Source organism: Exiguobacterium sp. s95, assembly GCF_018618655.1.
GTDB lineage: Bacteria > Bacillota > Bacilli > Exiguobacteriales > Exiguobacteriaceae > Exiguobacterium_A > Exiguobacterium_A oxidotolerans.
Genome location: NZ_JACSMM010000002.1, coordinates 461,372 through 518,153, shown reverse-complemented (window position 1 = coordinate 518,153; position 56,782 = coordinate 461,372). Strand labels below are relative to the sequence as shown.

At 43.6% G+C, this 56,782-nt stretch carries 62 protein-coding genes and 1 other annotated feature (2 of these 63 cut by a window edge); of the genes, 15 read left to right on the top strand and 47 right to left on the bottom strand.

Features of this window, described 5'->3' with window-relative positions; translation table 11 throughout:
- Positions 1-409, top strand: the 3' portion of a protein-coding gene (gene def, locus KNP99_RS07225; RefSeq protein ID WP_029330958.1) for a peptide deformylase. It extends 131 nt beyond the left edge of the window; only the last 409 of its 540 coding nucleotides appear in the window; its start codon lies beyond the left edge, outside the window; it ends in the stop codon at positions 407-409.
- 59 nt (positions 410-468) lie between these two features.
- Here def and rnjA read toward each other — a convergent pair whose 3' ends face one another.
- Positions 469-2,136 (bottom strand): ribonuclease J1, encoded by a 1,668-nt coding sequence (rnjA, locus tag KNP99_RS07220; RefSeq protein WP_088837468.1) that lies wholly within the window; start codon positions 2,134-2,136, stop codon positions 469-471.
- Positions 2,133-2,351: a DNA-dependent RNA polymerase subunit epsilon gene (locus KNP99_RS07215; protein ID WP_088837469.1), complete on the bottom strand. Its 219-nt coding sequence runs from the start codon at positions 2,349-2,351 to the stop codon at positions 2,133-2,135. Before KNP99_RS07215 ends, rnjA begins: the two co-directional genes overlap by 4 nt.
- Before the next feature lie 171 nt (positions 2,352-2,522).
- Between KNP99_RS07215 and KNP99_RS07210 the strand changes: the two genes are divergently transcribed.
- Positions 2,523-3,299 carry a Cof-type HAD-IIB family hydrolase gene (locus tag KNP99_RS07210; protein WP_214845151.1) on the top strand — a complete coding sequence of 259 codons (777 nt, stop codon included), beginning with the start codon at positions 2,523-2,525 and terminating at the stop codon, positions 3,297-3,299.
- 30 nt (positions 3,300-3,329) lie between these two features.
- Here KNP99_RS07210 and KNP99_RS07205 read toward each other — a convergent pair whose 3' ends face one another.
- From KNP99_RS07205 to KNP99_RS07185, 5 genes are all read right to left on the bottom strand, one after another.
- Positions 3,330-3,998, bottom strand: coding sequence for a potassium channel family protein (locus tag KNP99_RS07205; protein ID WP_029330962.1), 669 nt, complete (start codon positions 3,996-3,998; stop codon positions 3,330-3,332).
- Between the two features lie 104 nt (positions 3,999-4,102).
- Positions 4,103-5,128: a cytochrome d ubiquinol oxidase subunit II gene (locus tag KNP99_RS07200; RefSeq protein ID WP_088837471.1), complete on the bottom strand. Its 1,026-nt coding sequence runs from the start codon at positions 5,126-5,128 to the stop codon at positions 4,103-4,105.
- A gap of 12 nt (positions 5,129-5,140) precedes the next feature.
- Positions 5,141-6,529, bottom strand: a complete 1,389-nt coding sequence (locus KNP99_RS07195; protein ID WP_029330964.1) for a cytochrome ubiquinol oxidase subunit I — start codon at positions 6,527-6,529, stop codon at positions 5,141-5,143.
- A 234-nt stretch (positions 6,530-6,763) separates the two neighbouring features.
- Positions 6,764-7,876: an N-acetyldiaminopimelate deacetylase gene (locus tag KNP99_RS07190; RefSeq protein WP_088837472.1), complete on the bottom strand. Its 1,113-nt coding sequence runs from the start codon at positions 7,874-7,876 to the stop codon at positions 6,764-6,766.
- Complete coding sequence (locus KNP99_RS07185; protein WP_029330966.1) at positions 7,860-8,750, bottom strand: transcriptional regulator CcpC; 891 nt, start codon at positions 8,748-8,750, stop codon at positions 7,860-7,862. Before KNP99_RS07185 ends, KNP99_RS07190 begins: the two co-directional genes overlap by 17 nt.
- A gap of 65 nt (positions 8,751-8,815) precedes the next feature.
- On the opposite strand from KNP99_RS07185, the gene KNP99_RS07180 reads away from it, so the two are divergent.
- Positions 8,816-9,205, top strand: coding sequence for a disulfide bond formation protein B (locus KNP99_RS07180; RefSeq protein WP_214845155.1), 390 nt, complete (start codon positions 8,816-8,818; stop codon positions 9,203-9,205).
- Positions 9,206-9,349: 144 nt separating this feature from the next.
- On the opposite strand, the gene KNP99_RS07175 is transcribed toward KNP99_RS07180, so the two are convergent.
- The 7 genes from KNP99_RS07175 to KNP99_RS07145 form a co-directional block, all read right to left on the bottom strand.
- A complete protein-coding gene (locus tag KNP99_RS07175; protein WP_214845156.1) occupies positions 9,350-10,624 on the bottom strand; it encodes an FAD-dependent oxidoreductase in 1,275 nt (424 codons plus the stop codon).
- A 490-nt stretch (positions 10,625-11,114) separates the two neighbouring features.
- Complete coding sequence (gene nadE, locus KNP99_RS07170; RefSeq protein WP_088837475.1) at positions 11,115-11,930, bottom strand: ammonia-dependent NAD(+) synthetase; 816 nt, start codon at positions 11,928-11,930, stop codon at positions 11,115-11,117.
- Between the two features lie 461 nt (positions 11,931-12,391).
- A complete protein-coding gene (locus tag KNP99_RS07165; RefSeq protein WP_088837476.1) occupies positions 12,392-12,862 on the bottom strand; it encodes a BsuPI-related putative proteinase inhibitor in 471 nt (156 codons plus the stop codon).
- Between the two features lie 82 nt (positions 12,863-12,944).
- Positions 12,945-13,157 carry a hypothetical protein gene (locus KNP99_RS07160; RefSeq protein ID WP_029330971.1) on the bottom strand — a complete coding sequence of 71 codons (213 nt, stop codon included), beginning with the start codon at positions 13,155-13,157 and terminating at the stop codon, positions 12,945-12,947.
- A 357-nt stretch (positions 13,158-13,514) separates the two neighbouring features.
- On the bottom strand, positions 13,515-14,606 hold the full coding sequence (locus KNP99_RS07155; RefSeq protein ID WP_214804400.1) for a virulence factor: 1,092 nt from the start codon (positions 14,604-14,606) through the stop codon (positions 13,515-13,517).
- A gap of 89 nt (positions 14,607-14,695) precedes the next feature.
- Complete coding sequence (locus tag KNP99_RS07150) at positions 14,696-15,409, bottom strand: alpha/beta fold hydrolase (RefSeq protein WP_088837478.1); 714 nt, start codon at positions 15,407-15,409, stop codon at positions 14,696-14,698.
- Between the two features lie 8 nt (positions 15,410-15,417).
- Positions 15,418-15,975 carry a GNAT family N-acetyltransferase gene (locus tag KNP99_RS07145; protein ID WP_029330974.1) on the bottom strand — a complete coding sequence of 186 codons (558 nt, stop codon included), beginning with the start codon at positions 15,973-15,975 and terminating at the stop codon, positions 15,418-15,420.
- 136 nt (positions 15,976-16,111) lie between these two features.
- Here KNP99_RS07145 and KNP99_RS07140 point away from each other — a divergent pair, with 136 nt between their 5' ends.
- The 4 genes from KNP99_RS07140 (at position 16,112) to KNP99_RS07125 (ending at position 20,210) form a co-directional block, all read left to right on the top strand.
- On the top strand, positions 16,112-16,843 hold the full coding sequence (locus KNP99_RS07140) for a hypothetical protein (protein ID WP_088837479.1): 732 nt from the start codon (positions 16,112-16,114) through the stop codon (positions 16,841-16,843).
- A gap of 262 nt (positions 16,844-17,105) precedes the next feature.
- Positions 17,106-17,399, top strand: coding sequence for a hypothetical protein (locus KNP99_RS07135; protein ID WP_029330976.1), 294 nt, complete (start codon positions 17,106-17,108; stop codon positions 17,397-17,399).
- Positions 17,400-17,950: 551 nt separating this feature from the next.
- On the top strand, positions 17,951-19,276 hold the full coding sequence (brnQ, locus tag KNP99_RS07130) for a branched-chain amino acid transport system II carrier protein (protein ID WP_088837480.1): 1,326 nt from the start codon (positions 17,951-17,953) through the stop codon (positions 19,274-19,276).
- Between the two features lie 64 nt (positions 19,277-19,340).
- Positions 19,341-20,210 (top strand): DegV family protein, encoded by an 870-nt coding sequence (locus KNP99_RS07125; protein ID WP_214766452.1) that lies wholly within the window; start codon positions 19,341-19,343, stop codon positions 20,208-20,210.
- Positions 20,211-20,271: 61 nt separating this feature from the next.
- Here KNP99_RS07125 and KNP99_RS07120 read toward each other — a convergent pair whose 3' ends face one another.
- From KNP99_RS07120 to KNP99_RS07110, 3 genes are read right to left on the bottom strand one after another with little or no spacing between them, the layout of a single operon-like run.
- Positions 20,272-20,766, bottom strand: coding sequence for a hypothetical protein (locus KNP99_RS07120; RefSeq protein ID WP_088837482.1), 495 nt, complete (start codon positions 20,764-20,766; stop codon positions 20,272-20,274).
- A complete protein-coding gene (locus KNP99_RS07115; protein WP_088837483.1) occupies positions 20,766-21,389 on the bottom strand; it encodes a phosphatase PAP2 family protein in 624 nt (207 codons plus the stop codon). The genes KNP99_RS07120 and KNP99_RS07115 overlap by 1 nt, the downstream gene beginning before the upstream one ends.
- Positions 21,389-21,934: a phosphatidylglycerophosphatase A family protein gene (locus KNP99_RS07110; RefSeq protein ID WP_088837484.1), complete on the bottom strand. Its 546-nt coding sequence runs from the start codon at positions 21,932-21,934 to the stop codon at positions 21,389-21,391. The genes KNP99_RS07115 and KNP99_RS07110 overlap by 1 nt, the downstream gene beginning before the upstream one ends.
- Positions 21,935-22,079: 145 nt before the next feature.
- Between KNP99_RS07110 and KNP99_RS07105 the strand changes: the two genes are divergently transcribed.
- A complete protein-coding gene (locus tag KNP99_RS07105) occupies positions 22,080-22,592 on the top strand; it encodes a YjcG family protein (protein ID WP_029330982.1) in 513 nt (170 codons plus the stop codon).
- Between the two features lie 2 nt (positions 22,593-22,594).
- Here KNP99_RS07105 and KNP99_RS07100 read toward each other — a convergent pair whose 3' ends face one another.
- On the bottom strand, positions 22,595-22,798 hold the full coding sequence (locus KNP99_RS07100) for a hypothetical protein (RefSeq protein ID WP_214807276.1): 204 nt from the start codon (positions 22,796-22,798) through the stop codon (positions 22,595-22,597).
- A 129-nt stretch (positions 22,799-22,927) separates the two neighbouring features.
- On the bottom strand, positions 22,928-23,701 hold the full coding sequence (gene fabI / locus KNP99_RS07095) for an enoyl-ACP reductase FabI (RefSeq protein ID WP_214807275.1): 774 nt from the start codon (positions 23,699-23,701) through the stop codon (positions 22,928-22,930).
- Between the two features lie 143 nt (positions 23,702-23,844).
- Here fabI and KNP99_RS07090 point away from each other — a divergent pair, with 143 nt between their 5' ends.
- The gene (locus tag KNP99_RS07090) at positions 23,845-25,014 is read left to right on the top strand and encodes an FtsW/RodA/SpoVE family cell cycle protein (RefSeq protein WP_214766454.1); all 1,170 of its coding nucleotides are present in this window, start codon (positions 23,845-23,847) and stop codon (positions 25,012-25,014) included.
- Between the two features lie 39 nt (positions 25,015-25,053).
- Here the strand turns inward: KNP99_RS07090 and KNP99_RS07085 are convergent, their stop codons facing one another.
- The 3 genes from KNP99_RS07085 to yjbM are packed head-to-tail and all read right to left on the bottom strand — an operon-like array spanning position 25,054 to position 27,422.
- The gene (locus KNP99_RS07085; protein ID WP_251132000.1) at positions 25,054-25,941 is read right to left on the bottom strand and encodes an RluA family pseudouridine synthase; all 888 of its coding nucleotides are present in this window, start codon (positions 25,939-25,941) and stop codon (positions 25,054-25,056) included.
- Positions 25,942-25,957: 16 nt separating this feature from the next.
- On the bottom strand, positions 25,958-26,761 hold the full coding sequence (locus KNP99_RS07080; protein ID WP_088837488.1) for an NAD kinase: 804 nt from the start codon (positions 26,759-26,761) through the stop codon (positions 25,958-25,960).
- A 10-nt stretch (positions 26,762-26,771) separates the two neighbouring features.
- Entirely contained in the window at positions 26,772-27,422 is a 651-nt protein-coding gene (gene yjbM, locus KNP99_RS07075) for a GTP diphosphokinase (protein ID WP_029330988.1), read from the bottom strand.
- A 105-nt stretch (positions 27,423-27,527) separates the two neighbouring features.
- Between yjbM and KNP99_RS07070 the strand changes: the two genes are divergently transcribed.
- Complete coding sequence (locus KNP99_RS07070; protein ID WP_029330989.1) at positions 27,528-28,103, top strand: CYTH domain-containing protein; 576 nt, start codon at positions 27,528-27,530, stop codon at positions 28,101-28,103.
- Positions 28,104-28,193: 90 nt separating this feature from the next.
- Complete coding sequence (locus KNP99_RS07065; RefSeq protein WP_088837489.1) at positions 28,194-28,985, top strand: DsbA family protein; 792 nt, start codon at positions 28,194-28,196, stop codon at positions 28,983-28,985.
- Between the two features lie 172 nt (positions 28,986-29,157).
- Here KNP99_RS07065 and pepF read toward each other — a convergent pair whose 3' ends face one another.
- From pepF to cls, 3 genes are read right to left on the bottom strand one after another with little or no spacing between them, the layout of a single operon-like run.
- Positions 29,158-30,960 carry an oligoendopeptidase F gene (pepF, locus tag KNP99_RS07060; protein WP_088837490.1) on the bottom strand — a complete coding sequence of 601 codons (1,803 nt, stop codon included), beginning with the start codon at positions 30,958-30,960 and terminating at the stop codon, positions 29,158-29,160.
- A 5-nt stretch (positions 30,961-30,965) separates the two neighbouring features.
- Positions 30,966-32,027, bottom strand: coding sequence for a competence protein CoiA family protein (locus tag KNP99_RS07055; protein WP_088837491.1), 1,062 nt, complete (start codon positions 32,025-32,027; stop codon positions 30,966-30,968).
- Between the two features lie 12 nt (positions 32,028-32,039).
- Positions 32,040-33,551: a cardiolipin synthase gene (gene cls / locus KNP99_RS07050; RefSeq protein WP_088837492.1), complete on the bottom strand. Its 1,512-nt coding sequence runs from the start codon at positions 33,549-33,551 to the stop codon at positions 32,040-32,042.
- Between the two features lie 71 nt (positions 33,552-33,622).
- Between cls and KNP99_RS07045 the strand changes: the two genes are divergently transcribed.
- On the top strand, positions 33,623-34,345 hold the full coding sequence (locus KNP99_RS07045) for an SDR family NAD(P)-dependent oxidoreductase (RefSeq protein ID WP_214766456.1): 723 nt from the start codon (positions 33,623-33,625) through the stop codon (positions 34,343-34,345).
- 65 nt (positions 34,346-34,410) lie between these two features.
- Here the strand turns inward: KNP99_RS07045 and mecA are convergent, their stop codons facing one another.
- The 3 genes from mecA to KNP99_RS07030 form a co-directional block, all read right to left on the bottom strand.
- On the bottom strand, positions 34,411-35,046 hold the full coding sequence (gene mecA / locus KNP99_RS07040) for an adaptor protein MecA (protein ID WP_353049626.1): 636 nt from the start codon (positions 35,044-35,046) through the stop codon (positions 34,411-34,413).
- Between the two features lie 166 nt (positions 35,047-35,212).
- Positions 35,213-35,611, bottom strand: a complete 399-nt coding sequence (gene spxA, locus KNP99_RS07035; RefSeq protein ID WP_029330996.1) for a transcriptional regulator SpxA — start codon at positions 35,609-35,611, stop codon at positions 35,213-35,215.
- 184 nt (positions 35,612-35,795) lie between these two features.
- Positions 35,796-35,933, bottom strand: a complete 138-nt coding sequence (locus KNP99_RS07030) for a hypothetical protein (protein ID WP_167331086.1) — start codon at positions 35,931-35,933, stop codon at positions 35,796-35,798.
- A 225-nt stretch (positions 35,934-36,158) separates the two neighbouring features.
- On the opposite strand from KNP99_RS07030, the gene KNP99_RS07025 reads away from it, so the two are divergent.
- Positions 36,159-36,692 carry an HD domain-containing protein gene (locus KNP99_RS07025; protein ID WP_029330997.1) on the top strand — a complete coding sequence of 178 codons (534 nt, stop codon included), beginning with the start codon at positions 36,159-36,161 and terminating at the stop codon, positions 36,690-36,692.
- 39 nt (positions 36,693-36,731) lie between these two features.
- Here KNP99_RS07025 and KNP99_RS07020 read toward each other — a convergent pair whose 3' ends face one another.
- From KNP99_RS07020 to KNP99_RS07000, 5 genes are all read right to left on the bottom strand, one after another.
- A complete protein-coding gene (locus KNP99_RS07020; RefSeq protein WP_029330998.1) occupies positions 36,732-37,685 on the bottom strand; it encodes an ABC transporter ATP-binding protein in 954 nt (317 codons plus the stop codon).
- Positions 37,685-38,758, bottom strand: a complete 1,074-nt coding sequence (locus tag KNP99_RS07015; RefSeq protein ID WP_159173523.1) for an ABC transporter ATP-binding protein — start codon at positions 38,756-38,758, stop codon at positions 37,685-37,687. The genes KNP99_RS07020 and KNP99_RS07015 overlap by 1 nt, the downstream gene beginning before the upstream one ends.
- A 27-nt stretch (positions 38,759-38,785) precedes the next feature.
- On the bottom strand, positions 38,786-39,817 hold the full coding sequence (gene opp3C, locus KNP99_RS07010; RefSeq protein WP_088837496.1) for an oligopeptide ABC transporter permease: 1,032 nt from the start codon (positions 39,815-39,817) through the stop codon (positions 38,786-38,788).
- Complete coding sequence (gene opp3b / locus KNP99_RS07005; protein WP_088837497.1) at positions 39,817-40,743, bottom strand: oligopeptide ABC transporter permease; 927 nt, start codon at positions 40,741-40,743, stop codon at positions 39,817-39,819. Before opp3b ends, opp3C begins: the two co-directional genes overlap by 1 nt.
- Positions 40,744-41,080: 337 nt before the next feature.
- Positions 41,081-42,688 (bottom strand): peptide ABC transporter substrate-binding protein, encoded by a 1,608-nt coding sequence (locus KNP99_RS07000; RefSeq protein WP_088837498.1) that lies wholly within the window; start codon positions 42,686-42,688, stop codon positions 41,081-41,083.
- A gap of 271 nt (positions 42,689-42,959) precedes the next feature.
- Here KNP99_RS07000 and KNP99_RS15405 point away from each other — a divergent pair, with 271 nt between their 5' ends.
- On the top strand, positions 42,960-43,340 hold the full coding sequence (locus KNP99_RS15405; RefSeq protein ID WP_215193137.1) for a DUF3899 domain-containing protein: 381 nt from the start codon (positions 42,960-42,962) through the stop codon (positions 43,338-43,340).
- Between the two features lie 60 nt (positions 43,341-43,400).
- Positions 43,401-43,609, top strand: a binding site (T-box leader).
- Positions 43,610-43,659: 50 nt separating this feature from the next.
- On the top strand, positions 43,660-44,664 hold the full coding sequence (gene trpS / locus KNP99_RS06990) for a tryptophan--tRNA ligase (RefSeq protein ID WP_239456910.1): 1,005 nt from the start codon (positions 43,660-43,662) through the stop codon (positions 44,662-44,664).
- A gap of 105 nt (positions 44,665-44,769) precedes the next feature.
- Here trpS and KNP99_RS06985 read toward each other — a convergent pair whose 3' ends face one another.
- From KNP99_RS06985 to alaS, 14 genes are all read right to left on the bottom strand, one after another.
- Positions 44,770-46,413, bottom strand: coding sequence for a peptide ABC transporter substrate-binding protein (locus KNP99_RS06985; protein ID WP_088837501.1), 1,644 nt, complete (start codon positions 46,411-46,413; stop codon positions 44,770-44,772).
- Between the two features lie 208 nt (positions 46,414-46,621).
- Positions 46,622-48,169 (bottom strand): peptide ABC transporter substrate-binding protein, encoded by a 1,548-nt coding sequence (locus KNP99_RS06980; RefSeq protein ID WP_088837502.1) that lies wholly within the window; start codon positions 48,167-48,169, stop codon positions 46,622-46,624.
- A 330-nt stretch (positions 48,170-48,499) separates the two neighbouring features.
- Entirely contained in the window at positions 48,500-49,741 is a 1,242-nt protein-coding gene (gene fabF / locus KNP99_RS06975) for a beta-ketoacyl-ACP synthase II (protein WP_088837503.1), read from the bottom strand.
- A 1-nt stretch (position 49,742) separates the two neighbouring features.
- On the bottom strand, positions 49,743-50,687 hold the full coding sequence (locus KNP99_RS06970; protein ID WP_215193136.1) for a beta-ketoacyl-ACP synthase III: 945 nt from the start codon (positions 50,685-50,687) through the stop codon (positions 49,743-49,745).
- Positions 50,688-50,794: 107 nt separating this feature from the next.
- A complete protein-coding gene (gene mtnN, locus KNP99_RS06965; RefSeq protein ID WP_029331009.1) occupies positions 50,795-51,502 on the bottom strand; it encodes a 5'-methylthioadenosine/S-adenosylhomocysteine nucleosidase in 708 nt (235 codons plus the stop codon).
- Positions 51,503-51,555: 53 nt separating this feature from the next.
- Positions 51,556-52,029: a transcription elongation factor GreA gene (gene greA / locus KNP99_RS06960; protein WP_088837506.1), complete on the bottom strand. Its 474-nt coding sequence runs from the start codon at positions 52,027-52,029 to the stop codon at positions 51,556-51,558.
- 56 nt (positions 52,030-52,085) lie between these two features.
- Positions 52,086-52,733 (bottom strand): uridine kinase, encoded by a 648-nt coding sequence (gene udk / locus KNP99_RS06955; protein WP_088837507.1) that lies wholly within the window; start codon positions 52,731-52,733, stop codon positions 52,086-52,088.
- A gap of 16 nt (positions 52,734-52,749) precedes the next feature.
- Positions 52,750-53,391 carry an O-methyltransferase gene (locus KNP99_RS06950; RefSeq protein WP_215193135.1) on the bottom strand — a complete coding sequence of 214 codons (642 nt, stop codon included), beginning with the start codon at positions 53,389-53,391 and terminating at the stop codon, positions 52,750-52,752.
- Between the two features lie 71 nt (positions 53,392-53,462).
- Positions 53,463-54,611 (bottom strand): endolytic transglycosylase MltG, encoded by a 1,149-nt coding sequence (gene mltG / locus KNP99_RS06945; protein WP_088837508.1) that lies wholly within the window; start codon positions 54,609-54,611, stop codon positions 53,463-53,465.
- A 79-nt stretch (positions 54,612-54,690) separates the two neighbouring features.
- Positions 54,691-54,987 (bottom strand): DUF1292 domain-containing protein, encoded by a 297-nt coding sequence (locus KNP99_RS06940; RefSeq protein WP_235195162.1) that lies wholly within the window; start codon positions 54,985-54,987, stop codon positions 54,691-54,693.
- Positions 54,971-55,258 (bottom strand): DUF1292 domain-containing protein, encoded by a 288-nt coding sequence (locus KNP99_RS06935; RefSeq protein ID WP_029331015.1) that lies wholly within the window; start codon positions 55,256-55,258, stop codon positions 54,971-54,973. Before KNP99_RS06935 ends, KNP99_RS06940 begins: the two co-directional genes overlap by 17 nt.
- Before the next feature lie 13 nt (positions 55,259-55,271).
- The gene (gene ruvX / locus KNP99_RS06930; protein ID WP_029331016.1) at positions 55,272-55,694 is read right to left on the bottom strand and encodes a Holliday junction resolvase RuvX; all 423 of its coding nucleotides are present in this window, start codon (positions 55,692-55,694) and stop codon (positions 55,272-55,274) included.
- A complete protein-coding gene (locus tag KNP99_RS06925; protein ID WP_029331017.1) occupies positions 55,691-55,960 on the bottom strand; it encodes an IreB family regulatory phosphoprotein in 270 nt (89 codons plus the stop codon). The genes ruvX and KNP99_RS06925 overlap by 4 nt, the downstream gene beginning before the upstream one ends.
- 34 nt (positions 55,961-55,994) lie before the next feature.
- Positions 55,995-56,782 carry the 3' portion of an alanine--tRNA ligase gene (alaS, locus tag KNP99_RS06920; RefSeq protein ID WP_214766464.1) on the bottom strand. Its footprint extends 1,855 nt past the window's final position, so only the last 788 of its 2,643 coding nucleotides appear in the window; its start codon lies beyond the right edge, outside the window; the stop codon is at positions 55,995-55,997.

Below are 56,782 nucleotides of genomic sequence, written 5' to 3'. Positions count from 1 at the left end.
TCAAGATGATGAAATAGCTGAAAAGTACGATTTGCGTAGCGGGATAGGTCTTGCTGCTCCTCAAATCGGTGTCAATAAGCGGATGTTCGCGATTCGACTTCCAGACGGCGACGATCTTTTAGAGTTCGGAATCTATAATCCGAAAATCATCAGCCACTCTGTCGAACAGACGTTTTTAACTGGTGGTGAAGGCTGCCTATCCGTCGACCGTGAAGTCGAAGGTCACGTGCCACGCTATATGCGTATTACCCTTACTGGCATCGATCATAACGGAATTCCTGTAAAATTAAGATTAAAAGGTATGAAAGCCATCGTTTGCCAGCATGAATATGACCATTTAGACGGCATCATGTTTTACGATCGAATCGATAAAAAAGAACCATTCAAGGAATATGGACCTGCCACATGAGCTCTTCCACGCCTTGAAACAAAAAAGCCATTTCCTGATTCAGGAAATGGCTTTTTTCGTTAAACTTCCATAATGATCGGCATGACCATCGGATGACGTTGTGTTTTTTCAGTCAAATAAGGTGTTAATGTATCGTTGATGACTTGTTTGATATCTGTCCACTTCGTGTTTCGGTTCGTTAATGATTGTTCTAACGAACGTTTCAACAAGCGCTCGGCATCTTTAATTAAGTTGCCTGATTCACGCATGTAGACGAATCCACGGGAAATGATGTCCGGTCCAGAAACAAGACGGTTTGTTTTCGAGTCGAGTGTGACGACGACGACGACGAGTCCTTCTTCCGAAAGAATACGACGATCGCGTAACACGATGTTTCCAATATCTCCAATCCCTTTTCCATCGACGTATACCGCATTCGCCTGGATTTTACCAGTGATCGCTGCTGCATTGGCATCGAGTGCTAAGACTTCACCGTTATCCATGACGAAACAGTTCTCTTCCGGAACACCCGCATCCATCGCAAGCGACATGTGTTTTTTCAACATACGGTATTCACCGTGAATCGGCATGAAGTACTTCGGCTTGAGTAGGCGCAGCATCAAGAGTTGCTCTTGCTGACTACCGTGACCTGACGTATGGATATCATTGAGCTTACCATACATCACGTCTGCTCCTGCTTTATACAGCTGGTTGATCGTTTTCCCGACCGAAACAACGTTTCCTGGAATCGGTGAAGATGAGAAGATGACCAAATCATCAGGAATGATTGAAATCTGACGGTGTGTCCCATTGGCGATTCGGCTTAACGCTGCCATCGGCTCTCCTTGCGAACCTGTACAAAGAATCGTAATTTCATTCGATTTATACCGTTTCATTTCGTTCGGTTCGATGATTGTTCCTTTAGGTGCCTTGATGAAATCAAGTTCTTGTCCAATCATCATGACCTTGTCCATGCTTCGACCGAAGACGACGATTTTCCGTCCTGCTTCGACCGAGGCATTGACGACTTGTTGGAGACGATAAATGTTCGAGGCGAACGTCGCAAAGATGATTCGTCCATCCGCTTTCCGGAAAACATCCGAAATCGTTTCACCGACAACCCGTTCACTCATTGTAAATCCTTCAACTTCAGCATTCGTCGAGTCAGATAAGAGACAAAGTACGCCTTCTTTCCCGAGTTCTGCCATCTTCGCTAAGTCAGCAGGCTCCCCAACTGGTGTGAAGTCGAACTTAAAGTCCCCCGTATGGACGATATTGCCTTGTGGCGTTTTTACGACGACACCGAACGAATTTGGAATCGAGTGTGTCGTCCGGAAGAATGAAATACTTGTCTTCCGGAACTTGATGATCGAGTCCTCATCAATTTCATGAAGTTCCGCCGTCCGTAATAAACCATGCTCTTCTAATTTGACCTTGATTAAACCAAGGGCAATTTTCCCCGCATAAATCGGTAAGTTCACTTGTTTTAATAAGAAAGGAAGTCCGCCGATATGATCTTCGTGTCCGTGTGTAATGAACACACCTTTGACTTTATCTTTATTTTTGATTAAATACGTGTAATCTGGAATAACATAATCGATTCCGAGCAATTCATCTTCTGGGAACATGACCCCTGCATCAATGACGATGATTTCATCTTGGAATTGAACCACATATGTGTTCTTCCCGATTTCTCCTAAACCGCCGAGTGCGAATACGGCTGCTTGGTGGTTTTTGACGAACTTCATGCGAACGTCGCTACCTTGTAGTCAACACTTTGTTTTTCGTACTCTAGGAATTCTCCACTTACTTCGCGGATGAATTCAACATTAATGTCTTTGATGAGATGATCAATCGATGTTCGCACGTCACGAATGCTCTCTCCTTCAACATACATAACCTCTGTCCGTTCTCTTACTGGTGCTTCCGAACGAAGCGGTTGATAAAATACTTTAAAAATCATACTTAGCAACTCCTTATCAGTCCATTGTTTTTTGTCCTTAGATTAGTATACACGAAAACGGTTCATTTTTTCATCCTTATTCAACAACTGATATCTGCTTGAACCTAGGCGCTATGCTATACTTTCATTTGTAAACGGCTATTCAGCCAATTAAATAGAGAAGGTGAAACCATGGCAAATCAAAAAGTCGTCTTTTTCGATATCGATGGAACCTTGCTTCACGATGGTCATTTCATACCGGAATCGACAAAACAGGCAATCAAACAACTACAGGAAAACGGCGTTTACGTCGCCATCGCGACCGGGCGTGGTCCTGCAATGCTGTCAGGCGTCCGTGAGCAACTCGGCATCGATACCGTCATTGGCTACAACGGTCAAATCGTCGTTCATCAAAATAAAGTCATCTATAAACGTCCGCAACCCGTCGATGATTTGAAACATTTAACATCACGTGCAAAAGAGAATGGGCACACACTTGTTTATCTCGGCGAGAAACAAGGCTTCACGACGCGTCAAACAGACGAGACCGTCGCGACGTCACTCGGCGCGCTCGATATTCCCCTCCCTGCTTATAATGAAGAAGCTTACGAGACGCACGATATCTTCCAAACCCTCGTCTATTGTCAGGCAGAAGAAGAATCGATTTATACGCAAAACTATCAAGCATTCGATTTCATTCGCTGGCACCCACAAGCGATGGACGTCATCAATGCCGGATCGTCGAAAGCCGATGGAATTAAACAATTCCTCCGTTTAACGGATATCAAACGTGAAGATACGTTTGCTTTCGGTGACGCGCTGAACGATCTCGAGATGCTCCGCTACGTCGGAACAGGCATCGCGATGGGCAATGGATTAGACGAAACAAAAGCCGCCGCCGACTTCGTCACGAAACACATTCTTGAAGGCGGCATCGCGCACGGTTTAAAAAAATTCCAATTAATTTAAAAGGGATACAAAAAAAGCTGAGGAGATCCCTCAGCTTTTTACTTTATGGATGGCTCGTTCGAGACGATCCAAGTCTTCGTTTTCTCCAATGACGACAAGGTAGTCGCCCTTTTCAATGACTTCATCAGCTTGTAACGAAATCATGACATTTTCTCCCCGTTTGATGGCGACGACGTTCGCGCCGTACTTACTTCGTAAATCAAGATCAATCAACGTTTTGTTTGCCATGCGATCGCTGACCTTGATTTCAACGATTGAGAATTCTTGAGACAGGTCAAGATAATCCAAAATATTCGAACTCATCAGGCCGTTCGCAATCCTAACCCCCATGTCACGTTCCGGGTGGACAATGAAGTCAGCACCGATTTTCCGCAATACTTTTTCATGGTAATCGTTCGTCGCTTTGACAGTGATTGATTTAACACCGAGTTCCTTTAAAATCAACGTTGTCAAAATCGAAGCTTGAATGTTTTCCCCAATCGCAACGATGACGTGATCAAAGTTTCGAATTCCAAGACTTTTCAATACGTTCTCATCCGTCGTATCCGCGATGACGGAGTGTGTCGCAATCCCCATGTATTCATTGACACGTTCTTCATCGGAATCAATCGCTAGAACGTCATAGCCATTCTTCGATAATTCACGGACGATTGAACCACCAAAACGCCCCAAACCAATTACTGCAAACTCTCCATTCATGTTCAACTCTCCTTCAGATTTCGCTTCGTCAGTAGTAGTGTACCCGATTCCTTCTTAAAATACTATAAACGCCTTCACAGTGCGTGAAGGCGTTTAAGATCTCGCTATTTTTTTACTTTTTCGCCTCTGACATAATCGTTATCAAACAGGAACAATCGTAAAATCAGATAGAGTGCCGGAATCAATAATAATAGTCCGAAGATAAAGACTACGACAAGCGACGTCGCCATTGTTTCGTTAACGACCGCTTTATTGATATCGATGTACGGATATAAGATATACGGTAAATGAGTATAGCCGTATCCGAACCATGCAACTCCGTATTGAGCCATGACAGCGATAAAGGCAATTCCATAATTCCGCTTCAGGTAGACGAGTGCGACTGCAACACAGAAGAACACAAAACTTGCTGCGAACCACCACCAGTTACCATTCAAAATATTTTCATAATGCCATGCGGCTTGATTTTTTAAACCAAAGAACACAAGTCCACAGACGATGATCGTTGGAATGCTCCAAAAGAGCGCCCATTTCCGAATCAAGTCACTCGCCCCTACATCTCGCGCCTTATCTGCGTAGAACAAAAGGAACATCGCACTAATATAAAGGACAGAGACAATCGCAAGTGCTACGACTGACCAGGAATAAAAGTTCGTAAACAATTTCGTCCCTAAAAACTCAACCGTTTCATTCGTTTTACGAATAAAGCCACCTTGACTAATCGTCAACGTCGTCGACATCGCAGCCGGAATCAAGAGCCCCGTCGCACCATAGAGAAACGTATAGAACATACTATCGTTCGAACCGTAGTTCGCAAAGGCATAAAAGCTACCGCGAATCGCAATCAGAACGAGTACGATTGATGCAGGCACGAGAAGTGCCGTTCCATAGTAATAAGCTGTGTCCGGGAAAAACCCGACGAGACCAACAAAGAAGAAAACGAAGAAAACGTTCGTCACTTCCCAAACGGGCGAAAGATAACGTAAAATCAATCGATTCGTCAAATGATCTCGTTTTGTATATTTCGAGTAAAATGCGTAAAATCCAGCACCGAAGTCAATTGAGGCAACGATGAGATATCCATAGAGGAACGTCCAAAGTACGGTTATTCCTAGTGTTTGAATGTCCAACTCGTTCCCTCCTTATTCTTTATCGTCCGCAAACATCGCTTCACCGCGAGTATGGTGATCGTCTGCGAGTTCTTTACCGACAGGATTATTCTTAAACATACGGAGCAATACGACTGTACAAATCGTACCAAGTAAGAGGTACAACATGCTGAATAGAATCAGCATCGGTCCGACTGCAGTAGATGTCGTCGCTGCGTCAGCCGTTCTCATAATACCATATAGCGTCCATGGTTGACGTCCGATTTCCGCGTACATCCAACCTGCTTCAATCGAAACGATGGCAAGTGGTCCACCAATGAAAATACCGCGCAGTAACCATTTATTATACGGGTTCAACTTCTTCAGTCGGAATGCGAGTATGAACAAGGCGGAAATCGCTGCTAAATACATCCCGATCGATACCATGATATCGAAGAAATAGTGGACGAATAACGGCGCTTGGTCTTCTTTCGCAAATTCATTTAGACCGATGACTTCTGTATCTGGTGCGCCACCTGCAAGAATTGACAAGGCGTACGGAATCTTAACCGCACCTTTGATGTCATAACTACCATCTTCTTGCTCATCCAAAATCCCACCGAAAATCAATTCTGCTTCATTTGTCGTTTCAAAATGCCACTCCGCTGCTGCTAATTTTTCAGGTTGATATTTCGCAAGGTACTTTCCTGAAAAATCACCGACGAGCGCTGTCGAGAAGGCGAAAATCAATCCAGCCATGACTGTCAGACGAAGTGCCTTTTTGTGATACGCCGTCTCGGCTGCGGACAGTGTTTTCTTGCGCAATAGATGGAACGCAGCAATTGCTGCTAAGATGAACGCAACCGTCAAGTAAGCAGATACAATAACGTGTGTCGCTTTTGTTGGCGTTGCCGTATTGAACATCGCTTTTAACGGTTCGATTTGTGTTAACGTTCCGTTGACAATTTTAAAACCTTCCGGAGAATTCATGAACGAGTTAACTGTCGTGATGAAGAAGGCTGACGCCGTTGCCCCGATGACGACCGGAATCCCGATTAACCAGTGTAACCATGGATTTTTAAAGCGATCCCATGTGTACAAGTAAATCCCAAGGAAGATCGCTTCAAAGAAGAAGGCGAATGTTTCCATGAAGAGTGGCAAAGCAATCGTCTGTCCGGCTACTTGCATTAATGAAGGCCATAAGAGCGATAATTGTAATCCGATTGCCGTCCCCGTAACGACTCCGACCGCTACCGTTACGATATAACCGCGCGTCCAACGTCGTGCTAAAAGAATATAATCTGGATCTTTTCGTTTAATTCCAATGTACTCGGCTGCGAGTACCATCAACGGAACTCCTACACCAATCGTTGCAAAAATGATGTGAAATGCTAATGTGAGCCCTGTCAATAATCGACTGAGCATAACTGGATCATTGAACATGTGTGTGCCCCCCTCTTCCTAAACGTACTTCTATATATGTTTATATCCGTATCATAGAGAACATAATCATTTGTGTCTGTTCTAAATGTTTGATGTAACAAATTGTTCACATCTATTCGTGATTTTCTTCACAAAACGTTCGAAAACTAGATGATCTCGCTAAATGAAAACCCTTTACTTCGATTTGAGGCGAAGTAAAGGGCATTTCTACAGTCTTTTTACGATTCATTCAGTTTACACATATTCACGGAAGTAATGATCCAGTAAATTAATCACAAATGGGATCGCCTCTTCATCCGGATTCAACGTCGGCTGATGTAAACCGGACGTTGGATTATCGATTCCAAGCCAAAACATCATGCCTGGGACTTCTTTTAACATGAATCCAAAGTCTTCACCCGTCATCGCAGCGTCGCATTCAACATAATTTGCATTCATCTTAACGAATGAAGAAAATTTATCGACGACGTTTTGATCATTCACGACTTCGTAATAGCGGTTTCCAAATTGCAAATCAATTTTCACGCCAAATGACGCTTCAATTCCACGAACGATGTCACGTACCCGTTCTTCTAATTTTTCCATATCAGTACCGTTCAACGCACGCATCGTTCCATCTAGCACAGCTCGACCGGCAATAACATTTTCACGAATCCCCGCATCGACCTTGCCAATCGTGATGACACTACAATTCATCGGATTGATTGATCGACTGACGATTGTTTGCAACTGCATGATGAGTGCAGCCTGAGCAACGACCGTATCGACCGTCAAGTGTGGAAATGCAGCATGACCACTTTGACCATAAATCGTGATGTGAACTTCCCGCGCACTGGCAAATAATACGCCAGGACGACTCGCAATTGTCCCGACCGGATATTCAGGTGCCACATGGAGACCATACATTTCACTCGGACGATATTTTTCGAATAATGGACTTTTAATCATCGGTTCCGCTCCACCCGGACCTTCTTCTGCCGGTTGGAATAAGAAGACGACGTCATCCATGATCGGTAACTCGACAAGACGACGAAGCAGACCTAACGCAATTGACGCATGGACGTCATGCCCACAGGCGTGCATCATTCCCGGATGCTCCGAACCAAAAGGAAGACCCGTCGCTTCTTCGATCGGCAAACCATCGATATCTGCGCGGTAACCGATTGTTCGATTTCCGGTCAACCCTTTAACACGAACGAAAACACCTGTTTCAAACGTATCGTAGCTGACGCGGTCTTCAGGATAAGAGCGAATCTGATTTAAAATAAAGGCTTGCGTCTTGAACTCCTTGAATCCTAATTCAGGTATTTTATGAAGTTCTCTTCGCATTTCAATCGCGTATTCCATCTGACTGACTTCCCCCTTCTTCTTTTACGATGTCCCAAAAGGCTTGGACTTGTTTTAACTCAAGCATGGATTCCGTCGATAAAATCCATGTATCGCGTTTCAGTACTTTACCCGAAGACGTCTTCAACGGAATCTGCATCACTTCGCTCGATTCTTGAATCGTTGACTCTGGTAAAATCGCGAATCCAATGCCGTGTAACGCCATTTGTTTACAAGTTTCGATTTGGTCGACGACGAGCGTCCGCGCAGGCGGACTTGAAAAACGATCCTGCCACCACTCGAGTATTTCTTGATAGTACGTCGAATCACTTTTGAACTGAATGAATGGTCGGTCCGTCTTACGCAACTGTTCAAGCGTCGTCAACTCACTATCAACAAGATAGAGCGGGTCTGAGAACAACCGTTCCTTGACGCCCTTCCAGTCCGGATTACCTCGAATGATGCCGATATGAAAATGTTCTTCGAGCATATGCCGCATCATTTCACTCGACCACCCTGTTACGAGTTGGACGCGTACATGCGGGTAACGTTCCACGAAACGTTTCAACACGCGTGGCAACCAATATTGACCCATGATGGAGGCGACAGCAATCCGAAGGGTCCCGTAGACTGCCCCTTCTTCGGCAGTCAGTTCACTTTTCAGTTCTAATTCTTTTCGATTCATTTCTTTTGCGAGCCCAATGACTTTTTCTCCTTGGGGCGTAATGCTTAATCCACGGGAAGAACGAATGAACAACTTCGTCGCCCACCTGCGCTCAATCGCAACCAATCGTTGACTGAGTGCCGGCTGCGAGACGAAAAGACGTTCGGCTGCTCTTCGCATATTCAGCTCTTCCGATAAAGTTATCAACATTTCCATTTCCGACACTTGCAATGTAAGATTCGACTCCTCATGATATAAGATGGCATTAGTTTAACACGTTAGGAAGGAAGGTACATATGTCACGCTATCATTTTATGTTAATCGTCTCAACGATTGCGACCTTAGGAAGTCTGTACTTCAGTGAAGTTCGCGGTTTCATCCCTTGTCCACTTTGTTGGTGGCAACGCTTGTTCATGTATACGACGGCATTTTATTTAATCATTACACTCTTTCGGAATCGCCCCGTCGATGCTCTTTTCGTTCGACTATATGTTGGAATCGGTTGGGTAGTTGCTGCCTATCACGTTGTTCTCGAACGCCTCCCGGATGGCGAGGCACTCTGTACGAATGGTTGCCTGATTCAATGGGTCAACTACTTCGGTTTTTTGACAATCCCAATGATGAGTTTAATCGCCTTCACCCTCTTATTGATCCTTGCCTTTTACCCGAATAAACAAAGTGCATAAGTTGCAGATATCTGTTCAAACAAATGCGTCACGTAGAACTCACTACAAAAATTAACGCACAGGAAACCCGAGCGATTCCATTTCGATAACAGGAATGCTCGGGTTTTTCATTTCCTTCCGATGCCGATACTATGCTTGACCGTTTCACTGCCACTCCCTCGACACCGCGTAGGCACTTGAAAAAGATAATTCCGATAACTGACCTTCTCCTTCACACCAATCACCTACGAAAGCAATCGACGTATCCGCTTCCAAAAAGCAAGGCAACGGCCTTTGTCCCATCTTCCATTTGATTTCTTGAACGATTGCGCGTTTCATCGTCCGCTCTGTCACAAGGCGATCTCGCCACCCTGGATAGTGGTGATCTAATAAGTCATGGGCGTGCTGTACTTTTTCTTCAATATATGTCGCTTGACTGACCTGTTTATGATCAAGATATGCGACGACTTGTAAGACTTGTCCCTCTTTCGGAGAAATGCTTGCATCATAGTGTGACAATTCCGTGACGAAGACTTGATGGTCTCGATCGAATACATAAGAAAAAGGAGTATCAATGTAAGGACTGATTCCGACATCATAGACTAGGGCTTCGGCTGGTTCAAACTGCGCGTATGGTTCAATAAAGTGCTGGATCGATAATGGTAATGCAACTTTACGCATCTCGCGAGGAGGTATCGCGAGAATTACACGCTTAGCCGACCATTCATTTTTTTGGCGATCGCGTAATCGATAACCTCCCCTACTTTGTTCAATCGCTGTAATCTTGGTTTTCCGATGGATTTCTCCCCCGTAGTCCGTCAAAACGCGTTCGAGTTCATCAATTAAGGTTTGCCAACCTCCAGCAATATATGAAACCGGTTTGCGCGTACGAAATAGTTTCCGGTAATACGCAAAATAGACAGATGACGGAATATTTTCGGGTTCGGAAGTGAAAAAATTACTCGAAGCTAAATCGAGCATTAACCTTGAGACATCGTCTTCGACCTTTTCTTGGACCAACCAGTCCCCAATTGAAACTTCCGACTCTCCACGTTCGAGTGACAGTAGTGTTTTAACGACCGCCCATGTGAAACGCACCTTATCGGTTCCTTCCACTAGTTCTGTCTTCAACAGGCCGAGTGCATTCGCAGGAGCCGCAGTCAAATGTCCAGCAAACTCATATTTCGCCTTAGAAGAAGAAAAATCGAGCCATGTCACATTAAGCTTCAATTGTTTAATTAATGAACGGAGTGCTGATTGGTCACGCCCATAAACAGCATGCGCTCCATAATTGAACGTAAATCCTTTAAGCACTTGCGAAGTTGCCCTCCCCCCCAGTAAACCGGCATCGTACAGATGAATTTCCTTTCCTTGATCCGCGAGAAGTGCTGCCACTGATAAACCAGCTAACCCACCACCGACGACTGCAATCTTTTCCACTCGACGCACCTCCTTTTAAGCATCAATTCCCTTTTCTTGATTCTTTTCCCGATTCCAAACAAAAAAAACGACACCCCTAAAGGATGTCGTTTCAGCGTGTAGACAAACTATTAAAAAGCGTAAACATACGGTATCGAGATGCAATCCGTTCGCGCTTCCCTGTCTCGCCTCGTCTTCAAAGCGATTCGAGACGGATTGCGCTCTAAACCGTCTCCACGCCTGGCTTTTTGGTCACGGTATTAGCTAAAAAGCGTCATGTTTCGTTGACTCCTACGGGAAAAAGTGCGTTTTTAACGCACTTTCAGAGGCAGACAAGACCCTGCTCGTTGTCCGTAAGGACCAAGGAGCAACGGCTTGCGCCTCGCCCGAGGAAAGCAACGAATAAAGACGCTTTTTCTCCTGATAGCACTTTGTCTACAGTCTGAAACGAAACCCCTAAAGGATGTCGTTTTAAAAAGATACTTTGCCTCGGAGAGCAAGCATCGTCATATCATTTCCACCAGTCATCTAATGGAGAAACCGGCATATGATGTTTATGACCTACACGTTTATACTGTGTCTCTAGTTTCGTTTGACTTGCAGTTGAAATGCTTTTTCCTTCTAGATAGTCGTCAATCTCATCATACGTCATCCCTAATGCGAGTTCGTCAGGTAAACCAGGTCGGTCATCCTCTAGATCAGCTGTCGGTACTTTATCAATCAATCCGACAGGTGCATCTAAATAACGTAACAATTGTTTTCCTTGTCGTTTGTTTAAGCCAGTCAACGGTGTTAAATCACAAGCCCCGTCACCATGCTTCGTGTAGAAACCTGTGACGAATTCAGCTGCATGATCCGTTCCGACGACGAGACAACCAAAGTGCGCTCCAAGATCATATTGTACTTTCATCCGTTCACGTGCCTTCGTATTACCTTTACTGAAATCAGATAGGACTTCTCCTGTCGCGACTTCAAATGAAGCCATTGCCGCTTCTACTGCCGGCTTGATATCAACGCGTAACGAGTGATCTGGTCGAATGAATGATAAGGCAAGTTGTGCGTCCGATTCATCCTGCTGCTGTCCATAAGGAAGGCGGACCGCATAAAAATGAAAATCTCGTCCTGTTTCTGCTCTCAGTTCTTCTACAGCGAGTTGACAGAGCCGTCCGGCAAGAGACGAGTCTTGACCACCTGAAATACCAAGGATAAATCCTTTAGCACCCGTATGAAGTAAGTATTCTTTTAAGAAACGAATCCGGTTCGCCACCTCTTCATGCGCCTCGATGACCGGCTTGACTCCTGTCGCTTGAATGATGTCTTGTTGCATTGTCACATCACACTCCTCATTCTCTATTTTTCACCAAAATTAGACGAGAATACTCCCCCTTCTAAACGTTCAGGGCGAAGCCCTAGTCCAAGTGGGGGGATGAATCGTCGTCGGACAGGACGTGTCTTCCAATACGTCAATTGTCCGACGCGCTTCGTTTGAAAACAATTAAAATCAGGAATAATTAAAATGTCACGTTCTTTGGAAACTGAAGATATAGGGTTGTGACAGGAAGTTCGTCTGTCACGTAAAATCTTCAACGTCCACCTTGCGGATGACCGAAGTAGCGAAAACCAAGCAGAGTAGGCATCCGCTCAAAAGAAACGGGCAAGATTAACGTTCAACCGTCGGGACGACGGGGTTAGCCTGATAAAGTTTCGAACATTAGATCGAATAACTCAGGAATCCTCCACCTTTTAGCGAAGCATAGGTGGAGGTAGTTCAATAGTTTCAGTTTAGCATCATAGCTTCCCTTTAGAAATAACGGATGTCACCTTCGATGTCGAGTCACGCGCTCCCTCGAATTGTTGAACAGTCATTCCGTCGATTTCTTTTACATCGCTAGTATCTGATAATTCAATCGTCACTTCATATTCCTTTTCCTCATACGGTTTAAACTGTTCTTCTTCAATCGCTTGTGTAAAAAGATGTTCTTTCGAAAACGTGTAAATCACGTGATTTCGTCCATCACGCACCATTAATTCAAAGCGTTGTGATGAAGGATACGCAATTTTCACGTTTTGGTCATTTGGATTGTGCAACCGTACGATTGCCTCTATTGTATTCAATCCAACAGCCTGTCCTGACACGGCAATTTCAATCGGTTGATTCGACACTTTTGTTGCAAGGTCCGCTTTTTTAGTTTCTTGACTACATCCGACTAACATGAGCGCTAATCCAAGTAACAGCAACCGTGTTCGAGACCATTTCATGACGTTTCCTCCCTCTTTTCATCCATTTTATCATACAAAAAAGGAGACAAGGTTTCCCTCATCTCCCTTTCATAGTTGCTGATTAAGCAACAGGCATTTCTGTTACATCGGTTGAACCTGAGAATAATTGTTCCATCCCCGTTACGAATAACTCATCACAGATCGCATCTGTCGCTGTGACCGGTGCGACGAGTGTGATGGTCCGACTATCACCTGTCTCGATTGTAACATACACACCAGAAGCCGTTCGTTCTTTATACCCCACTGCTAAGTCTGTTTCTGCAAAAAGTATCATGTCCCCGCATCTCCTTTGTTATGTTAGATTTCAGTTAAACCAACTCACTCGGTTAATCTCGAATCCGTTATGTTGATTTCACTTTACCAAACGTCCAAAAGAGCAGGTGAATTGTCATTCGACAATTCATGTCAAAACTTTATGCCAGTTTTCTAACCCATAAAATGGATGATATAAAAAACAAATCATTTCTTTTGAAACATGCAGATTATCATCAGATTTCAAAGACATTTCAAAATCATTACAGTTTTTTCTTCTTTTTTTTACCAGGACATAAGTCTTATAGGTAAAATATGACTAGACAAAACATGCGCGATTTTGTCGAATGATTGTGCCAAACATGGTTTTTTCAAGTTCTTATGAACTTTCATCGATCAAACGGTTCATTTGTTGCCAGACTGTCCCTAGTGCTTCTTCCCCACTCTCAATTCGTGCTAAGGCGAGCTCGGCTTGGAGTGCGACTTCATATTCTTTATCTTGTGCTGCTTCTTTTAAGCGAGATACTGCCCGTTCCGTTCCAACATCGAATAGAAAGCGCGCGGCACGCCAACGAACAAGTTTGTTTTTATCGGTCAACGCTTCAATCATCATCGGCTCCGCTTCCGGAAGTGCCCAATCAGATACTGTATCCCCTGCGGTCCGACGAACGATTCCTGAAGGGTCATGTAAAGCATTCGTGATATATTCGAGCAATTCTTGACGATTCTCCTCAAACATCCCGAGCTTGACGATTGCTTGTCGTCTGATTTGCATTTTTTCATCCTGAAGCATCTTCGCATAAGCCGAGACCCAGCTTAAATCAATCGGTAATTCATCCAGTGCTGCAAACCGCTCTTTCCAGTCGCTCGAGCTAAGGGCTTGTCCATCAAACGTAACGTCTTCACCCGAAGCGAGTACTTTCAATCGTTCAACCCGCTCTTGAGGATAGGCGATTTCGAGCTCTTGCGCCACTTCCTCTAGACTATCGTCCAGTTCCCCATACCGTGGGGCTTGTTCAACCCAGCGTCGATCACTAATGACATTTTGGACAAAAGGTTGGACGAATAGTGCAGCATCCCGAAACCTTTCCGGTAACCCTTGTCGTTTTTCTTCTAATCCTTTGACGCCTTTGATTTGCATCGGGACACCGAGGATGAATTGAACAAAGAGATGCACAGGTTCGAATGCGGCATCTGTTTCATGATTTTCGACATCACTTAAATTCTCACCAAAAGCTCGGCGAATTTCGATGACGAGTGTTCGCCAATCGTATTTTGGAAAACGTTCGACGGCAAGAAAGTCACTCACTTGATAGACTGATTTAATTCCAGGAATGTCTAAAAGTTTCGTTACGTGCTCCGGCGCACCAAAAGCATGTTCAAAGGTCTGTCCCTTTTCAGAAAATGTTTCATCAACGATGACTTTCATGTTGTTTGGACTTGGTGTTGGTTCAATTGCTACAATTTTCATATCGATCCCTCCCCCTCCATCATTCAGAAACTTTAAAGAAATTGCAACGCAAAAGCTCTACGATTCGAACCGTAGAGCTTTGATGTTGTTTAAGCAAATACACGCTCGATAATCTCACAGAACGCATCCGGTGTTTCAAGCATCCCCATGTGACCACTGTCCGTCGATTCAAAGCTGATCCGTGAGTTATTCGGGCTAAATGCACTCTCTTTAGAGATAAGGGCATCTTTTTCACCATGAACAATCACACCAGGAACTGAAGTTTGATTCAATGCGCTCGTGACATCTCTCCGGTCGCGCATCGCACTTAGAGCGCGTATTGCACCTTCGACTGTCATCATGTAACCAATCTCTTTTGCTTCAGAAATTAGCATCGGATCTGCCCCTTCAGCAAATAAGCCGGGAATCATGCCGTCAACGAATGCCCGAACTCCAATTTCCTCGACACGACTAATGTTTTGATTCCGTTTTTGTTTCGCTTCAGTAGCGTCTGGTTTCGCCGTTGAATAGACGAGACCGAAACCGGCAATTTTATCTGCATAAGCTTCGACGATCGCAGCCGTAATATATCCGCCGAAAGAGTGACCAATGATAATCGGATTTTCGATTTCCCGGCGTTCCAAGTCCTTCATGACCCACTCTGCAAATCCTTCCACTGTGTCAGGTCCGACGTCCTCTCCTTCATGACCGGGTAGTCGCAGCGGCAAGACATCAAACGATAAGCGAAGCTTTGCTTCCACCCGATTAAAATAATCTGTTCCTCCAGCAAATCCGTGTAGCAATACGAGTGTTTGTTTCGACATTGACTAACTCATCCCTTCCATTCCGATGCAAGCATCCGGTAAATTGTCAAATCCATAAAACGTCCATGACTGTAGGCATAATCCTCAAGCAATCCTTCCGATTGAAAACCTAATTTTTGGACGAGTGCATTCGAAGCAAGATTTTCAGGTGCAACAAGGGCACTGATGCGATGGAGGGCGAAGTCTTCGAATCCATGTGTTAAAACAGCACGCGCCGCCTCAGAAGCGACACCTTGCTTCCAGTAGTCTTGACTGACCTCAAAACCGATTTCAGCACGGTGGTACTGCGCTAACCAATTATGGAAGCCGATTGTCCCGATTAATTGGTTCGTTTGCAAATCAGCGATTGCCCACCGAATCGCCTTCCCTTGTGTAAACTGTTCTTTGAAATAACTAATGACGTTTTTTGCTTCATACACAGTCGCTAACGGATCCGATCCGTAATAGTACATGACGTCCTCATCTGAAAGAATCTTAAATAAATCACGTGCATCTTTATTTTCAAGTTCCCTTAGAACAAATCGTTCCGTCGTCAACTCTGGAAATGGTTTTCGTAACCCCCACATCGTTTGATCACCTCTTTTTATGCTTCTATTCTTTATTATGCCCGTTTTCAAAAGGAATTATTCTTTTCGCTCGATTGAAGTTTTGCTACTATTGAAATAGTAAGTATTGATGAGTCAAGAAAGGAAGCAGATGGCTATGTCAAGTACAATGCTTTATTTTTATGAAGATGCAGAAAACCATCGTTTAACGATGTCTGGTGTGACATTTTCTGATTTCATGATTGCGCTAGATTTAAAACGTCCATTACTTGTCTCAGGTGCAGACTTTAAAGCCGTCAAACAATCGTTTCGTACTTCGCTCAATTACGTTGAAGCACATGAAATCGAGCAATTTTCCGCGTCGAATGATGTCGTTCGTCATCCATTGAACGCGATCGACATCCGCTCTTCACATTCCTTAGATACATTAACTGATCCTGAAGTTGCGGAGCTGTTATTCCTCATGCATATGAAGCGTGGTATGCCGAGCCCGTTCGCGTCATCGGTCGAGAACGAGTTCGCCTATTTCAGTGAACACGACGGATTTCAGGCAACAGTATATTTAAAAGATTGGTCCCGAATCGAGCAAATTCTCTCAGTCTTAATCCAGCGAAAGATTCGTCACGAGCTTCGTGGGTTATCTCCCCGTCCTTTGACGGCTGAAATCCTGATCCATATTCGTCAATTGCTCAGCGAAGGTGTGTTAATTGATTTCGCGAATATAAAACGCTCTGTTTTTACGAGACAACTCAGCATTCCTCTTTATATTGCGGGTCGTTACGAAGACATGGCCGTGCTAAAGGAAGACTTTGAGTCTGAAAAAGAGTCCATCATCGCACGTGGTGAATTCGTCCACCGCAAAAAAGCCTGGGATTTTGAGGTACGATGATCTTCAGCATCTCTATCATCAAATGATAGGATGCTTTTTTTGTATCTTATTTTTTTCTACTTTCATGTATTATTTCAAGAAATCTAATATCATACAATACCTCTCTTGAATTAATTGAATTTTCACATAAAATAATGCTAGCTTCTTTTAGAGACTTCGTTATAATGAGATTAACCTTTTGGATAAGTTAGAAGTTGCAGTTGTTTTTTTTCGTTACACGTATGATGATTGTTCGTGTTAGCTAACAAAGGAGGAACTAGTTATGGACCAGTTAAAAGTGAACGGAATCGGATCATTCGCTAAATTCGCGACGAACGGACATATCCTGAAACTGAAGGATGCGTCAATTGGCGAACTTAAATTATCACTGAATGATGCGAGCTCAATGGCAATCTCACCGATTGATGAAGAGACCGGAGTATTCACCATCCGAGGGCAGCAACAGGAACCGCTCGTCGAGCTAACGTTGCCCCGTCAATCTTGTGAAGTCGTTCACGCCTGGCTCCTCCACAAAATGAGACGACAAAAAAAGGGGCGCTTCATGGCTTCTAGTTAAACTTATGTCGCTCGTTATATCTATATTAACCATCCGGTCACTTCTTCAATGAAGGACCGGATTTTTTGTTATAATATGGTTCTTTTCGCATCTTTTTTAGTAATAATATGCATGATAACGTTCTCAATATTTTTTCTTTTGGAACAATTGTCAGAAAATATTGATTAATCATGTATCCCGTGATAATCTGAGACAAATTCAACGAGAGGAGCACCATATTATGAGCACTTTAGTTTTAACTTTGAATCACCGACTGATTATTCTGTACGCGTGGGACTGAAAACATTTCATGTGACGATGAAATAGTTTTTGGGCCCTCCTTTCGATGGATCGAATGAGGCGTCCAGTGAAACAGATGGCGCCTATCCAATCTAACGGATAGGTTTTTTAATTCCACATTGCGGTTGATCTTCTTTTACAAGTGTAGAGGTTAAAACGCGTTTGCTTCGACTCCTCGATTCTTGAATAACGAATGTTTTAAAATTTATTTATAACAGCTAATTTCTAATGGTATAGTGAGTAAGATTATGAGGAATCAGGAGGCATAATATATGTTGAACCGTAAAGATTTATTCGCTTTAGGATTTATGATTTTCGCTTTGTTTTTTGGTGCCGGTAACTTAATTTTCCCACCCGAACTCGGTGCTCTTGCCGGGACACAATTCTTACCTGCCATGCTAGGCTTCATCGTAACAGGCGTCGGTCTCCCGTTAGCGGGCTTAATCGCAGTCGCTTGGGTTGGCGGCGGAATTAGTACGCTGGCAAATCCATTGCCGAAAGCTGTTGGTGCTTTCTTGACATTCGCACTTTACGTCGCGATTGGTCCATTCTTCGGCATCCCGAGAACATCCGTCGTCACGTATGAACTTGGTATCGTTCCTTTTTTAGGAGAACCCAGCCAAACGACGTTAATCATTTCATCATTACTCTTTTTCTTGGCAACCGTGTTTCTCGTTTTAAGACCGGGTAAGTTACTTGATATCATCGGTCGCTTCATCACACCGTTATTACTGACGGCACTTATGATTCTCAGTATAAGTAGTATCGTCAATCCACTTTCTGCCGTCGAGGCACCAGCTCCTGCATACAACAGTTTTACGAACTCGTTTGTTCAAGGATTTCTTCAAGGCTATTTGACCCTCGACGCACTCGGTGCACTCGTCTTCGGGGTTATCGTCTTACACACGCTTCACACACGTGGAATTAAAGATCGTACATCACAATTAAAAAACGTGACAAAAGCCGGTTTAATTGCCGCAGTCTCATTGACTGTCGTCTATACAGGACTTGGTTTCATTGGACGAAACAGCTTCGGTGCTGTCGGTTCAGTCAGCGGTCCTGATTTGTTGCAACAATATGCTGATAGTACGTTCGGTACGGTTGGTTTAGTCATTTTAGGAACAGCGATTTTGCTTGCTTGTTTAACAACTTCCGTCGGTCTTGTGACAGCATTTTCAGAATATTTGATTTCATTGTTTAAACGATTGTCTTTCCCGGTCGCAAGTATCACGACAGCCGTATTAGGGTTCGCAATCTCGATTTTCGGATTGCAGACACTACTGTCGATTGCTGTACCTGTATTGATGTTCCTTTATCCGATTGTCATCGTCTTAATCGTCTTGACGTTCATTCGTTCAGCTATCAAGAAGCCAGCCATCGTCTATGGTGCGACATTGTTCGTAACGGCGCTTCTCTCTTTACTCAGCTCACTCATGTCGTTAAAAGTTTTACCTGCATTCGCCAGCAGTATGTATAAAGCTTTCCCGTTAGTCGACCAAAACATGGCATGGTTATTACCTGCAATCGTGACATTCATCATCAGTTCATGGATTGGACACGTTTCTCATAATTCCATCAGCCAAAAACAAGCAGGCTGATGATTCCGCTTTCATACCTGTGGTATAATGAGAAAAATGGAATTCTACTGGAGGCGTCGTTTTAATGGATAAGATTGCTTGGATCACCGATAGTATGGCTTTTTTCCGAGAGGGAGAAGCAGAACAGATCGGAGTCCATGTGGTGCCGACCCAACTCATCATTAACGGTGAATCGTACCGTGAGTATGTCGACATTTCAATTGAACAACTAGATGAAAAAATGAAACAACATTCTTCTGCCGTCCCTACGACTTCTCAGCCTTCCTTTGGAGAGTTAGTCGAGTTGTATGAGCGATTAAAGAACGAAGGATATGATTACGGGTATGCCATTCATATCACGAGTGGCTTAAGCGGAACATATGCAAGCTCAGTCGCAGCTGCAGAGGCTGTCGGTTTCCCCTTGTATGCCATTGATTCTTATACAGGGGCGACCAACCAGCAAGAAATGATTAAGATTGCGATCGAGCTCGCAACTTCTGGAATGCGTCCTGAAAACGTGATGACTGTTCTCGAAAAGTTTAAACACGGTTCTCACTTTTATTTGATCATCGGGAATATGGAAACGATGCGGCGTGGGGGTCGCGTTTCAAGTAGTCAATTTTTACTTGCGAACATGCTGAATATCAAGCCGATTGTTACGTTCAATGAACTTGGGAAACTCGTTCCCTTTAAGAAGGTTCGCTCCTTGAAGAAAGCTTTTCAGGAAATGGCTACGGAGGTCGTGGCAAAAGTCCAGGCTTCTGGTCTACACCAGCAAAGACTCTACGTCGGACATACATTGGCGTTAGAAGAAGCTGAACAACTTCGTGGTCTCATTCAATCTAAACTATCTGACGTTTCCATCGAAATCACTCAATTCGGCCCATCTATTTTGTCACATGCAGGTGCCGCTACTATCGGTGTCTATTGGTTCGACCAAATTGAATACCCGTAAAAGTAAAAGAAAAAGCATCCGACGTCACTACGTCGGATGCTTTTTCTTTTACTTTAATGATTCACGTTTGATAACGATGAAATAGTTCTTCCAATAACGCTGATTCATCCTCTACGGAAGAGATTCCTTCATGGGGACGAGTCAGACGTTCCGATAAGGTCATCGCCGGATAAGCTTGCCAGTTCGTCACTTCTACTTCTTCGAGATAGATTAAAATCGACGACATCGTGGCAGGTTGCTGATGTTGTCGCAGCCAATTTTCATATCGCTTATCTGATTTCCCTTCTTTTAGCAGGGTTTTCCCGCTCTCAAGAATTGCCCACTTTGGTTTTGCGTCGATTTGAAATAATTCAAGATGTTTAAACTGATCTACCGTTCGGCTCGTCACTGGAATCACTTGATTGATTTCAACTAGACGCTTCAGGCGCAGATGCGCCCGCATCGTCATGAACTGTTTGTTTCCATCCATTCGCTCGACGAGCAATGTCGGTTTGTTCATCGTCCGCATCGTTGCTTCATCGAACAAAATGCTATTGTCAATATCAAGTAACAACATTAATTGTAAATCTCCTTTTTTCGTCTCGGTGATACGAATGCATATGATAAGCTGAGGACGAAGGCCGCGAATAAAAATCCTCCGAGGACATCAGAAAAATAATGAACGTTCAAAATAATCCGTGAAGATCCCATTGCGAGAAACATCAACGTACAAATCGTGCTGACGACAATCCGCCCCGTCCGACTTAAAAAGCGCCAAGCAAGTACGATGAATCCTCCATAAACGGCAAATGCCATCGATGAATGTCCACTTGGAAAGCTATATCCTACGCCCCCTACCAAGTCATTTAATGATGGACGTTCTCTGACGAAAATCAATTTAACGACTTGATTTAACGCCCCGACGGAGAGACAAGCAATGAAATACCAAATGCTACCGACTTTATCACGCCAAATCAGGTAACTGACGATTGCAAGAATGCTCGTAATCGTCACAGCTCCGACACCTGATCCAATCCGCGTGAACCACGAGACATAGCTACCTGGAACACGTTCTGCCATTTCATTCGATAATTGGGCATCAAACAAAAAATAACCTGTCAGGCGAATCGATAACGCAATCGTTAAAAACAATACGAGTACGATTCCTGAGACGATTAACGCCCGATGATTGGTTTTCATTAGTACGTTCCCTTTCGTTGTTCAAGTTCTTCCGCTGAATAGTCTTCTTTATCACGTAAACGGTGTGCAAGGCGTCCGGATGCGTTCGCTGCAATCGCCGCGACGATGTCATCCATGAATGTATTGACACGTCCATCATCGACTTTCGTATCGAGCTCCTTGATAATACCGATTTTGGCTTTATCTAAGTAACCGAACGTCGTGACCGCGATTGAACCATACGTATTGACCGCACCAATCGCAATCGTTTCATCGACGCCAAACAATCCTTCATCACTTCGAATGATGGATAATAATGGTTCAGACAACAGACCCTTTTCCGCAAGAATATCAAGTTCTGCCCCAACTAAAATCGCATGTTGGAGTTCCCGTTTTTCGAGTACACGTTCGACTGAGCTGAGACATGTCTCGAGTGTCAACTCCTCCGTATAAGGTGCCTGCATCTGATACACGATTTCAGAAATGGCATGAATCGTTACTCCACGTTCGTGAAGCTTTTCAATCGCTGCTTGTTTGACCTCTTTTGAATGTGCTTTTTCTTTCATGACTAAATCCACCTCTCTGACAAAGTTCTTCACAAGTATACACAGATTCCCTGACTCTTCTCAAACATCTTTGACATAGCGCCCATAATCCGTCATGATTATTTTGTAAAGCGTTATCATTTTAGGGGAAAGTAGGGGATTTTCGATGAACATCGGGGTAGTTCTGTTTCCATCGAAGCGCATACAAGATTTCGCGAATTCGTATCGAAAACGATATGATTCAAAGTATGCTTTAATCACGCCACATATTACGATGCGTGAACGCGTGAGTGTTGATGAAAGTGAGTTAGAATCGATTGTTTCTGAATTAAACAAAGTGGCTGAACAAACGAAACCACTCGCACTACATCTTCAAGGGGCACGCTCTTTCCACCCGACAAACAATGTCTTGTTCTTAAAAGTCATGCCGACGGACGAAATGGAGCAGTTGCATCGTGCTCTACATTCAAATGGACTCGAACATACACCCAAGTACGACTTTTTGCCACATATTACGATTGGCCAAGATCTTTCTGATGTCGAACTGTTCGACGTTCTAGAACGACTAAAGATGGAAGATATTCGCTTTCAAGAAGACGTCACGAAAATGGCACTTCTCTATGAATTAGAAAATGGTGCCTGGAGCGTTTATGAAACATTCCGCTTCAAACAACACTAACATTAAACTTCCCGGTCGAACTTACGGCCGGGAAGTTTTAATTCCGGTAAAACTCCATATGCATTCGCTTGTTCTTCTAATTCATAATCATGTGACTGAATCCGCTCAATCGGATTGACTCGGGCAATCGGTTCTGTTTTTCGTTCCGGTTCAACACGAACCTGCCGATTGACGTATTGAACGACTGTAAAATCAATTTGATACATATCTCTTCCCTCCTATTTCTGTAGCCGTTATTTTCCTCATCTACTTTTCTTATTCCCAAAATAGCTTTTTAGAAAACAAAAAAACCAGGGTTGCCCCCGGTTTAGAACTACAGCAAATAGGTTGAGCACTTAAAGAATGTGGAAACCACTGTCGACGTGGAGAATTTCACCTGTCACGCCACTCGACATTTGTGACAACAGGAACAAGCCACTTTGACCGATTTGTTCCGTCGAAACGTTTCGGTGCAGTGGTGCACGCTCTTCAATGCTGTCGAGAATCGAGTTGAAGTCGCCGACACCTTTTGCCGAGACCGTACGCACTGGACCAGCTGAGATTGCATTGACACGAACACCTTGTTTTCCGTATTCAGCCGCAAGGTAACGAACGCTAGCGTCGAGCGCAGCTTTCGCGACACCCATGACGTTATAGTTCGGGACCATCTTCTCACCACCGAGATATGTCAACGTGATGACTGAAGCATCTTCTGTGAAAAAGTCTTTCGCTGCTTTGACGACTGCCGTTAAGCTGAATGCAGAAATATCGAGCGCTTGCGCGAACTGTTCACGCGTTACGCCTGAAAACTCGCCGCGTAATGCTTCTTTATCGGCAAAGGCGATCGAATGGGCAATCCCCGAAATCTTTCCGTGATCCGCATGGATGCTTTGGAACACTTGCTCGATTTCTTTATCACTCGTTACGTCACATGTATAGTAAGTAGCTGGTCGCGATAATTCTTTCCCTAACTTTTCGAGTGGTGCTTTAAATCGTTCGCCTACATACGTAAACGCGAGGCTTGCACCTGCCGCGTCAAGCGCTCGGGCAATTCCCCATGCGATCGAGCGTTGATTGATGACACCCATTACGACATACGTCTTTCCCTCAAGTGAAGGATAAATATTCATTTGAACTCCCCCTAAAATTAGTACCTGGTAATAACACCTATATCTAGGTTACAAAAACGTAACGCTTCTGTCAACCACCCCTCTTGATATTGCGATTTTGATAAATTACGTTAATATAGAAAGAGATAGAAAGTAGGGATGAAATGAACCGTTTTAAATCATTTACACAACGATATGATAACACGTTACTTTTTTTACTCGGTTGCCTGATGATCATCAGTATCATCGCAATCTATACGGCGCAACCTTTTTTGCAAGGCGCGATTAGTGAAATCAATTTCATGGCGAAACAGATTCAGTGGTATATCATCGGATTTATCGCACTATCTGTCGTCATTCTCATCGATTATGAGCAACTCAAACGTTTTCATTGGTATTTATATGGAGCAGGAATCGTCTCCTTGATTGGTCTTGTCGTCTTACGTAATACACCGCTTGTTGCGAACATTAAAGGGGCGTATGGCTGGTATCAGCTTCCGGTCATCGGAACGGTCCAACCGGCAGAGTTCATGAAGTTCTTTTTGATTGTCACGTTAGCTGCCGTCATCTCTGAACATAATGCACGGTACGTTCAACACGAACGTGATTTTTTACTTCTGCTCAAAATGGTTGTTGTAACATTACTTCCACTCGCTTTAATCATCATCCAACCCGATTTAGGAATCGGCTTAATTTTATGTGTTATTCTTGCCTGTGCGATGCTCTTATCCGGCCTCAACTGGAAGTGGCTCCTGAGCATGGTGATTTTATTTACAATTTCAATCGTCGGTTTCTTTTATCTCTTTTATTTCCAGAATGATTTACTTGCGACCTTCTTCCCAGGACACGCGATGAACCGAATCATGGCGTGGTTACAACCATTTGAGTATGCCGACGATTTATCTTATCAATTGGTCCAATCGATTAATGCGATCGGCTCCGGGCAAATGTTTGGTGTCGGCTATGGAAAACTCCAGGTTTCCGTCCCGGAATTGCATACTGATTTCATTTTCACTGCGATTTCTGCCCATTACGGATTTATTGGGGCTGCCGTCGTCTTAGTCATCCTGTTTTTGTTCATCTACCGCCTGATTCAAATCGCACTTGAAACAGCCGATCCGTTTGGAACCTATATCGTGACAGGTTACGTCGCAATGTTTACGTTCCAAATCTTTCAAAACATCGGGATGACGATGGGTGTTTTACCGATCACCGGTCTCCCACTGCCTTTCATCAGCTATGGAGGTTCGACGATGATCGTCAACTTAGTAGGTCTTGGCCTTATTATGGCGATCGCTTCCCAATCACGTGTCTCGATGTTTGATGAAGATTAAAAAAAGAGTTGATTCCCTGTTGCAGGAATCAACTCTTTTTTATTGTTCTATGAACAAGTCACTCGGTAACGGCGCTTCGAACATGACCATTTCTCCCGTCCCCGGGTGAGGAAACCGTGCGCTTGCACTATGAAGCGCCTGGCGCGGAATGAGCGGTGTCCCGCGATACATCGTATCTCCGACTAACGGATGACCGAGTGCTGCGAGATGAACACGAATCTGATGTGTCCGTCCTGTTTCCAGCTTGATTTCTAACTGCGAAATCGTTCGCATGAATGCTTCAATTGCCGTACTCTTCAAGATATGGGTAACCGCCCGTTGACCATCTTTACGGACCATCCGTTCCATGAACGAATGGTCCGTCTGACCAATCGGTAAATCGATTGTTTGTGGACCGAGTTCTCCTTCGATCAATGCAATATAACGCCGGTCGAGCAGTCCATTTTGTTGCATTTTACTCAATTGATGATGAGCTAGCGCATGTTTGGCAAAAATCACAAGCCCACTTGTATCCCGGTCCAATCGATTGACGATATGAATCGCATACGGAATCTGTCGTTGTTTATAGTAACCCAACACGAAATTCGCCAAAGAACGTTCCGGGTGAAGACGCGAGGGAATCGAAGCCATCCCCGGTGGTTTATTGACAATCAACAACCACTCGTCTTCAAACAAGATATCAAGCTCTCCTTGTGTCGCAATCATGTCTTCTGCTGGGTGCTCCTCAGGGAAAGAGACATGGATTTCGTCGTCGAGATCGACACTCTCGTTAACGTTAACATGTTGTCCGTTTCGCAAAATGTCACCATGATGCTTTATCGACACGAGCATTTTTCGGGAAATTCGGAGGCGCGTCGTACAAAAATGTCCGACACTCCAGCCGACCTGTTCATGTGTCACTGTTTCTTTCAATTCAAATACCATCATCACTTACCTCTTTTACTTAACTTCTTTCTTCTGCTAAAAATGATTCTCTGACCCGCTCCCAAAACGGGAAGGAACGAAAACGGGCAAATTTTACTTTCTTATCGGAGACACGACAGCGAATCGATTTTACGTTTTGATGAACAATAGAAGCATAATGATCGTAAGTCAATTGAAAATCAATCGGATTGACCGGTCGTATTTCGACATCATGATGCTTCGGCAACAACATCGGGGAACCGATTGTTCGATATACACGATTGTTGATGGAAGCCATTTCAGTAATTTGAATCGCTTCGAGGGCCGGGTGGACAATTGCACCACCTAACGCCTTGTTGTAGGCTGTCGAACCGGATGGGGTCGAGATACATAACCCATCACCACGAAACGTCTCAAAGTAGTCTCCACGTATCGACAAGTCACATACAAGTGTCTGATTAAAACTTTTAATCGTACATTCGTTTAGCGCCAACAACTTATTATGTGAACCGTCCGCATAATCAATCGACAGCTCAAGCAATGGGTATTCGACCGTCGCCAAATTTTCATCTGCGATATGACGAATCAACTCGTCCATTTCTTCCGGGCGCCAATCTGCATAAAAACCAAGATGTCCCGTATGAATCCCAACGAGTGTGATGTCTTCGACTTGACTCAAATAAGAATGAAATGCCTGGAGCATCGTTCCATCTCCACCAATTGAAATGATGATTTCCGGAGTCGCTGCATCAAGAACACTCCCCCGAGCAATCAACTCTTGTTCCAATTGATCGCGTAGCATTCGCGAGCGTTCATCATCTCGTGCTGTAATCGCAAAGCGCATGGTCATCCTCCTACTCGCTTACTGGATTATTAGTTTGTTTTCCGTCTCGTTCATGTAGGACGAGCTGTGCGTCTTGAATCTCTACTTTCAGTTGACTCATTTCCGCATCCAATAAAAAGGCGGCTTCCGCGGCACGTCGCAGTCGTTCGCGTGTTTCCTCCGGAATGTTTCCTTGGTATTTATAATTGAGTGAGTGCTCAATCGTCGCCCAAAAGTTCATCGCAAGTGTCCGAATCTGAATCTCAACGAGCGTCGGAATCTCACCTTCAATCGTTTGGACAGGATAGGCAATAATAATATGATAGGAACGATATCCGCTCTCTTTTTTTTGTGTGATATAATTTCGCTCTTCGACCACCTTAAAGTCTCCACGTGATCGTAACAGTTCTAGTACGTGGATGATGTCGTCGACAAATTGACACATAATGCGTAAGCCGGCGATGTCTTGCATCTCTTGTTCTAACGAACTGATCGCAATCGATTTCCGCTCCGCTTTTTGGATAATACTCTTCACAGGTTTTACCCGTCCCGTGACAAATTCAATCGGTGAATGTTCCCCACGTTGTTGAAATTGTTTTCGAATGGCCTTTAGCTTTACCTTCAGTTCATCAACCGCGATTTGATACGGCGCGAGAAATAAATCCCAATTTTCTTTTGTCATCGTTTTCGTCACCACTTTTAATCTAAATTGTTGGTTCAATTCGTTCCACTACTTCATTCATGTTATCATATTTTCAAGCATTCAACTAGAAAGGCGTGAACCGGAATGAGACAAGAAATGGAAATTGAATTTAAAAACTTGTTAACAGCAGATGAATACAAGCAACTGATGCAAGTTTACGGCAAACAAGACGAAACGATTTGGCAAGCAAATGATTATTTTGATACACCTACGTTTGAATTGCGTCAGCATGGCGCTGCTCTACGCATCCGTCAGAAAAAAGAGGGTCTCGTATTGACCTTAAAAGAACCGAAAGATGATGGTTTACTTGAAACACATGTTTCTCTATCGGAAGCAGAGGCAGAGGAATTATTCAAATATGGTCTGATTCAATCTGATGCGATGAATGAACAATTGAGTCGCTTCAACTTAACAGCATCGCTTGAACACTTAGGACGTTTAGAAACAACTCGTTTTGAAACAAAATTGAAAGACGGATTGCTCGTACTGGATCAAAGTCACTATTTAGGCGTAACCGACTACGAATTAGAATTCGAAGTGCAAGCCTTCGAACAAGGTCAACTTGCTTTCACGCAACTGCTCGAGAAACATCAAATTCCACGTCGTGAAACGAAAAATAAAATTGTCCGTTTCATGGAGCGTAAAGCGGTTTCACGCTAATCGTGTACAAATGTACAAGCAAAACCTTTGCTCTTTCATTTTTTTCGTTGCTAAAATAGGGTAACGATAACAACAGAAGGGGGTGAACGGATGGAACACGATCAATGTAACGGTTCTTATTGTTCATTGGACGAACCATCAATTCAACAACCGACGAAACCCCTAGAAATTTATCATTTTCTAGATGTGACGCAAACAGATGGTTTACGGTTGATACCCGTTCTCAAGAAATTAGAGTTAGAGTATGGTCATCTCTTCCGACTCAGAACGATTGCGACAATTCCTTGTGCTCCATCACGCTCTGCGTGTGATATGTCGCCATTGTTGATTTTAAAAGCAATCGAACTACAAGGTAAGACATTCGGAATGCGCTTCATGAGACGTCTCCGGATGTTGCATAATGTAGAAGGCGAAAGTGCCTATACACGTTCTTCTTTAATCCGCTTAGCCGAAGCCTTAACTGAATTCGGTCTCGACTTGGAGGAATTTCATCGCGATGTTGAATCAAATACGATTCAGCTCATGCTCGAAAAAGAAACGCAGCTCGTGACAGAATGGGACGTACGCGTCCTCCCTACCCTCGCTTTCATTGGAGATGAAGAAGCCATTAAAGCTGAAGGTGCTTATGAATACCTCATTTATGTCTCCATTTTAAATGAGTTATTGGATCAACCTGTTGAGAAGCAACCAAAGCCACCGCTCGAACATTTCTTGAAACGGTATGAAACAGCAACAACTTCAGAAATCGCTTTTATTTACGATGTATCTGAAGCGCAAATTGAACATGAGTTGAAAAAACTTGCACTTCAACAAAAATGTGTCTCACTTTCTTATTGTGACGGTAAAGTATGGCGTCACCTTAAAGACTCAGCACATGCTTAAGTTAAAAGAAAAAGGTGTTTCCGCAATTGCGGAAACACCTTTTTTGTCATTCACATGACCATTGGATGGGGGAAAAGAGAATCATCAGGGGAATGTGACCCTCTTCACATTCTTAGTATATAAGAGCCCCGGATTTTTTTTCTATAACTTTGTGCAAAAATTCACAGAGTTGTCACTCTCCGAGTAATGCTTCGAATTCATCCAACACACGTTCAAATTGACGTAATGCTGCTTCCACTGGTGCTTTTGTCGTCATATCGACACCTGCTGCCTTTAAGACTTCAATCGGATAATCACTTGATCCTGCTTTAAGGAAATTATTAATGTAACGATCAACAGCAGGTTGTCCTTCTTCTAAAATTTGCGTCGTCAATGCGGCAGCGGCTGAAATACCTGTCGCATACTGGTAGACATAATAATTGTAGTAGAAGTGAGGAATCCGTGCCCACTCAAGACCGATTTCTTCATCCAATACGATTCCGTCGCCAAAATATTTTTGGTTCAACGCATAATACGTTTTCGTCAGGAATTCTGGTGTCAACGATTGACCGAGTCGAGCCGCCTCGTGAATTTCATGTTCAAATTCTGCGAACATCGTCTGGCGGAACAACGTACCACGGAATGTTTCTAATTGATTGTTTAACAAATAAAGTTTCTCTTTTTTATCTGTAACACGTTTCAGTAAGAAATCATTTAACAAAGCCTCATTTGTCGTCGAAGCTACTTCCGCTACAAAAATCGAATAATCACCATAAGCATATGGTTGTGATTGACGTGTATAGTAACTATGAACAGAATGGCCGAATTCATGTGCCAATGTAAAGAGGTTGTTGACGTTATCTTGCCAATTCATCAAGATAAACGGTTGTGTATCATATGCGCCAGAAGAATAGGCACCACTGCGCTTACCACGTGTCTCGCGAACATCGACCCATCGATCTGTCAAACCTTCTTCTAAGATATGCTTGTACTCATCTCCAAGTGGTGCCAATCCATCGACCATCAATTGTTTCGCTTCATCGTAAGAGACTTTCATTTCGACTTCGCTAACGAGCGGTGTATACATGTCATACATATGAAGCTCTTCTAATCCGAGTACACGTTTACGAAGTTCAACGTAACGATGTAACAATGGGAGATGTTCATGGACCGCTTCTACTAATCCATCATACACTTGCTCCGGAATGGCATTTCCATGTAATGCAGACTCACGCGCCGACTTGAACTGTCGCACTTCCGCATAAAAATTATCTTTTTTGACTGATCCTGCAAGTGTCGACGCGAGCGTGTTTGTATAGTTGCCGTATGTTTCGTACATCGCCTTGAACGCTGCCTCGCGGACTGAACGGTCTTTCGACTCCATGAATGTAATGAATCGACCATGTGTCAATTCCGCCTCTTGCCCGTCTTCCCCTTTGATTTTAGGGAATTTCAAGTCAGCATTATTCAACATACCGAACGTCGTTCCAGATTGCCCTAATACTTCCCCTGCTTTAGCAAGAATTGCTTCTTCAGCTTCAGTTAATACATGGTCGCGTTCTCGATTAAGTTCATCAAACGCATGACGATACATCGCAAGATCCGGATTGCGATCTAAAAATCCCGTAATCGTTTCAACTGGAATCGTCAACAGTTCTGGTGTCATGAAAGCTAGTGCAGCTCCAATCTGCGAAGCGAGCGTCCGCGCACGGTCATTCATCGCTTGATAGAAGCTATCAGCCGTATTTTCGTCATAACGCATATGCGCGTATGTATAAAGCTTATGCAGACGTCGTGAAATTTCATCACGTAACTGTAAACCTTCAAAAAGCGTTGTATCATCTTTTCCAAGTCGCCCTTTGTAATCAATCATCAAAGGTAACATCGCTTTGACAGATTCAAAATCCTCTTCCCATGCTTCATTCGTTTCATAAATTGATTCTAAGTTCCACGTTTCTTCTACCGTGACATCTTTTCGTGTCAATAGTTCTGCCATTTCAATCACTCCCTTACTTCATTTATACCTGTTTCTTTTTCGACAAACAACTGAATTGCTCCTGCTAAAACAGCGTCTTCTTTAAAACGGTTTACAGTTGTAGCAATACTAGATTGCTGACATATGCGTGCGACAGCTAGTAAATTCATCCAATCCTCTACCACACGTCGAAGCAGATTCGGCTCATGAGAAATCCGGCATGCGTCGAGACAGGAGACTAACGCATGTTCAAGTCGGATTTTCGAGTAGTTTCCTTGTAAGGATAAATAAAGTGTCATTTGAAGTTCAAAAGGATGGAGTGGAAAGGCGAGAAGTGTTTCGATGGGTAAAAAACAGTGGGCTGGAAGGTATAAAACATGCAGACCTGCTTGATAGAGTGGATTTTTGAGTAGATGATTTGGCATCGTCGAGAAGAAAGGACGTAGTCGGTATTTCCGCACAAGTTGAATCCATTTTTTCGCAGAAAATTTCCGGGGAAATGCTTGGGGGGTAGGTCTAATAAATTGTGTGAAAGAAGTTTCTAGTCGTTGACAAATCACTAAGTGTTTCGTAAAAGGGACAGCAAAACCATAGCGGTTAATTTTTCCCTGTTCGATTAAATCGAGATAACCATCCGTCAATAATGCTTGTTTCATCCACCCGTCTAACTTAATGATGCATCCGCCTGTTGGATGAAAGCCAATCCAGCGCACAGCATATGCTTTTTGTTGATCAATCGTTCGTCGTCGATTCCACTCCAACGCGGTCATCTTCGATCGTTGGATTTCTACCGCTATCCGGAGTGCAGGGATCCACAAGTCAAATCGACGTTGCCCTTGAACTTGTTCTAAAGCGACGTCATAACCTAAGCTACGAAAGTATTCCGCTAAAGTCGTTTTCCAACCTTGATGTGCACTCGACTCTCCCGTACATGCTGAGACATGAACAAAATGCGTTCGCTTTCGTCCCTGCCTGACCCGTAATCGGTTCAGGCAATAAGGACAATACAACGTCATTTGCTTTAATTGTTCGACTTGTACGAGATGGATATTGATTCGGCGACCTGTTTCATCAACGGCTTCAAACATGACAGCACCCCTTTAGAGTAAAGGTGAGAATAGACGTGAAACTGACTCAATCAAGCGTTGCGAAAAACTGCGCTGACTGAAGTAATGGCGATCAACTTGAGTCGAATGCGAAAAATCATCATAAAAATCCCGGGTCAGTTCGTGAACGGAATTTGTACCATACAAGAAGGCATTGACTTCAAAGTTTAGATGAAAACTTCTTAAATCCATATTCGCCGTTCCGATGGTTGCAATCGCATCATCGACGACAATGACTTTGGAATGCATGAATCCTTTATTGTATTCGTAGATTTTAACGCCTGCTTGGAGTAAATCGTCGAAATACGAGCGACTCGCATAAAAAACAACTTTATGATCCGGAAAACTCGGCAAGAGAATTCGAACATCGATTCCGGACATCGCTGCTGTTTTTAATGCTGTCATCAAGTCCTCGTCCGGAATCAAGTACGGTGAAGCAATGTAGACCGAACTTCGTGCTTCCGTAATCAATGCGAAGTAAAGCGACTTCATGGTCTCTTGCGGTTCGTCCGGTCCACTGGCGATGATTTGAACGCCCCCTGTTGCATCCGTGACCACTTCGAGCGGCTCCATGTAGAAAGGTGTGAACAGACGCTCTCCTGTCATGTAGTACCAATCCTGTAAAAATATCAATTGGAGCTCTGACACAGCCTCTCCACGAACGACAAGATGCGTATCTCGCCAAAATCCGAATGCTTTATCTTTCCCGATGTATTCATTTCCGACATTGATTCCGCCTGTAAATGCGACCGTTCCATCAATAACAACGATTTTACGGTGGTTTCGATAATTGGATTTGCTGGAGATGAAGGGAAGGACGACAGGGAAAAAGGCATGCACTTCAATGCCAGCCTGAATCATCTTTTTAAAGTAACTTTTGTCAGTAGAGAAACAACCGACTGCGTCATATAAGAAACGAACCTCGACCCCAGCCTCAGCACGTTCAATCAAAGCGGCTTGTAACTCGAGGGCTAACGCATCATCGCGGACAATATAGTACTCTAAGTGAATATGGTGCTCCGCTTGACGGATTTCAGCGAGCAAGAGCGGAAATTTCTCCTCTCCGTTAGTCAATATCTTCGTATGTGTATTATACGATATTGGAAGCCGGCTGATGGAATCGATAAGTTTGACAACCTTTGCATAATATCCATGTTTGAACACTCGATTGTGTATGCCATGATCAAATTGGGTACGATATTTAATGTATGACTCTTCATCAAGCATCGCTTTTAAGCGAAACATTTTTTTACGGCGATAGTTCTGACCGAACGTGAAATAGACGAACACGCCTACGACGGGCAGCGCCATCATGACAAGCGCCCAGACTAAAGTCCGTTCGGGATTTCGATTTTCAAGTAAGATGATGATGAAGACACTTAAAACGATTAAGATGATGACGATTGATAACCAACCGACCATGTAGACACTCCAGTAGTAAGACAAAAACGCCAGTAAGCTACAGGTCAACAGTAACGTCATCAGCAGTTGAACACGTCGTAACATGAAATCCCCTCCTCTTTCTTTTTACTATGTATCAAGTTTTTCGACTCTATTATCAGAAGGGAAGTATTCGAATGAAAACTTACATCGTAACGGGCGCGACTGGTGGAATCGGGGAAGCGACCACCCTCCAACTTGCAAAAGAAGGACATACCGTTCTTGCCTTAGGGAGAAATACCGAAAAAGGAACGGTACTCGAACAACATGGACAAGGCAACATTCATTTCTTCCAGGTCGATCTTGCTAAACCACCAGAGATTCAGCAGTTCTTCGATGACACCGCGACTGACTTTCCAACCATCGATGGCATTTTTAACAATGCCGGAACTTTTGGAAAACCTGTCGCACCTGAACGCGTAACAGATGCCCAACAAGAAGTATTCCAAGTCAATTATCATGCACCTGAACAAATCATTCAACTCGCTGTCAAACGATTTTCCAAAGGGGCTTCAATCGTTAACAATAGCGCAATCGTCGGACATGTCAAATTCCCGGCGATGCTCTTACCTTATGCGTCTTCAAAAAGTGCTCTTATCACCCTTACGAAAACTTACGCGGCCCGGTTTCATGGAAAGTATCGTTTTAATGCGATCTGCCCCGGCCCCGTCGATACAGCATTAAGCCATTCCTTATACGGTGGGAAAGACAAGTTTGACTTGGCAATGAAACATCACCTTCGCGGGAACGCAGCACAGCCGGCTGAAATTGCAGAAGTCGTTTGTTTTTTATTGTCGGATAAAGCTAGTTATATCAATGGCCAATCATTAATCGTCGATGGTGGATATACATTGACGTGATGCTAACAAAAAAAGGACTGCTCCCTTTTTGTATAGGAGCAGTCCTTTTAACGTGACATTTGTATTTAGTTCGTAAAGTGCTTACGGACGACAGCAAAAACATCGTCGACAATGATGGTTTTACCATACTCTGCGACCGGATGAATCGTTTGTTCGCTAAATTGCAAGTACTCGGCAATCAAACTCATCACGTTTTCTTGTTCTTCCACTTCCACTTCGTCTTTAAAATGGACGTGGAGCAAGTAGGCACCATCTTTTTGATAGAGCGCTGTTTTCAAATCTTTGAAGACCGGTGCTTCTGCATATTGGCTAAGAGCAATAACATGCTCAAAATCCGTCGTTTCAAATAATACGTCTTGGCTGAGTTCTGTTTCTTTATCTTCTGCCTCAGACATTGCTGAACGGAGTAATGAATCCAACTCTTCTTCATCCACTTGTTCGCCATCAACTGTTGTTTTAGCGATTGTAACCGTCACTTCAAGACCTTTTTCAAATGCTTGAACTTGTATCCATAGTGGACCTTCGAAGGAGATGGACTCTTTTTCATTCGCTTCATCCATCATCTGCCAGAATAACTGTTCTCCACGCTCACGGTTATACCAAATCTCGTCTCGGGCAAAGCCGCGGCGTTCGATATCCGTATACGTAATGAAGAACTTGACCGTGTTGTCATTGACGCGTTCGATTTTCAATATGTCCACTCCTTTCATCTCGCTCTTATCTAGTATACGAACGAGCACATAACATGGATTCAAAAAGAACCCCTTTTTAACCATATAGGGTATATTCCTTTGTTATCTTTATTTTAACCTTTTTTGACGGTAACAAAAAGCACACTGCTCACGGAAGCAGCGCGCTGGTTAAAATTTATTCGTTTACCAAGCGTTGCGCTTCCATCAATTGGAAAGTGCGAACTTTACGTGGTAAGAAACGGCGAATTTCATCCTCATTATATCCAACTTGGAGTCGTTTTTCGTCAATCAAAATCGGACGACGTAACAATCCAGGATATTCTTGAATTAAATCATAAAGATGTTGCAGCGACAAGTTCTCGACTGAAACGTCTAATTTAGAAAAGACTTTTGAACGTGTCGAGATAATCTCATCTGTTCCATCTTCCGTCATACGAAGAATTTGTTTGATTTCATCAAGCGACAATGGTTCCGAAAAAATATTTCGTTCCACAAATGGGATTTCATGTTCTTCAAGCCACGCGCGCGCTTTACGACAAGAAGTACAGCTTGGTGAAGTATAGAGTGTTACCATTGAAAAACATCCTCCCCCTGATTTACATCATGTCTGAACTATAAAAAGGAACGTATCCTTTTCCTAATTATTAATGATGATTCTATTACTTGACAGTTTACATTGAATTTCAAATAAAACCTAGCTATTTTTTAAGATGAAAGAACTTTTTCGTAAAAAAACTCGCTGGAGCCACGAGGTGGCTTCAGCAAGCTGGCGTGTGATCAAAAGGTTGAGAAATCGTTTCTTTTGCTTTCGGGAGTTTCATTTCTTTTAATTTCTTTTCGAAAATATCCCGCAAAAGTCGTTTTTTCAACTTTTTCTTCTTATCACGTTCTTTCATAACTCCGACACCTCACTCGGTCCGAAAAAAGAACAAGCAACCAACGAAAGCTGAATTATCATCTTCTACATTAATTAGTATACCACGTTTGCCTAAATTCTATTCCTACTTCGGTTAATTAAATGTGTGAGATTGTTGCGTTCATTTAAGCAGAGAGTTGCAATTACTTGCAAATTCACGTAGAGTATATAGAAATACTTACTCGTTGAAAGGAGCATTTCAGTTATGCCAGTTACTTTAGTTACAATTATCGAACACCCGATTGCCCAAAAATATTTAGAGCGTTCTGGGCTCAATCATGCGATTTCCGTTGCGGAACGGGCATTGACGCTTGCGACACAGCGTGGTCTTGATGCTGATTCGGCGACAAAAGCAGCACTGCTTCATGACATCGGCCATTATGAATGGTATACGGATGGAACATGGAATTATGATCTTTACCGTCAAAATGATATTCATGCGATTAAAGGAGCAGAACGTGCCCATAAGTTATTAATTCGTTTAGGGGAAGAGCCGGCACGCGCAAAAGAAATCTCGCTTGCCGTCCTCTTACACACGGATTCATATCTCCCACCAGGTACAATTAACCGGACCCCACTCCAACAACTCGTCCACGATGCCGATACGTTAGAAGAGCAACCGGGTGGTTTGCATCATTATGAGAAAATCCCCTTTGATGAAGCCGTCAAACGTCTTGATGCATTAGATTCAGTTGTCCATCGCTTTAGTAACCTTCCACGAATCGCTTCCGAAAACTAAAAAAAGGCATTCCTGAACGATTCAGGAATGCTTTTTTTATTAGACGAGTTGTGCTTGATACGCTTCAAGCTCAGCATCCGTCATCGAGACGTAATGTCCCGGCTCGATTTCACGAAGTGCAGGGATACTCGAATCTTCACTCGATTTACCAACGGCTCCGCCTGTCGGGCGATCATAGACAATCCGTTTACGTGTCCGTTCGTGCTCTGGATCCGGTAGCGGGATTGCAGATAAGAGCGACTTCGTATACGCATGAACTGGGTTCTCGTACAAACGATCCGCATCACATAACTCAACAAGGTGACCTTGATACATAACACCAATCCGGTCCGAAATATATTTAACCATCGAAAGATCGTGGGCGATGAATAAATACGTCAAACTGCGATCACGTTGTAATTGTTTCATCAAGTTGACGACCTGTGCTTGGATGGAAACGTCAAGTGCTGAGATCGGCTCATCGGCAATGATGAAGTCCGGTTCTACTGCTAGTGCACGTGCGATCCCAATCCGTTGACGCTGACCACCAGAGAATTCGTGGGGGTAACGACTCGCGTGTTCTTTCGTCAAACCTACTGTTTCTAACAAGTCGTAGACACGGTTATCTCGCTCTTCTTTTGATTTCGCAAGTCCGTGGATATCAATTCCTTCTGCGATGATATCTCCGACTGTCATCCGTGGATTTAGAGATGCGTAAGGATCTTGGAAAATCATTTGCATCGCACGGTTGAACTTCAATTTTTCTTTACGTGATTTCTTCGCATGGACATTCTCACCTTTGAACAAGACTTCCCCGTCTGTCGCATCGTAAAGTCCGATAATCGAACGACCCGTCGTCGATTTGCCGCAACCTGACTCTCCAACAAGACCAAGTACTTCTCCTTCATAAATATCAAATGAAAGTCCGTCTACTGCTTTGACGACACGTCCTCGTCCAATATTGAAATGTTGCTTTAGATTTTTTACTTCAAGTAATTTATTACGGTTTTCCATTACTTAAGACCGCCTTTCAAAAGCGACTTCGCAAATGTACTATCTGGACGATATTTCAGTGCGAGGTCACGGATGGCTGCTGGTGGTTCTACGTAAGGAGCTTGTGGATGTAACAACCACGTTGCTGCTTCGTGTGTATCAGTGATACGGAAGAACGGAGGTTCTTTCTCGAAATCAATTTTCATCGCATATTGATTACGTGGTGCGAATGCATCACCTGTAGGCGGATGAAGCAAGTTCGGTGGCGTACCCGGAATCGCCGGTAAGTCCTGCGAACGGTCATCTGAAGGGCGTGGCATCGATCCGAGAAGTCCCCATGTGTACGGGTGGCGTGGTTCATAGAAAATCTCATCAACCGTACCTTTTTCAATCAATTTCCCAGCATACATAACAGCTACGCGGTCGGCCATGTTCGCCACGACACCGAGATCATGCGTGATGAAGATGATTGCTGTACCTGTTTTTTGTTGAATGTCTTTTAAGAGCTCTAAAATCTGAGCTTGAATCGTAACGTCGAGTGCTGTCGTCGGCTCATCGGCAATCAAAACTTTCGGATTACATGCTAACGCAATCGCGATAACGATCCGTTGACGCATCCCACCTGATAATTGGTGTGGATATTGTTTTAAACGTGCTTCCGGATTCGGAATCCCTACGAGCGTCAATAATTCGAGCGTCCGTTTTTTTGCGGCATCCCCTGTCAAGCCTTGGTGACGTTTCAAACCTTCTGCAATCTGTTTGTAAATTGTCATCGTCGGGTTGAGTGATGTCATCGGATCCTGGAAGATCATTGCGATGTCACGACCACGAACTTTTTGCATTTCCTTGTCCGACAACTTGACTAAGTCACGGTCTTCGAAAATAATCTCACCATTCGTGATCTCACCAGGAGGATTCGGAATCAGTCGCATGATTGCTTTTGATGTAACCGACTTTCCTGAACCAGATTCACCAACGATTGCAAGTGTTTCACCTTTTTTTAAATCAAACGATACGCCACGGACGGCTTGTACCGTCCCGGCATACGTATGGAAAGCGACGGTTAGGTCGCGTACAGATAAAATAGTTTCCATTGTGGATGAACTCCTCTCTAATTTCCGTTAGCGGCGTAGACGTGGGTCAAACGCATCCCGTAATCCATCGGCCAACATGTTAAAGCTGATCATTAGGAGTACGATGACCGTCGATGGCACGACAAGCAAGTAAGGGAACGTCTTCAATTCTTTGTACCCTTCGTTGATCAATGTACCAAGGGACGGTTTCGGTGGAGCGAGACCAAGTCCAATGAAGCTAAGGAACGCTTCGAAGAAAATCGCACTAGGAATCGTGAACATAAGTGAGATGATAATAATTCCAAGAGTATTTGGAATCAAATGCTTAAAGATTAAACGTGAGCTAGAAGCCCCAAGCGTACGTGCTGCGAGTACAAATTCCTGATTCTTAAGTTTCAAGATTTGTCCTCGAACGAGTCGACTCATCCCAATCCATCCGGTGATGGTCATTGCCAAGATAATCGTCGTGATCCCCGGTTCAAGAATCAAGATGAACAGAATGATTAAGATTAAGTTCGGAATCCCGGTCAGGATTTCCGTAATACGTTGCATGATGTTATCAACACGACCGCCATAGTAAGCAGAAAGTCCACCATATGTGACACCGATGATGACATCGATGATTGCAGCCATGACACCAATAAAGAGTGAAACGCGTGTACCTTCCCAGACACGTGACCAAGAGTCACGTCCGAGATGATCCGTTCCGAACCAGTAGTTTTCTGTTACTTGTTTTTGCTCGTAAAAATCAATTTCTTTATCACCTAATGTTGCCATACCATCAAATCCGGCCCACTCAAGCCCTGTTACTTTTGGTGGTAGCTTCGCTTGCGTGATTGTTTGCGTGTAAGCATCGCGCCCTGAAATCATCGGTCCGAAGATTGAAAGTAACGCAATGATAAGAATGATGATGAGCGAAAGAATCGCTGCTTTATTTCGAATAAGACGCGTCCAGGCATCTTGCCAGAAATTTAAACTTTTTCCGGCGATACGCTCTCCGGCTTGTTCGTTGAACTCAACCGTTTGAAACAGTGACGAATCGAATTGTTCCGTTTTTGCATTTGAATTTTGCTCTGCCATTATTCATTACCCCCCAAACGAATCCGTGGATCAACGACACCGTACAGTAAGTCGACGATCAAAATCATAAGGATGAAGACCGCTGAGAAGAACAGTGTTGTTCCCATGATGACTGTATAGTCATTTAGCGTGATTGATGATACGAACAACTCACCAAGACCCGGTACAGCAAAGATTCTTTCAATGACGAGTGTTCCTGTGATTAAGGCAGCAGTCATCGGTCCAAGAATCGTAATTGCTGGAATCAAGGCATTACGCACCATGTGTTTCCACGTGATCGATTGTCCATCTAGTCCTTTTGCCTTAGCAAGCGTGACATAATCCTGTCCTGTTACCTCGAGCATCTCCGTTCGAACAAAACGAGCGATGGAGGCAGTAACTCCTAAGGACAAGGAAATTGTAGGCAAAATCGTATGTGCTGGGCTTTCCCAGAAGGCGACCGGCAAAATGCCCCATTTCACTCCTACGTAGTATTGAAGAAGCGAAGCAAATACGAACGACGGTATTGAAATACCGAGTACTGATGCAAACATCGCACCGTAATCAATCGCTGTGTTATGACGTAGTGCCGCAACGACACCAAGTAAAAGACCTGCAAAGACACCGAGTATAAGTGCTTGTGCTCCTAATTGAGCTGACGGTCCGATCCGTTCCATGATTAAATCTGTAACAGGACGGCTATCATATTTAAATGATACTCCTAAGTCACCTTGGAACAAGTTAACCATGTACGCTGCGTAGCGTTGTGGAAGTGGATCATTCAAGTTGTACTTATCCCGAAGGATATTCAATTGCTCAGGAGAAAGCTTTTCCTGGTTTTGGAACGGTGAACCTGGTAACAGATCCATCAAGAAGAACGTGAATGAAGCGATGAGTAAAAACGTCAGTACGCCGTAAGTAAGGCGTTGAGCTAAATAACGGCCCATAGATGGCACCCCCTATAAAGATTTTTCTGTTTTTTTCGAAAACATCAATAAAACCAGTATGACGTAAAATTGTCGGAACATTCAAGAATTTTGTTGTAAAATTTTAAATTCTTTTTTGTCCCAACCTGATATGATGCCCCCCCATGATCACTGTTTTTTCACAGTTAACCAATATTTCAGAATTTTTCGTTTGATTCCATTATACTTTGCTAACAAAGTAATTAGAACATCTTTTTTACAAATAGTTCACATTTCGTTTAGAAATGATTACACATTCAGAAAAAGTAGTATAAAACAGGAGCGTTCCCTGAACCTAATTCGGGACGCTCCAGTTTTTTTACTTCATATCAACATATTTGTATTGGAAATCCGCACCAAACAATTGGCGTTTGAAGTTTTCAACTGTCGGACGGCTCAAGTAAGCTGCACCTGCTTGATACAATGGCGCAATTGCTTGATCTTTCTCGATCAATTGGGCTTCCGCTTGCTTGAACAAGTCGAGACGTTTCGTAACATCTGCTTCTTTATTGGCAGCATTCAACAACTTATCATATGCTGATGAGTCGTAATTAACATCGTTTTGACTATTTGTTGATTCAAAGATCGACAAATTCGACATTGGATCTTGGTAATCAGGACCCCAAAGTGAATACGACATTTGGTAGTCACCTTTAGACTCTAAATCGAGTTTGTTCTTGAATGGCTGTTGTTTGATTGAAACTGTCACGTTCGGCAAGTTTCTTTCAATTTGACCTTTCATGTACTCACTTGTCTTTTTAGAGTCTTCGCTGTCGAACGATAATAGTTCAATCGTTGTTTTCTTATCGCCATTTGCTTTTTTCCAAAGATCAGCTGCTTCGTTCCCATCACGATCGAACCAGTTAATGTCACTCGTATAGTCTTTTCCAGCTTCATCTTTAATGAAGTCTTTTGGAATGAAGCTTGTTGTTGGAATCGAACCATTCGCAAGTAACGTTTCCGTGATGCCTTTAGGATCAATTGCGCGAGCGATCGCTTTGCGGGCATTGACATCTTTCATCGTCGCATCTTCGTTATTGAACTTCAAATAAGCGATCGTAGAACGTAATGCCGTATTGAATTCAGGTTTCGATTCATAAACAGCAACTTGTTCAGATGTTAAGCCAGCATAATCGATGTCATTCGATTCATACAGGTTAGTAACCGTTGACGAATCTTTAACGACACGAATCGTTACTTCGTCAAGACTGACGGCATCTTTATCCCAATAGTTTTCATTCTTAGTCAAGACACGTTTTGAATCTGTTTTCCAAGAGGTCCAAACGAATGGTCCGTTGTATAACAATTTATCCGGTTGAAGTGAAAAGTCTTTTTCGTTCTTTTTATAAAAATCTTCACTAATCGGTGTATATGTTCCAAATGACGTCAGTGACAAGAAGTACGGCGATGGACGCTCAAGTGTTACTTCAAGCGTTTTATCATCAAGTGCTTTGACTCCTAATTCATCAACTGGTTTTTTCCCTTGTGAGACAGCTGCACCATTTTTGACGGTATCAAAGATATAGGCATATCCTGAACCTGTTTCTGGATCAACTGCACGTTTCCAAGCAAATTCAAAATCTTGTGCTTTGACTGGAGAACCATCAGACCATTTCGATTCACGAAGTGTAAACGTGTACGTGAGGTTATCACTCGAGATATCTGTTTTTTCGGCTAGTGCAGGAATCGCCTTACCTTCTTTGTCTAACCGGTAGAGTCCTTCCATCGTGTTCCCAATCATATCAAATGCGACTGAATCCGTTGCTTTAGCCGGGTCGACCGTCGTAATATCGGACGTACTCGTTAAGCGCAAGTTTTTCTTGTCTGAAGAACCTGAATCTTTATCTCCGCTCGTCGAACATCCTGCAAGGACTACACTCCCTGCTAGCATGACTGATAACGCGAGACCGACAGTTTTTTTCTTCATCGGTGAGTCATCTCCTTTTCAATTTTCAAGTTGCCATAAACAGTTATGACATCAATAACGTTGGATCGAATCCACATGCATTCCCCAAAATGCATTGACCTGGTTTCGAAAATTCAAACGAAGTGATAAGTTGATTTTATGTGAGAATAACAATAACGTCAAGTGAATAGTCACACTATTTGCTGTTTTAAGATATATAACCGTAATAAATTCGTAACTTTCGGGAGCATTGCGTATAATGAATTCATAATCCATATTAAGGGGGACTACTATGCGTTTTCACTTGTTTCGTCCGATTTTAATCGCTTTAATTTTATCGATTATTTACACCATTTGGGCGAGTTTCACGGATTCAACCCATTCTTTTTTTTATCACTTTTCGGGTGGGTTATTTATCTCAGGATTCATCTTAATGGCAATCGGATTATTTTCTAACATGTCTGCAAATGGATTTTTTAGAGGACTGACTGCCGGGTTCAAAAAACAACGTGAGGCAAGATTACGAGAAATCGATGGTGAGTATCACGAGGACGAGGATGAAGAGCACGAAGTGTATGAAGAAAAGCAGAAACGTTCTTTAAACCGGACAGGGCCATACTTGTCTAGCGGCTTATTGTGCATTGTTTTCTCATTGCTTTTATCATTCGTTTAAACGAATTTTTCGTGACGCTAGACAATGGTCTATGGTAAAATCTTGTTAAGTTACATGTATAATAACACGGTGAAGAAGAGTAGTACATCGAGTCGTCACTTTAAGAGAGTCCATGGTTGGTGTGAATGGATAGTGGATGCAGATGGAATGGACTTCGGAGTGGCTGACTTGAACAGTGAAGTAGAGTCAGACGGGATTGCCCGTTACAGCAGTTTAGAGCGGCTATTATCATAGCAACTTGGGTGGCAACGCGATGACTCGTCCCTTGATTATTCAAGGGACGAGTCATCTTTTTTTATTCTATTTTCGGAGGGAAACGATTATGAAAACGATTTTTTCAGGTATTAAACCAACCGGTACAGTCACGCTAGGAAACTACATTGGGGCGATGAAGCATTTTGTCAACTTACAAGATGAGCATGATGCCTATTATTGTATCGTCGATCTCCATTCGATCACAGTCGAGATTGACCGTGTCGAGTTGATGAACAATACACGTGCCCTCGCTGCACTGTATATTGCAAGTGGTCTCGACCCAGAAAAAGCGACGATTTTCGTCCAATCAGAAGTCAAAGCACACGCGCAGCTCGGATGGATGTTAACGTGCCTAGCAGGTATGGGTGAACTTGAACGCATGACGCAATATAAAGATAAATCACAAGGAAAAGAGCGGATTGGCGCAGGTCTCTTCGTCTATCCGACGTTAATGGCCTCTGACATCCTTTTATATGATGCGGAACTCGTCCCTGTCGGTGAAGATCAAAAACAACACATCGAGTTGACACGCGACTTAGCACAACGATTCAATAGCCGGTACTATGAGACCTTTAAAATGCCTGAGCCAGTCATCGCAGAAACAGGTGCTCGTATCATGAGTTTGACGACACCAGAGAAAAAAATGTCTAAAACAGATACGAATCCAAAAGGCTACATCACGATGCTCGATGAACCAGCTAGTATCCGTAAAAAAATTAAGTCGGCCGTGACGGATTCGGAAGGAATTGTTAAGTTCGATCGGGAAAACAAACCGGGTGTCTCAAACTTACTCGAAATCTATTCACTACTCGCTAATATCTCCATCGCTGAGCTCGAAGCGAAATACGAAGGTTCAAATTATGGCGTGTTCAAAGCAGATGTTGCTGAAGCAATCATTGCCGAGCTCGAGCCGATTCAAAAGCGCTATTATGAGTTAATCGATTCAGAAGAACTCGATGTCATTTTAGATCAAGGCCGTGAAAAAGCTGACCTCGTCGCTTCTCGTAAACTTGCTAAAGTAGAAAAAGCCATGGGGCTCCAACGCAAACGTGCTAAAGTCAAAAAATAATCAATTCTTTCATTAAAAAAGGTCCCGTGCTCTTTGTGTAAAGAGTATGGGACCTTTTGTCAAAAAAAGAGAGCATCTCTACACTAGAGACGCTCTCTTGACATTTTATTTACCTTCGATCGAAGCCCATTTGTAAGAGAAGTCTGCGCCGAAGTTATGCTCGACAACACCTTTTACGTATGGTTTAACGAGGAACGCACGTCCACGTTGATAAACAGGTGAGATTCCCGCAGAATCAAGAAGGATTTTCTCTGCTTCTTGAAGCTCAGACCAACGTTTTGCTGCATCCGTTTGTGTTTGTGCATCTTTGATGAGTTTGTCGTACTCTGGATCTGACCAGTCACCACGGTTATATGGTCCATCAGTCAAGAAGAGATCGAGGAACGTCATTGGATCTTGATAGTCAGGACCCCAGCCTGCGAATGAGAATTCGAAGTCGCCTTTGTTTTCAAGATCAAGTTTGTTTTTGAACGGTTGTTGCTTGATTGTGACTTTCATACCTGGAAGGTTCTTTTCAAGCTCGCCTTTCAAGAACTCACCGATTTTCTTCGCATCATCACTATCATAGTTAAGAAGCTCAAGTTCGACTGAATCTTTGCCGATTTCTTTTAAGCCCTCTTCCCAAAGTTTTTTCGCTTCATCCGCATTGAACTCGTTGAATGTTGGATACTTTTCACGGAAGTCTTTTCCGTCAGCATCTTTCGCGAAGTCTTTTGGTACAAGATAGTTTGCTGGAAGTGATCCGTTTGCAAGGATGACATCCGTGATTCCTTTTTTGTTATATCCCATGTCGATCGCACGGCGAATTTTTTCATTTTCGAGTGCTTCAACTTTCGTATTCAAGTAAAGGTAGAAGATTGTTGATTCACCTTTAGTTTCAAATTCTTTATTATCTTGATACTGAGCTACGAATTCAGATGAAAGACCTGTACGGTCGATCGTCCCTTTTTCGTAAAGGTTAACAGCAGTCGAAATTTCTTTTACGACCTTAACATTGATCGTGTCTAATTTGACGCTATCTTTATCCCAGTAGTTATCGTTTTTAACCATTTTCCAGCCTTGTTCACGTGTCCATTCTGTTAACTTGAATGGTCCATTGTAAAGTGATTTGTCAGCTGTCGTACCGAAGCCCTTACCGATTTCTTTCGAAAGTTCTTCCGATTTCGGCATGAATGGACCGAATCCAGTCAATCCGAGGAAGTAATCTGCAGGTGATTTTAATTTTACTTCGAACGTTTTATCATCAACTGCTTTAACGCCTACCGCGTCACGCTCGCCTTTTTTCGTGTTGTATTCTTCAGCACCTTCGATGTTGTAGAATACGTACGCATATTGCGATGCGTTTTCTGGGTTAAGCACTTCTTTCCAAGCGTACTCGAAGTCTTTTGCAGTGATTGGTGTACCATCAGACCAGTTAGCATCACGTAGCTTGAACGTGTACGTCAATTTGTCGTCAGAAACCGTATGGCTTTCTGCAATACCTGGTGTTGGCTGTTGCTTGTCATCCAAACGGTAAAGACCTTCCATCGTGTTGTTCAAGACGTTGAAAGAAACAGCGTCCGTAGAAGTTGTTGGGTTAAGCGTCGGGATATCCGCGCTTTCGATCAGGTTAAGCGTCTGCTCACTTGATTTTTTGTCCGAACCGTTATCGCCCGATGAATCATTTGAATCAGTCGTCGAACAAGCAGCAAGGAATGCGCTTGATACGAGCGCTACCGAGGTAGCGAGTGCAAAACTTTTCTTTTTCATGATACGATGACCCCCCTAAAATTTCCAAAGCTAGTAATCTAAAGTTTTTGTCCGAAAAAAAGTAGTACTTTTTGGCCGAACAAAACTCTCCGTTACAAATAGTTTACAATGTTCTGATAATTTTGCAAAGCTTTTATCCGATTTTTCTAAATATTTTTTCAAAAAAATAAGAAGGACATGGGTGCATCCCATGTCCTTCCTTAATTGATTAATTCGATTTCTTTACTGTTCGAAGCAAATATTCAGGTCCATAAATTGGCACCGTCAAGCCGTTTATCCCTTCTTTTACCAACATATTTTCCGTTGTCTGATAAAGTGGAATAATGACCGCATCTTTTTCAATCAATTTTTTTTCAGCAGTTCGATAACCTACAGTTTTTTCTTTTATTGTCTTTACATTTCTTGTTTCTTTAATCAATTTGTCATATTCTTTTGAATTGTAATTTACTTTATTCAAAGGATTATCGGATACGAATTGATTTAAATATGCGAGAGGACCTGGGTAGTCAGGCATCCAGCCTGTCAGCGTCATGGAAAAATCACCAGATTGTTCAAGGCGTATTTTATCTTCGATATCTACATTTTTAGTAACAATATCGATTCCAGGCAGCTGCTTTTCAAGAATTTTTTCAATTGTTTTCCCTAGCTCCAATGCTTTTTGATCATCAAAATTCAACAATTCAACCTTCACTTTTTTCTTAGTTGCCTGTTTCCACTTTGTCGTTGTTTGCTCTTGAGGTGGAGAAATCCAGTCACTCGCCGTTACTACAAAACGATTCGTCGGTTTCCCTGATAATCCGAGCGGCAAGTTCAGTGTTTGTTGATTCATCAGTGTAGAAGAGATGGCTTGACGGGCATTTCGACTTTTAAATAATGGGTCGTTCATATTAAAGGCCAGATAAAAGACTCCGCTCCGACTTTTTTGATAAGTAGGCTCGTCCCCCATCAAAAGATTTGTATCAAATCCTTCAATTAATGGCAACATGTCTGCCTGATCATTTCGATATGCTGTCACCTGATCTGACATACTTTTAGCGGTGATACTTTTGACGGTATCGAGCTGAACCACAGTCGCTTGATGATAATGATCATTTTTTTCAAGCATGTAGGATGCCTTTTTCATCTCACGCATTTTAAATGGACCATTTTCATTCAAATCCGACCATTCGCTTACTTCAGGTTGTGGATAAAAGACAGACATGGCCAGTAATTGTGATAAATCCGAAACCGGCTGATTTAATTCAATGATTAGCGTTGATTTTCCTTCTGCTCTAACACCAAGTTTATTCGGTGGGAGTTCGCCATCATTGACTTGTCGTCCATTTTTAAAAACTTCAAATAAAAAACCATATGGTGAATTTGTCTCATTTGAAGCAACACGTTGAAAACTATCAACAAAATCTTGCGCTTCGACTGGCGTACCGTCAACGAACTTTGTTTCTTTTAGTTCAATCGTGTACGTCAAGCCGTTATCCGAAACAGTCATCGTTCGGGCGAGACCTTTTCGGACAGATGGACCGCCAGTAAACACAAATAGTCCTTCATATAATTGTGCAAGCAACGTTTGTGAACGATTATCTGTTGCCTGTGCAATATCCGGTACTCGTGGCATCGATGACTCAATGATTGTCATATGCTGTTGTTGCTTTTTTGTAGAGGCTTCCTCTGTTGTGTTTTGTTGAAACACAACGAATCCACTAATGATTACTCCGATTACTAAAAACATTAAAACAAACAGTTTAAATTGCTTAGACATATTTTTCCCCTTTTATTTTTAAAGTGACTCTATTATTCAAACAGAATTCAACCAAAAAAGCGACCTTACTGTCTTATTGACAGTAGGTCGCTCCAGGCTGTAGACAAAGTGTTATCAAGAGATAAAGCATTTTTTTCGTTGCTTTCCTCGGGCGTTGCGCAAGCTGTTGCTCCTTGGTCCTCACGGACACGAGCAGGGTCTTGCCTGCCCCTGAAAGTGCGTTAAACACGCACTTCTTCCCGTAGGAGTCAACGAAATATGACACTTTTTAGGTAATACTATGACGGAAAACCGGGCATGCAGGCGGTTTAGAGCGCAATCCTTCAAGAATTATGCTTGCTGGTACCGCTTAAAGACGAGTGATGCATTGTGCCCACCAAAACCGAGCGAATTGCTTACTGCATACTCGACGTCCCATGCTCTGCTACCTTCACGAACGTAATCTAAATTACAGCCTTCGCTTGGTTGTTCGAGATGAATCGTCGGGTGAACCGTTTGTTCTTGCAACGACTTGATTGTTGCAATCGCCTCGACGCCACCTGCACCACCGAGTAAATGACCGATCATTGATTTCGTCGAGTTCACAGCGAGTTTCGCTGCATGTTCTCCGAAGACCGTATGAATGGCTTTCGTTTCCAGAACATCATTCATCGGCGTACTCGTACCATGCGCATTGATATATTGAACAGCAGTTGGCTCGATGTTCGCATCTTGAATCGCCATCGCCATCGCACGTGCGCCTCCATCACCATCCGGATCTGGAGCAGTAATATGATACGCATCTGCAGTCAGACCGTATCCACTGACCTCTGCGTAGATTTTTGCTCCACGAGCAATCGCGTGATCGTATTCTTCAAGGACGAGAATGCCTGCCCCTTCTCCCATGACAAATCCATCGCGTCCCTCATCGAATGGACGGCTCGCTGTATTCGGGTCATGATTTGTCGACATCGCTTTGTTCGCACAAAAACCGGCGAACGCTAAGTTCGTGATTGGTGCTTCCGCCCCACCGGCAATCATGACATCCGCATCACCACGTTCGATTACGCGTAACGCTTCACCGATTGCATTCGTACCTGAAGCACAGGCAGTGACAGAACAGTTATTTGGACCTTTCGCTCCTGTATAAATCGAAACTTGACCACTAGCCATATTCGGAATCATCATTGGAATGAAGAACGGGCTGACACGACGATGTCCGCGCTCAAAGTAGATTTTCGCTTGTTTTTCAATCGTCTCCACGCCACCAATCCCTGAACCAATCCATACGCCTGTACGTTCAGCATTCGACTTGACATCAAGTCCTGCATCTTTGACAGCTTCCATGCTTGCGACCAGTGAATAGTGAACAAATCGATCCATCTTGCGTGCTTCTTTTGCTTCGATGAATTCTGTAATATCAAACCCTTGTAACTCACCCGTCACTTTTGTTGGATACTCATCGATATCAAGTCGCTCCATCGGACGAATCCCGTTTTCACCTGCTTTTAATGCATTCCAAAATGTATCCACATCATTTCCAATCGGTGTTAGTGCACCCATACCAGTAACTACTACTCGTTTTCTCGTCATCTTATATGTTCTCCCCTTTAGTCCAAGTAATGTAAGAAGCTCCCCAAGTCAATCCGGCACCAAAGCCTGCGAGAACGAGTGTCGTTCCCGGCTGTAGTCGCCCTTGACGCCGCGCTTCTTCTAAAGCCAACGGAATCGAAGCCGCTGATGTATTTGCATGTTCATCAATCGTGACGATGACTTTCTTTTCATCGATGCCTAATCGTTCGCGTGCCGCGTCGATAATCCGTAAGTTTGCTTGGTGCGGAATCAATAAGTCAAGTGATTCCAACGATCCGTTCGCTTTTTGAATGACTTTATCGACAATCTCTGGTAATTTTCGAACGGCAAATTTAAACACTTCTCGTCCGTTCATTTCAATTGGCCCATCCAACTCTTTAAACAACAGATGCGCTCCTCGCCCATCCGTTCCGAGTTCAAACGCATTCAACCCTTGCTGTTCTGTTGGTCCGAGGACGACTGCACCCGCACCATCTCCAAATAAAATTGCTGTCGACCGGTCTGACCAGTCGACGATGCTCGACATTTTTTCTGCCCCAATGACAAGCGCATATTTAGAGTTCGTCGTCTCCATCATGCTTGATGCTGTTTGAAGAGCGAAAATGAAGCCGCTGCAGGCAGCACTAACATCAAATGCCGTCGCGCCTAGCGCCCCTAACCGTTCCTGAACGATACAGGCTGTTGAAGGAAAGGCACGTCCCGTCGCTGTTCCGACGACAATCAATCCGATATCGTCTGCTGTTAGGTCCGCATCGATCAATGCTTGTTTAGCGGCCTCTGTCGCTAAATCCGTTACATCGACTTCGTCTGTTGCAATCCGTCTTGCACCGATTCCCGTTCGTGTCCGAATCCATTCATCGCTCGTATCAAGCGTTTTCGCTAAATCATCATTTGTAATTCGACTTTCTGGTAATGACGTCCCTAGTCCTACAATCCCGATATTCATGTGGTCGCTCCTTTAGTATTAGTATCTGGTACTAATATAAAGCGTTAATCCTTTTTTGTCAAAGAAAAAAGAAGGGTCCCTTCAATCAGGGCCCTCCTCCGTCCACCTTACGCTTCAGAATCTGCTAGCGTTCGTACAACTTCCATGACCATCTTCGCAGAGTTAATCGACGCAATTTCTAAAAATTCATCAAATGAGAGTGAAGCTTCCTCATCTGCACTATCCGAGATCGAACGTGTTACGACGAAAGGAACATCGAATTGATGACAGACTTGTGCGATCGGTGCTGCTTCCATTTCAACTGCTGCGACGTCCGGGAAGTTCTTTTTAATAAGTGTCGAGCGCTCTGTATCATGAATGAAGGAATCTCCTGTCACGATTAGACCGTGAACGACATTAATCGACTCCATCCGTTCGATGACGGCTTCAGCTGTCGCGACAAGTTTTTCGTCTGCCACGTAAGCAGCTGGCATACCCGGTACTTGTCCATATTCATATCCGAATGCTGTCACGTCGACATCATGATGACGGACTTCTGTCGAGACGACGACGTCACCGACAGTCAGCCCTGCCTTAAATCCACCAGCAGAACCCGTATTGATGACGGCACTGGGTTTAAAATGATCCAGTAACAATGTCGTTCCAATCGCAGCATTCACTTTCCCGATGCCTGATTTCAAGATGACGACTGGCACACTGTTCAACAAACCTTCATAAAAATGATAGTTAGCAATCATCGTGTCTTTTCGTTCAGAAAGTTCATTCCGAAGTAAGTTGACCTCTTCTTCCATTGCTCCAATGATAGCGATTGGCATACTCATTCCTCCATCATACAGAAAGCCGGATTGCTCCGGCTTCATCGTTTTATTTATTTAATCGATGTAATTTTTACAGCGAAATCTCCACCTGGAGCCTGTACCGATACTTTCTCACCTACACTATGTCCGAGTAAGCTTTTAGCGATTGGTGATTCGTTCGAGATTTTACCTGTGAACGGATCCGCTTCTGCACTTCCGACAATCGTGTACGTTTCTTCTTCATCATCTTCAAGAATCAAGAATGTGACCGTCGTTCCGATACTAACGACCGAAATATCCTTTTCTTCTTCAGAAATAATTGCTACGTTACGTAGCATTTCCTCAAGTTGTGCAATTCGTCCTTCGACCATCGCTTGTTCTTCTTTCGCTGAATCATATTCTGCGTTCTCAGACAAGTCTCCGAAAGATCGTGCAATCTTAATATTTTCAACTACTTCTTTACGGCGGACTGACTTCAGTTCGTTTAACTCGTTCTCAATTTTCGCTTTACCGTCAAGCGTCATATAATACTGTTTTTCTGCCATTTTTGTCACGCTCCTTTTTATTCCACTAGTATAGTATATTCACATCTTTTTTGGAATCAATATCCTCTTTCATCAAGTGCTGTTCGATAATCGAGTATGGCACGAATCTTCGTTACGAGGAGATCAATCGCGACATGATTCTCTCCACCTTCCGGAACGATGATATCTGCATAGCGTTTTGTCGGCTCACAAAACTGAAGATGCATCGGACGGACGACATTCGTATACTGCTCGACGACCGAGTCGATTGATCGACCACGTTCGTTGATATCACGTTGCATCCGTCGTAAAATCCGTACGTCCGCATCTGTATCGACAAACACTTTAATATCCATCAATTCCCGTAAACGCTCATCTTCAAGCGCTAAGATTCCTTCGACGATGATAACATCACGTGGATCGAGTTTGATCGTCTCCTCCGCTCGCGTATGCGCAACGTAATCATAAACAGGTTTTTCGACCGCAATGTTTTCACGTAACGATTTGATGTGGTTAATCAGCAAATCATTATCGAATGCAAACGGATGGTCATAATTTGTTTGATATCTTTCTTCCATCGAGAGTGTACTTTGATCTTTATAGTAAGCATCTTGCTCGATCATGACGATCGATTCGATCGGGAAAGCTGCGACGAGTGAGCGTGCGACTGTCGTCTTTCCTGATCCCGTACCTCCAGCAACGCCAATTACAACCGGTTTTTGCATTGATTTTGTTCCTCCATCATTCCGACTTGATTTTTCGACTTACGGAAACACCGTCTCCGAGTGGAAAAATCGTCGTATCGTATTGTTCTTGTTCCATCATCCAGACTGTGAATTCCTTGACGAGACGGACGAGTCGTCGTCTTCTTCGATCAAACGTTTTTGGATCTGTTTCTAAAACATCACCATGTAAAAACAGATTATCCGTGTATAAAATCCCGCCTATTGGCACAAGCCGCCCATAACCGTTGAAGAATTTTTGATACTGCCCTTTCGCCGCATCGATGAAGATTGCATCGAACTCTTGGTCAAGGGTTTCGGCTAATTCTACTGCATCTGCAAAAACGATGTCAATTCGGTCCGCGACATCTGACCGGGCGATGAATGCTTTTGCCTCTTCATACCGTTTTGCATTTCGTTCGACTGTCGTGATGCGTGCGTTCGGCAATGCACGTGCCATTCGAATCGCGCTATATCCAATTGCCGTCCCGAGTTCGAGTATCCGCTTTGGTTGTTGTAGCGTCAGCAAGGATAATAACACTTCTGACCCCGTCAATTCAATGATTGGGATGTGATGTTCCTTAGCATATGCTTCCATCTCTTCGAGTAGCGAATCACGTGGCTTAATCATTGCTTCAACATACGCTGTAAACTCATTCATTCGAACTACTCCTTCTCCGCATAAACAGGTTGACCTGGAACGAAAATACTCGTCCCAAACCAACCCGATGCTCATTGCTCTTTACTTGCTTCGTATTCAACCCATTCCGGTTTATACTTTACGACATTACGTTGATGTTCTTCATACGTCTCTTCGTAAAGAATCTGTCCTTTTGGATTTTTTTCACTCGGTGGCCGAGCAAAGAAATAAACATACTTTGTTTTATTCGGATTGAGTACGGCGAGTACGGAATCTTTACTGACTGTTGAAATCGGACCGATTGGAATCCCCTCATATTTATACGTATTGTATTTCGAGTTATTCTCAAGATCTTTCAATGTCGTTAATGCCGTGTTTTCCCCCGTACCATACCAGACTGTTGGATCCGACTGAAGTTTCATACCATCATCAAGACGATTTTTGAAAACGCCAGCGATTTCACGGCGGTCTTTCGCTGTTGCCGCTTCACGTTCAACCATCGATCCAAGACTGAGGACTTCATGGAATGTCATTCCTGATTCTTTAATCGCATCTGCATTTGCATCATAAATTTTTTCCATCTCGTCAAGCATCGTCTCAGCAATTTGATTGATGTTTTTCCCTTTATCAAATTCATACGTCGCCGGGAACAAGTAACCTTCAAGGGAGTAGAGTACTCCTTTTTGTTTCACTTCATCCGTTAACATCGGATACTTTTCAATCAAACTGTTGATGTACGTTTGATCCGTCAGTGCTTTACGAACAGCCTCTTGCTTAAAGCCCGTTGCTTTTGCAATCACGGCGATTTGCCGATCCATCGTAATCCCTTCAGGAATCGTCATCTTGACATCTGCTGCTTTCATGACTTTACCGGTTTTCAACTTATTGATGATTTCGTCCGGTGTCATCGCTTGCGTCAGCGTGTACGTTCCCGCTTGGAATGACGATTCATTCTTATAGCGAACGTAATAGCGAAAAATCGTTTCATTTGCAATCAATTCTTTGTCCTTTAGGATATTTGAAATCGTACTTGTTCCAGCACCTAACGGAATTTCGACTTTCACGGATTTTGTTGCGTCCGCGTTGACGGGTTCGAGTGAATTTTTTAAAAAGATATAGATTGCCGCACCTGCTACTAAGAAAATCGTGAATAACACTGAAAGGATGATGAGCGTAATCCGGCGTGATGTCCGGCGGCGCTTGTTTTCGATTTCAGCATTGTGCTTCCATTCGTTCTCCATCGGTTCCTCCTTTTTCTCTTAAAACAAGGTGACCTCGAAAGAGCATTGCTCCTTCGACATCACCTTATACACGAGTCGGTTATTCAAGCTCGTCTTCTAATGTATTGAAGACTTCTTCGATTTCATCCCACGTTTCCGTGTCATCTTCTTCGATCGGAACAAGATTGAAGTCATTGTCTCCGTCGCCATACTCGTCTAGTTCGTAAACGAAGATGTCGACTTCTTCCGCGTTGTCGTAGTCAGCACCGACTGGCTCGAGGAAGATATACGTTTTGTTTGAGCGTGGGCTCTCATAACGTAACCGCTCCATAAATTCGAAATCATTACCTTCACCATCTGGAATTACGTAACGTGTTGGTTCATTCTGTTGCATCATTCATCCGCTCCTTTAATGCAGTCTCGAGTTCATCCCAAGTCTGCTCATCATTTTCATCGATCAGGCTCAATTCAAAATCATCGTCGCCTTCTCCATACTCATCAATCTCACAGATGATTAAATCATCTGCGCCATCTTCTGGATTCCCTATCATTTCGAGGAACAGATACGTTTTCCCTGTTCGCTCGCTGACATAACGGTACCATTCTTCGAAAAGATGTTCGCCACCGTCTTCATCCGGAAAGAGATACTGGCGCTTTTCTTCAGACATCTCATTTCCTCCTTTACCGGTTCGCCCGATCCAAATACGATTGTAGGATCATGACTGCCGCCATCTTATCGATGACTTGTTTTCGTTTTTTTCGACTGACATCTGCGTCGATCAACATACGCTCTGCCTGCATCGTCGTGAGACGCTCATCGACGAGAACTGTTGAAAGTCCTGTCGCTGATTCGATTTCACGCGCGAACGCTTCACTTGCTTCTGCTCGCGGACCAATCGAACCGTTCATGTTTTTCGGATGTCCGATGACGATGATTTCGACACCGTACTCTTTAATGATTGCCTCTAGTCGCTTGAAGGCGACAGGATAATCGGGTTCTGTCCATTTGACGGTCTCGACGCCTTGCGCCGTCCAGCCCATCAAATCACTCACCGCGACTCCAATCGTCTTCGAACCGACATCGAGTCCGATCGCACGCTTCATTTTTTGTCTCCACTCTCCGACAGATAGGATTTGACGAGTTCTTCAAGCAATTCATCTCGTTCAATCTTACGGATTAGATTACGTGCATCATTATGACGAGGAATGTAAGCAGGATCCCCAGATAGAAGGTATCCGACGATCTGATTAATTGGATGATATCCTTTCTCTTCCAAAGCGTGATAGACCGTCAACAACACTTCCCGTGTCGCTGCTTTACTATCGTCTTCCGGAAAATTAAATTTCATCGTTTGATCCATCTGACTCACGTTAATCACCTCTTTCATTTACACTACTTTTCTATTATGCCAGTGATTGCGCATAATGTGAAGCATACGCCAACGCTTCATTTAATTTCGAAGCATCTTTCCCGCCTGCTTGGGCCATATCGGGGCGACCACCGCCACCGCCGCCGCAACGTGTCGCAACTTCTTTAATCAATTTCCCGGCATGATAACCTTGGTCGATTAAGTCTTTCGAGACACTTGCGACGAGGTTCACTTTGTCGCCTTGCGCACTGCCGAGGACGATGATTGCTGACTCGAGTGAACCTTTCAATTCATCCATCATCCCACGTAATGCATCCATATCAGACACATCGACACGTTTCGAAAGGACTTGGACACCATTGATCAGTTCAACGTCATCTTTAAGTGATGCTGCTTCGATATTCGAAAGTTTTGCTTGGAGTGATTCGTTTGCGCGTTCTGTCTCACGTAATTGAACTTGTAACGCTTCAATTCGACTCGGAACTTCCGTCGTTTTCGTCTTCAGGACACGTGCTGCTTGTTCGAGCGTCTCAAGATGCGCATTCATGACACGATATGCACCAGCTCCTGTGACCGCTTCAATCCGACGTGTACCAGCACCGATACCTGATTCAGAAACAATTTTGAAAAGACCGATTTCCGCCGTGTTCTTGACGTGGATCCCGCCACATAATTCGATTGAATACGTTCCTGCCGATACGACGCGGACCGTTTCACCATATTTTTCACCGAACAGTGCCATTGCCCCTTTTGCTTTTGCATCGGCGATGTTCATTTCTTCGATATCGACAGCCAGCGATGCCCAGATTGCCTGATTGACAT

Coding starts and splice junctions, on each gene's coding strand:
- fabF (WP_088837503.1), bottom strand. CDS start 49,741: ATGACGAGAAAACGAGTAGTAGTTACTGGTATGGGTGCACTAACACCG.
- KNP99_RS06980 (WP_088837502.1), bottom strand. CDS start 48,169: ATGTCTAAGCAATTTAAACTGTTTGTTTTAATGTTTTTAGTAATCGGA.
- ruvX (WP_029331016.1), bottom strand. CDS start 55,694: ATGAAGCGTGCGATCGGACTCGATGTCGGTTCGAAGACGATTGGAGTC.
- rnjA (WP_088837468.1), bottom strand. CDS start 2,136: ATGAAGTTCGTCAAAAACCACCAAGCAGCCGTATTCGCACTCGGCGGT.
- KNP99_RS07205 (WP_029330962.1), bottom strand. CDS start 3,998: ATGAATGGAGAGTTTGCAGTAATTGGTTTGGGGCGTTTTGGTGGTTCA.
- greA (WP_088837506.1), bottom strand. CDS start 52,029: ATGGCAGAAAAACAGTATTATATGACGCTTGACGGTAAAGCGAAAATT.
- KNP99_RS07215 (WP_088837469.1), bottom strand. CDS start 2,351: ATGATTTTTAAAGTATTTTATCAACCGCTTCGTTCGGAAGCACCAGTA.
- KNP99_RS06950 (WP_215193135.1), bottom strand. CDS start 53,391: ATGAATGAGTTTACAGCGTATGTTGAAGCAATGATTAAGCCACGTGAT.
- mtnN (WP_029331009.1), bottom strand. CDS start 51,502: ATGCCAATCGCTATCATTGGAGCAATGGAAGAAGAGGTCAACTTACTT.
- KNP99_RS07135 (WP_029330976.1), top strand. CDS start 17,106: ATGGACCAGTTAAAAGTGAACGGAATCGGATCATTCGCTAAATTCGCG.
- KNP99_RS07030 (WP_167331086.1), bottom strand. CDS start 35,933: ATGAAAGAACGTGATAAGAAGAAAAAGTTGAAAAAACGACTTTTGCGG.
- opp3C (WP_088837496.1), bottom strand. CDS start 39,817: ATGGCAGAGCAAAATTCAAATGCAAAAACGGAACAATTCGATTCGTCA.
- KNP99_RS07125 (WP_214766452.1), top strand. CDS start 19,341: ATGGATAAGATTGCTTGGATCACCGATAGTATGGCTTTTTTCCGAGAG.
- opp3b (WP_088837497.1), bottom strand. CDS start 40,743: ATGGGCCGTTATTTAGCTCAACGCCTTACTTACGGCGTACTGACGTTT.
- KNP99_RS06935 (WP_029331015.1), bottom strand. CDS start 55,258: ATGTCTGAAGAAAAGCGCCAGTATCTCTTTCCGGATGAAGACGGTGGC.
- pepF (WP_088837490.1), bottom strand. CDS start 30,960: ATGGCAGAACTATTGACACGAAAAGATGTCACGGTAGAAGAAACGTGG.
- yjbM (WP_029330988.1), bottom strand. CDS start 27,422: ATGACAAAAGAAAATTGGGATTTATTTCTCGCGCCGTATCAAATCGCG.
- KNP99_RS07210 (WP_214845151.1), top strand. CDS start 2,523: ATGGCAAATCAAAAAGTCGTCTTTTTCGATATCGATGGAACCTTGCTT.
- KNP99_RS07145 (WP_029330974.1), bottom strand. CDS start 15,975: ATGTGGGGGTTACGAAAACCATTTCCAGAGTTGACGACGGAACGATTT.
- KNP99_RS07140 (WP_088837479.1), top strand. CDS start 16,112: ATGTCAAGTACAATGCTTTATTTTTATGAAGATGCAGAAAACCATCGT.
- KNP99_RS07155 (WP_214804400.1), bottom strand. CDS start 14,606: ATGAAAATTGTAGCAATTGAACCAACACCAAGTCCAAACAACATGAAA.
- KNP99_RS07080 (WP_088837488.1), bottom strand. CDS start 26,761: ATGCGCTTTGCGATTACAGCACGAGATGATGAACGCTCGCGAATGCTA.
- KNP99_RS07025 (WP_029330997.1), top strand. CDS start 36,159: ATGCCAGTTACTTTAGTTACAATTATCGAACACCCGATTGCCCAAAAA.
- KNP99_RS06940 (WP_235195162.1), bottom strand. CDS start 54,987: ATGATGCAACAGAATGAACCAACACGTTACGTAATTCCAGATGGTGAA.
- KNP99_RS07150 (WP_088837478.1), bottom strand. CDS start 15,409: ATGTCGAAACAAACACTCGTATTGCTACACGGATTTGCTGGAGGAACA.
- KNP99_RS07195 (WP_029330964.1), bottom strand. CDS start 6,529: ATGTTCAATGATCCAGTTATGCTCAGTCGATTATTGACAGGGCTCACA.
- KNP99_RS07165 (WP_088837476.1), bottom strand. CDS start 12,862: ATGAAATGGTCTCGAACACGGTTGCTGTTACTTGGATTAGCGCTCATG.
- KNP99_RS07100 (WP_214807276.1), bottom strand. CDS start 22,798: ATGTATCAAATTGATTTTACAGTCGTTCAATACGTCAATCGGCAGGTT.
- KNP99_RS07055 (WP_088837491.1), bottom strand. CDS start 32,027: ATGTTTGAAGCCGTTGATGAAACAGGTCGCCGAATCAATATCCATCTC.
- fabI (WP_214807275.1), bottom strand. CDS start 23,701: ATGAATATTTATCCTTCACTTGAGGGAAAGACGTATGTCGTAATGGGT.
- spxA (WP_029330996.1), bottom strand. CDS start 35,611: ATGGTAACACTCTATACTTCACCAAGCTGTACTTCTTGTCGTAAAGCG.
- KNP99_RS07120 (WP_088837482.1), bottom strand. CDS start 20,766: ATGTTGTTACTTGATATTGACAATAGCATTTTGTTCGATGAAGCAACG.
- KNP99_RS15405 (WP_215193137.1), top strand. CDS start 42,960: ATGCGTTTTCACTTGTTTCGTCCGATTTTAATCGCTTTAATTTTATCG.
- KNP99_RS07070 (WP_029330989.1), top strand. CDS start 27,528: ATGAGACAAGAAATGGAAATTGAATTTAAAAACTTGTTAACAGCAGAT.
- udk (WP_088837507.1), bottom strand. CDS start 52,733: ATGCAAAAACCGGTTGTAATTGGCGTTGCTGGAGGTACGGGATCAGGA.
- KNP99_RS07045 (WP_214766456.1), top strand. CDS start 33,623: ATGAAAACTTACATCGTAACGGGCGCGACTGGTGGAATCGGGGAAGCG.
- KNP99_RS06985 (WP_088837501.1), bottom strand. CDS start 46,413: ATGAAAAAGAAAAGTTTTGCACTCGCTACCTCGGTAGCGCTCGTATCA.
- KNP99_RS07090 (WP_214766454.1), top strand. CDS start 23,845: ATGAACCGTTTTAAATCATTTACACAACGATATGATAACACGTTACTT.
- KNP99_RS07180 (WP_214845155.1), top strand. CDS start 8,816: ATGTCACGCTATCATTTTATGTTAATCGTCTCAACGATTGCGACCTTA.
- KNP99_RS06970 (WP_215193136.1), bottom strand. CDS start 50,687: ATGAATATCGGGATTGTAGGACTAGGGACGTCATTACCAGAAAGTCGA.
- KNP99_RS07085 (WP_251132000.1), bottom strand. CDS start 25,941: ATGATGGTATTTGAATTGAAAGAAACAGTGACACATGAACAGGTCGGC.
- KNP99_RS07190 (WP_088837472.1), bottom strand. CDS start 7,876: ATGGAATACGCGATTGAAATGCGAAGAGAACTTCATAAAATACCTGAA.
- brnQ (WP_088837480.1), top strand. CDS start 17,951: ATGTTGAACCGTAAAGATTTATTCGCTTTAGGATTTATGATTTTCGCT.
- KNP99_RS07105 (WP_029330982.1), top strand. CDS start 22,080: ATGAACATCGGGGTAGTTCTGTTTCCATCGAAGCGCATACAAGATTTC.
- KNP99_RS07000 (WP_088837498.1), bottom strand. CDS start 42,688: ATGAAGAAAAAAACTGTCGGTCTCGCGTTATCAGTCATGCTAGCAGGG.
- KNP99_RS07115 (WP_088837483.1), bottom strand. CDS start 21,389: ATGAAAACCAATCATCGGGCGTTAATCGTCTCAGGAATCGTACTCGTA.
- KNP99_RS07065 (WP_088837489.1), top strand. CDS start 28,194: ATGGAACACGATCAATGTAACGGTTCTTATTGTTCATTGGACGAACCA.
- mltG (WP_088837508.1), bottom strand. CDS start 54,611: ATGGAGAACGAATGGAAGCACAATGCTGAAATCGAAAACAAGCGCCGC.
- nadE (WP_088837475.1), bottom strand. CDS start 11,930: ATGCAACAAGACATCATTCAAGCGACAGGAGTCAAGCCGGTCATCGAG.
- cls (WP_088837492.1), bottom strand. CDS start 33,551: ATGTTACGACGTGTTCAACTGCTGATGACGTTACTGTTGACCTGTAGC.
- KNP99_RS07015 (WP_159173523.1), bottom strand. CDS start 38,758: ATGGAAACTATTTTATCTGTACGCGACCTAACCGTCGCTTTCCATACG.
- KNP99_RS07160 (WP_029330971.1), bottom strand. CDS start 13,157: ATGATACTTTTTGCAGAAACAGACTTAGCAGTGGGGTATAAAGAACGA.
- KNP99_RS07020 (WP_029330998.1), bottom strand. CDS start 37,685: ATGGAAAACCGTAATAAATTACTTGAAGTAAAAAATCTAAAGCAACAT.
- KNP99_RS07110 (WP_088837484.1), bottom strand. CDS start 21,934: ATGAAAGAAAAAGCACATTCAAAAGAGGTCAAACAAGCAGCGATTGAA.